Source organism: Stenotrophomonas sp., assembly GCF_059505245.1.
On the sequence record NZ_JCACKF010000033.1, the window covers coordinates 1 to 49003 of the forward strand.

Below are 49003 nucleotides of genomic sequence, written 5' to 3' on the forward strand. Positions count from 1 at the left end.
CCGACAGCTCGCTGGAAACTTTCGAAGGGGGGGTGGGTGCGGCGGCTGGGGTGTGCGCGGCATCGCGGCCGCGACCAAGCCCCCTGGGATGGGTTCACGGCGTCCCCTGCCGCCGGACCCACCCCGCCATCTCCCAGGAAACCCGTTTTTGCTGTTGCTGTTGCTGTTGACGTTGCTTGAGGCGGGTGCAGGGCGCAGCCCTGCCGATACCCCTCCCCCCGGCCGGGCTGGCAGAATAGAGGTCTCTGCCGTTATCCGAAGCCGACGATGCGCCTCTCCCAGTTCCACCTGCACACCACCAAGGAAACCCCCAGCGACGCCGAGCTGACCAGCCATCGGCTGATGCTGCGCGCGGGCATGATCCGCAAGCTGGCATCGGGCCTGTACACCTGGTCGCCGCTGGGCCTGCGCGTGCTGCGCAAGGTCGAGCGCATCGTGCGCGAGGAAATGGACCGGGCCGGTGCCGTGGAATTCCAGATCCCGACCATCCAGCCGAAGGAACTGTGGGAGCAGACCGGCCGCTGGCAGAAGTTCGGCCCGCAGCTGCTGAAGATCAAGGACCGCAAGGACCAGGTGTTCTGCTACAGCCCGACAGCCGAAGAAGCCGCCTGCGACTTCGCGCGCAGCGAGCTGTCCAGCTACAAGCAGCTGCCGGTGAACTTCTACCAGGTGCAGACCAAGTTCCGCGACGAGATCCGCCCGCGCTTCGGCGTGATGCGTTCGCGCGAGTTCCTGATGAAGGACGCTTATTCGTTCCACCTGCACGATGAGTGCCTGGTGCGCGAATACGAGAACATGAAGTCGGCCTACAGCCGCATCTTCACCCGCCTCGGCCTGGATTTCCGCATGGTGCAGGCGGACTCCGGTGCCATCGGCGGTGATGCGTCGCAGGAATTCCACGTCATCGCCGATTCCGGCGAGGACGCGCTGGTGTTCTCCACCGGCTCGGACTACGCAGCCAACATGGAAGCGGCGATTGCCGCCGATCCGGCGCCGCGTGCGGCCGCCACCGAAACGATGCGCAAGGTGGATACCCCCACCCAGAAGACCTGCGAGGAGGTCGCGGCGCTGCTCGGCATCGACCTGCAGCGCACGGTGAAGTCGGTGGCGCTGATCGCCGGCGAAGGCAAGGCACAGCAGTTCGTGCTGGCGCTGGTGCGTGGCGACCATGAGGTCAACGAGATCAAGCTGGCCAAGGTCGCCGGCCTGGACGAGCAGCGCTTCGCCAGCGAGGCGGAAATCGCCGAGCACCTGGGCAGCGTGCCGGGCTTCCTTGGCCCGGTCGCCCCGGCCAAGGCCATCCGCGTGGTCGCCGATCGCGAAGTTGCGGCGATGGCCGACTTCGTCGTCGGCGCCAACGAAGCCGGTTTCCACCTGGCCGGCGTCAACTGGGGCCGCGACCTGCCGGAACCGGAAGTGGCCGACATCCGCAACGTGCGGGCCGGCGACCGTGCCGTGGACGGCGGTGAACTGAAGATCGCACGTGGCATCGAAGTCGGCCATGTGTTCCAGCTCGGCCGCAAGTACGCCGAAGCGCTGGATGCCACCGTGCTGGACGAGAACGGCAAGGCCGCGGTGATGGCGATGGGGTGCTACGGCATCGGCATCTCGCGCGTGGTGGCTGCCGCGATCGAACAGAACCATGACGATGCCGGCATCATCTGGCCGGACGCGATGGCGCCGTGGCAGGTGGTGGTGTGCGTGATCAACCCGAAGGGCGATGCGGCCGTGGCCGACGCCGCTGCCAACCTGCTGCAGGAGCTGCGCGAGGCGGGCCTGGACGCTGCACTCGACGACCGCGGCCTGCGCCCGGGCGCGATGTTCGCCGACATGGAGCTGATCGGTATTCCGCATCGCGTGGTGGTCAGCGAACGCGGCCTGGCCGCTGGCACCTACGAGTACCGCTCGCGCCGCGCCAGCGACGCGGAGAACCTGGACAAGGCCTCCCTGCTGCAGCGTCTGCAGGGCTGATCAGGAAAAGACCGGGGCCTGCCCCGGTCTTTTTTTTTGCCCGCGCCCTTCCCCGATATTGCAGCGGACATAATCCGGTCAAAATCACCGCGACGGCGTCTGCATGCCGCCACGCCATGACCCGCCTGCATTTGTGCTGTGATTAATTCATCTCTATTCTGTCCGCCGACGCCATGGACTGGCTTGTCCCGTCCACACATTAGTTTCCGGAGTAACCGTAAATGAGCATTGACCTGACCGGCCTGTCAGCACGCGAGCTGGGCGCCCTGATCCGTACCGCCAAGAAGCAGCAGACCATCGTCGCCAAGCGCCGGCCGATCACCAAGGTCCGGGCCCAGCTGACCAAGCTGGCCAAGACCGAGGGTTACACCATCGAAGAACTGTTCGGCAGCGCCCCGGCCACGCGTGCCCGCAAGGCCGCCCCGGCCGCCAAGGCCCCGTCGAAGACCGCCGGCCGCAAGCTGGGCAAGGTTGCACCGAAGTACCGCAACCCGGCCAATCCGAAGGAAACCTGGACCGGCCGTGGCAAGCAGCCGCGCTGGATGGCTGAACTGACCGCCAAGGGCAACAAGAAGCCGGAAGATTTCCTGATCAAGAAGGCCTGAGGCCTGGATCAGGTTGGAATGAAAACGCCGGCGGACGCCGGCGTTTTTCATTCTCCGGTGTGTGGACCGGGGTCCACACCCACCGACATCATCACAGGGTCTTGCGAGCGGGCATCAGCAGGTTGCCGAACAGCAGGCCGGCAACCAGCGCCATCACCACGTTGAGCACGGTGAGGAACACGCTCTGGCCGGCGCCGACATCCTGTTGCTGGACCAGGGTCAGCACGCCGCGCAGGCTGGTGCTGCCGGGCACCATCATGATGATGCCGGGCAGGCGGATGATCGCGCCCGGACGCCCGACCAGGCGACCGAACAGATTGCCGCCCGCGGTCAGCAGCATCGCCGACAGGAAGATGCCGGCCGGCGCGCCCCAGGCATGGCCGCCGAACTTGGAGATCGCATAACCGGCCACCGAGGCGGCGATCACCCACGGGTAATCGCGCCGGTTGGCCTTGAACAGCATCGCGAACGCAAAGGCCGCGGTCAGCAGCGAACCCCACTCCACCCACGGCCCCTGCGGCCGCGTGGCGCGGATCACCGGATCCAGCCCGAGCACGTCGGCCAGGGTCACCGCGATCATCGCGCCGACGCTGAGCTTCATGATGGTGGTCAGCGCGCCGGCAAAGCGCGCGGTGCCCGACACCCAGTGCTGGCTGGCCAGCTCATTGACCGCATTGGTCAGCGACATGCCGGGCAGCAGCACCACCAGCGAGGCGATGATCACCGTATTGAGGTTGAGCGCGCCAATGAAGGACGCCACCAGGGTGGCGACCATGCCGGCCAGCAGCGCCGCCAGCGCCTCGGCCGCTTCGCGGGTGGCCGGGCGGCGGTCGGTGACCATGCCGAGCAGGCCGATCATCAGGCCGATGACACCGGCGGTGGCGATGTCCAGCCACGGCAGCTTCCACATGCCGGCCACGCCGGCCGCGCCGAGGGTGAATGACAGGATGGTGCGCAGCTTGCCGCGCCGGCCCGGATCCTTGTCCAGCTGGCGCAGCGCGGTATGGCCCTGGGCGATGCTCATCCGCCCGTTGGACACTTCTTCGGCGATATGGTCGGCGACGCTGAGCTTGTGCAGGTCGTTCTCACCGGGCGCCAGGCGGATCACGCGGGTGATGTCGCTGGAGCCGATCGCCTGCGCCGGATCGCTGAAGCTGAGGATGATACCGGTGGGATTCGACCAAGGTTCACAATCCAGATCGAGCTGGCGGGCCAGTGCCACCACCGCCGTTTCCAGGCGCTGGGCCGTGGTGCCATAGCTGTGCAGGCGTCCGGCGATCTCGGAAACAAAGGCCACGCGCTGTGCGTAGGTGGCCTGGGGCGTGGGGATCGTGTGAGCGTCTGCGGACATGCGCCGTAGTATTACCTACGCTGGGGCCCACCGGAGAAATTCATCCGAGTTCGACGCGAAGCCCGATACAGAACGGTTATGCTGCGACCCGAATGGCCCACGTCACCCCGAACCTCGCCCCCCAGCTCGAACAGGATGCCCATGACCCGGGCCTGATCCACCTGTCCGGCACCTGGACCTTGAAGACCGCGCTGGCCGCGGCCGAGGTCCTGCACGGCGTTCCCGACAAGCTGACCGGCATCGATGCCACCGGCATCGAGCAGCTGGATTCGGCCGGCGTGCTGCAGGTGCTGCGCGTGGCCCACCGTGCCGATCTGCACGAAGACGCACTGCAGTTCCGCGCGGACCACCAGGCGCTGGTGTGCACCATCGAGGAAGTGGCCGACGACCGCCCCAAGCCCAAGCGGGATTTCGGCGTGCTGGCCGCGCTGGAACGCCTGGGTGTCAGCGTCCACGCCACTGGCCACAACATCAAGGCGCTGTGCAGTTTCCTCGGCGAGAACCTGGTCAAGGCGGCCCGGCTGGTCAAGGAACCCCGCCGCTTCCGGCTGACCGCCACCGTGCACCAGATGGAGCAGGTGGGGCTGGATGCGGTACCGCTGGTGGCGCTGCTGTCCTACCTGGTGGGTGCGGTGATCGCATTCCTCGGCTCGACCATCCTGCGCGACTTCGGCGCCGAGATCTACGTGGTCGAGCTGGTCAACATCGCCTTCCTGCGCGAGTTCGCGGTACTGCTGACCGCGATCGTGCTGGCCGGCCGCACCGCCAGTGCGTTCACCGCGCAGATTGGTGCGATGAAGGCACGCGAGGAGATCGATGCAATGCGCACGCTGGGCCTGGACCCGGTCGACCTGCTGGTGCTGCCGCGACTGCTGGCGCTGCTGGTCACCCTGCCCTTGCTGACCTTCATCGCGATGATCGCGGGCCTGGCCGGCGGCATCACCGTCGGCGCGTTCGACCTCGACATCCCGCCGCAGATGTACATCGCGCGCATGCACGAGACGATGGAAGTGCGGCACCTGCTGGTCGGCCTGTCCAAGGCACCCGTGTTCGCGCTGGTGATCGGCCTGATCGGCTGCCTGGAAGGACTGAAGGTCGAGGGTACCGCGCAGTCGGTCGGCGAGCGCACCACCTCCAGCGTGGTGCAGACGATCTCGCTGGTGATCATCATCGACGCCTTCGCAGCGTTGTGGTTCATGCACATGGACTGGTGACATGAGCACAGCCGCCCTCCCCGACTCCATCGACATGCGCGACGACCAGGGCCACGAACTGGCCATCCGCGTGCGTGGCCTGGTCAACCGCTTCGGCAGCCAGACCGTGCACGAAGACCTGGATCTGGATGTGCGCCGCGGCGAAATCCTGGGCGTGGTCGGCGGCTCCGGTACCGGCAAATCGGTGCTGATGCGCTCGATCCTCGGCCTGCGCGTGCCCGATGCCGGGCAGATCGAAGTACTCGGCCGCGACGCGCGTGCCGACGACGCCGAGAGCCGGCTGCACATCGAGCGCAACACCGGCGTGTTGTTCCAGGATGGCGCCCTGTTCTCCTCGCTGACCGTGGGCGAGAACGTGCAGGTGCCGCTGAAGGAACACCATCGCGAGCTGCCCGAGCGCTGGCACTACGAACTGGCGCTGCTGAAAGTGAAGCTGGCCGGCCTGCCCGCCGATGCGATCAACAAGCTGCCCTCGCAGCTGTCCGGCGGCATGCGCAAGCGCGCCGGCCTGGCCCGGGCACTGGCGCTGGATCCGCCATTGCTGTTCCTGGACGAACCCACCGCCGGCCTCGACCCGATCGGCGCGGCCGCGTTCGACCGCCTGATCAAGACCCTGCAGGAAGCGCTGGGGCTGACAGTGTTCCTGATCACCCACGACCTGGACACGCTGTACGCGATCTGCGACCGGGTCGCGGTGATCGCCGACCGCAGGGTGGTGGCCAACGCACCCTTGCCTGACATCGAGAAACTGGATCATCCGTGGATCCAGGAATACTTCCACGGACCCCGCGCGCGCGCCGCGCGTGGCGAACAGATCGAGAGTGCCTGAGCCATGGAAACCAAAGCCAACTACGTGCTGATCGGCGCGTTCACCCTGATCACCGGCCTGGCCCTGCTGGCCTTCGGCCTGTGGGCCGCCAAATACTCCTCCGACCGTACCTGGCAGGAGTACCGCGTGGTGTTCCGCGAAGCGGTGACCGGCCTGTCGGTGGGCAGCCCGGTGCAGTACAACGGCATCGCGGTGGGCTCGATCACCGAACTGAACCTGGTGCCGGACGACCCGCGCCAGGTAGTCGCGCGCATCCGCCTGAACTCCAACACGCCGGTCAAGACCGATACCCGCGCCAAGCTGGCGATCACCAGCCTGACCGGCCCGTCGATCATCCAGCTCAGCGGCGGCACGCCGCAGTCGCCGGCGCTGACCACGGTCAACAAGGACCCGGCACCGATCATCCCGACCACGCCCTCTGCGCTGCAGAACATCACCGACGTCGCCAACCGCATCGTCGAGCGCATGGACCAGATCCTCAGCGACCGCAACGTGGCCTCGATCAACGCGACGCTGGCCAACCTGGAGACGATCAGCGGCGGCCTGGCCGACCGTGACCAGGGCACGCAGGCGCTGCTGCTCAGCGCGCGCGATGCCGCCCGCAGCCTGGACACCACGCTGAAGACCACCAACGGCACCATCGAGCGCCTGGACAGGAACCTGGTGCAGCAGCTGCCCGGCATCATCGACAAGCTCGACGCGACCCTGGCCAAGCTCGACTCGGCCGCCGGCAACGCCGATTCGATCCTTGGCGAGAACCGCGCCGCGATCAACAGCTTCGCCAACGATGGCCTCGGCCAGCTGGGCCCGACGCTGACCGAACTGCGCGGCCTGATCCGCGACCTGCGCCGGGTCAGCGACCGCCTCGAGAACAACCCCGCGCGCTACCTGCTGGGCCGCGACGCACCGAAGGAGTTCGAACCCAAATGAGCCCGACCACTCTTCCGCGCCTGCTGCTGGCCGCTTCGATGGTCACCCTGCTGGGGGGCTGCTCCATCCTCGGCAGCAGCGAGAAAACCGCGGTGACGCTGTACTCGCCGTCCGTGCAGGTCAAGGCGGACCCGGCGTGGCCGCAGGCCAGCTGGCAGCTGGTACTGGCCAAGCCCAGCGCCGCGCGCATGGTCGACAGCCCGCGCATCAATGTGCGGCCGACACCGTCGCAGCTTGAGATCTACAAGGGTGCCAGCTGGGCGCAACCGGCCACCGACATGATCGAAGACACCCTGCTGCGTGGCTTCGAGGATTCCGGCCGCATCCGCGGCGTGGCCCGCAGCACCGCCGGCATCCGCGCCGACTACAAGCTGTCCACCGATGTGCGCCGCTTCGAATCGGATTACCAGGGCCAGGCCACGCCGACCGTGGTGATTGAGGTCAACGCCAAGCTGATCCATGTCGCCGACCAGCGTGTGGTCGCTGACCGCACCTTCCGCCAGGCGCAGCCGGTCGGCAGCACCGACGTACCGGCGGTGACCGCCGCGTTCGAGCGTGGCCTGCAGCAGCTGGCGCAGGACGTGGTGGGCTGGACGCTGCAGAGCGGGCAGGCCGACCAGCCGACCGTTGCGCGCTGATCGCAGCATTCGCCGGGCATGTGGTTACGGGGTCAGGTCCCTTTCCGGCCGGAAAGGGATCTGACCCCTTCTTCGTCAACGCGGCGAAATCCAACGGAAGGTCAGGTTGATCCGCTCGCCGTGCACCCGCGCCATCTTCGGCAGCGCGTGCTGGTAGAAGCGCTGGGTCTGTCCGGCCATCAGCAGCAGGTCGCCGTGGCCCAGCACGAATTCAGCCTTGCGTGCCGGGTCGTCGCGGCGTCGCAGCAGGAATCGGCGCGCCGCGCCCAGGCTCAGCGAAGCGATCACCGGGGCCGGACCCAGCTCCGGCTCGTCATCGCTGTGCCAGCCCATGTAGTCACCGCCACCGCGGTAGCGGTTCAGCAGCACGCTGTTGAAGCGGCCGTGGCCTTCGGCTTCCAGGCGCCCGCGCATGGCCTGCAACACCGGTGGCCAGGGGCGCGGCACGAACTCGGCACCGGAATAGCGATAGCGGGCCTGCGGGTCGCCGATCCAGCAGCTCAGCCGCGGCGAGTCCACCCAGTTGCCGAACATGCGGATGCGATGGGTTTCCCAGGGCACTTCGGCCTGCAGCGAATACAGGAGCTGGTCGGCCTCGGCCGCAGCCAGCCATCCAGGCAGGTGCAGGACATCGGCATCGGGCAGGTCGTGGGGGAACAGCATGGTCACACGCTAGCACGCCGCCGTTTGCCGTCATGGCCGCCAGCACCGAAAATGGCGCCATGACCGTTGCCCAGATGCTGATTCCGTCCTACCGCCCGCTGTCGCGAGGCCTCGCCCGATGAGCCTGCGCCAGTCGCTGTTCCCGTTGCTGCGCGCCGTGTTCCGGGCCTTGCCGTTGCCGCAGGCGCAGCGCGACCGGTTGCGCACCCGGCTGTTGGCACGGCATGGCGACTGGGTGCCGCCGCCCCCCAAGGGGCAGCAGGATGAGGGGGGCGCGCGCGCCAGTGCCCAGCTGCGCTGGCGTGCCGATGAACCGGCGATCGGCCACGTGCCATGGCGTGAGGGAGCATTGCCGTCACCCATGCCGGCGACGCTGGTCGCTTTCTACCTGCCGCAGTTCCATACCTTCCCGGAGAACGACGCCTGGTGGGGCAAGGGCTTTACCGAGTGGCGCAACGTCACCCGCGCCCTGCCGCAGTTCGAGGGTCACATCCAACCCCGCCTGCCGGCCGACCTCGGCTTTTATGACCTGCGCAACCCGCAGGTGATGCGTGACCAGGCACGCTTGGCTGCGGAGTACGGCATCGGCGCATTCTGCTTCTACTACTATTGGTTCAGCGGCCGCACCCTGATGGAGGACCCGCTGCGTCAATGGCTGGCCGATGACAGCATCGACCTGCCGTTCTGCCTGTGCTGGGCCAACGAGAACTGGGCACGACGCTGGGACGGCCGCGACGACGACATCCTGATCGGCCAGCAGCACAGCGCAGAGGACGATCTGGCCTTCATCGCACATGTCGCGCCCTACCTGCGCGACCGCCGTGCATTGAAGGTCGAGGGTCGGCCGATGCTGCTGGTCTATCGCCCGAACCTGCTGCCCGACGCCCGGGCGACTGCCGAGCGCTGGCGCCGCTGGTGCCGCGACAACGGCGTGGGCGAGATCCACCTGGCCTACGTCCAAGGCTTCGAGCGACCGGATCCGCGCGATATCGGCTTTGATGCCGCCGTCGAATTCCCGCCGAACATGAGTAACCCGCGCTCGTTGTCGGCACAGCAGTGGCTGCTCAATCCTGCCTTCAATGGCGATGTACGCGACTGGCGCGAACTGGCTGCAGAAATCGCAGCGCGGCCACTGCCGGATTATCCGCTCTATCCTGGCGTGAACCCGGGCTGGGACAACGAGGCGCGTCGTTCCGGCCGCGGCCGCGTGTACCTGCACGCCTCACCCCGTGGCTACCGCGACTGGTTGCGCACCACGATCCATGAACGCCTGGCCCTGGCGCCTGCGCGCCAACGCATGGTCTTCATCAATGCCTGGAACGAATGGGCCGAAGGCGCGGTGCTGGAACCGGATGCCCGGCTTGGGCATGCCTGGCTTGACGCGACGCGCCAAGCGCTGTCCCCGGCTTCGCCCGCCGGCCCCCTGCGGGCCTGCCTGCTGATTCTCATTGATGATCCCGGGCTGATCGCTACAGCTTGCGAGGCCGCCAGCGGCCTGGGCGTGAGCTACCGTGTTTTCATTCCAATGGCGCAGCGCCCTCATGACGCTGCGGTCGATATCATCGGCCATGCGGGCAATGCCCTGTCCAGCATCGTGCAGGTCCTGGAGGCTTTTGGTCCGGATCCATCGTTGCTGGCCTGCTGGCTGGACCTCCGCGGAAGCGGCGAGGCAAGACCGCAGCTACCAGGAACGGCGGATCTCGACGCTGTGCTTCAACAGTTCGATGAGCAACCTGCGCTGGGCATGTTCGCGGCATCCACTCCGGAGGCCGTCGCCGTTACACGCCGTCATCTCCGCTGGGCGGCGCGGCTGGGGATGGCCGACACCCCTACGCCGCAGACAGCAGGCACGATGTGGCTGCGGGCGTCGGCGTTGCGGTCACTGCTGGATGCGCACTGCTATCCCAGTGAGCTGGACAACGACGATGCACTTGATCCGGTCATGCAGTTGCTGCCGGACCTTGTTGCCAACGCCGGCTACGTCGTCGGAGGCCCACAACGCCAACCCTGAGGCTGGCGCTGCGCGGCAACATCGTTGTCCTCAACGCCGGAACGCGACGCCGGTCTTTTCCTTCAGCTCTTCATCGCTGACACCCGGCGCGGCCTCCACCAGCAACAGGCCCTTTTCAGTCACGTCGAACACCGCCAGATCGGTGATGATGCGGTCGACCACGCCCACGCCGGTCAACGGCAGCGTGCATTCGGCCAGGATCTTGTGCTCGCCGTTCTTGGCAGTGTGCTCCATCAGCACCACAACGCGCTGCACGCCGGCGACCAGGTCCATTGCCCCGCCCATGCCCTTGACCATCTTGCCGGGCACCATCCAGTTGGCCAGGTCACCCTTGTCGGTGACCTGCATGGCGCCAAGGATGGCCAGGTTCACATGGCCACCGCGGATCATCGCGAAGCTGTCGTGGCTGCCGAAGTAGCTGGCACCGGCACGCGCCGTAACCGTCTGCTTGCCGGCATTGATCAGGTCCGCATCGACTTCAGCGTCGGTCGGGAACGGGCCGATGCCGAGCAGGCCGTTCTCCGACTGCAGCCACACATCCACGCCTTCGGGAATGTGATTGGCAACCAGCGTCGGCAGGCCGATGCCCAGGTTCACGTAGGCGCCATCGGTCAGCTCCTGGGCGGCGCGTGCCGCCATCTCGTCACGGGTCCACGCCATGTCAGTTGCCCTCCGCGCGGATGGTGCGCTGTTCGATTCGCTTCTCAGGATGCGCGTTGTGCACGATGCGGTGCACATAGATGCCTGGCAGGTGCACCTGGTCCGGGTCGATGGCACCGACCGGCACCACCTCCTCCACTTCCACGATGCAGACCTTGCCGGCCATCGCACAGGCCGGGTTGAAGTTGCGTGCGGTCTTGCGGAACACCAGGTTGCCGGCCTCGTCGGCCTTCCAGGCCTTGACCAGTGCCACATCGGCGCGCAGCGCCGTCTCCATCACGTAGTGCTTGCCGTCGAACTCGCGGGTTTCCTTGCCCTCGGCAACCACCGTGCCATAGCCGGTGGCAGTGAAGAATGCCGGAATACCCGCACCACCGGCACGCAGGCGCTCGGCCAGTGTGCCCTGCGGGTTGAACTCCAGCTCCAGCTCACCAGCCAGAAACTGCCGTTCGAATTCCTTGTTCTCGCCCACGTAGGACGAAATCATTTTCTTGATCTGCCGGGTTTCCAGCAGCTGGCCCAGTCCGAAGCCATCGACACCGGCATTGTTGGAGATCACGGTCAGGCCCTTGACGCCACTGTCGCGCAGCGCAGCGATCAGCGCCTCGGGAATGCCACACAGGCCAAAGCCGCCCACGGCCAGGGTCTGTCCATCGGCGACCACCCCCTGCAGGGCCTCCGTCGCACTGGCGAAGCGCTTGCCGCGCTTTCCGCCGGAAGTCGATTGCTGCATTGCTCTACTGCCCTGCACGTTGAGGATGACCGCATTCTAGCCGGAGGCAACGAAAGAGCTGGATGCGCCGCAGCATTGCCGAGGCATCGCCAAGGGCTGCGTTGCATGGGGGTTTCTCCTGCCGGTGGTGGGCGCGGCGCCCGGCTCGCCCGCACTGATGGCCCGGACCTGCAACGAAGAGGGCCTGCTTCGCGGGACGGACGCGTGGCCGCTGGAAAAGGGTGAACGCTGCCTGTCAGATGTCGCGGCACGCAGCCATGCGGCGACAGGCGCGTCGCCAGGGTGAAATGCTCGGCCAGAAATTCCTGGCGGGGGGAAGCAACCGCGCCACAAGCCTGCGTCATCCCTGCAGCTGTCCGCGTCCGGCCATCGCCCGCCGGTCCTGCTCCGCCACGTCAAGTACGCCAGCAACGGCGTGATCGCGTTTGGCTGCCAGTGGCAGGAACTCCTGGGGCTGCTGCTGGCTCCCGGCCACTTGACGGAGGCTGGCCTGGCCGTGATCGCCCAGCCAGCGGCCGTTTACCCGCTTGCCAAGCGGTACGGGCGCCCCCGCGTACCCGATACCCTCAGCCAATCACCGGGAGTTGCGGAATGGAAACGATTCCCATACAGGACAAAGGCTACAATCAGTGGCTAAGCTCACATTGGATCTGACCGATGCCCCTGCCCGCCTTCAAGGCCTATGACATCCGCGGCCGCGTGCCGGAAGAACTGAACGAAGACCTGGCACGCCGGATCGGCACGGCCCTGAATGCACAGCTCGCTCCGGGCCCGGTGGTGCTGGGCCACGACGTCCGCCTGACCAGCCCCGCGCTGCAGGACGCGCTGGCGACCGGCCTGCGCGGTGCCGGCCGCGAAGTCATCGACATCGGCCTGTGTGGCACCGAGGAGGTCTATTTCCAGACCGATCACCTGGGGGCTGCCGGCGGGGTGATGGTCACTGCCAGCCACAATCCAATGGATTACAACGGCATGAAGCTGGTCAAGGAGAACGCCCGGCCGATCAGCTCCGATACCGGCCTGTTCGCGATCTCCGATGCGGTCGCCGCCGATTCATCCGCGGCACAGCCGCCTCGCGCCGGCCAGATCGCCCAGCATGACAAGAGCGCCTACATCCAGCACCTGCTGAGCTACGTTGACACCAGCAAGCTCAAGCCACTGCAGATCGTTGTCAACGCCGGCAACGGCGGCGCCGGTGCCATCGTCGACCTGCTGGCACCGCACCTGCCGTTCGAGTTCATCCGCATCTGCCACGAACCGGACGGCAGCTTCCCCAACGGCATTCCCAATCCACTGTTGCCGGAAAACCGCGCCGCCACCGCCGACGCCGTGCGCGAACATGGCGCGGACTTCGGCATTGCGTGGGATGGCGATTTCGACCGCTGTTTCTTCTTCGACCACAACGGCCGCTTCATCGAGGGCTACTACCTGGTCGGCCTGCTGGCCAAGGCAATCCTCGCCCACCATCCGGGTGGCAAGGTCGTGCATGACCCCCGCCTGGTCTGGAACACCGTGGAGATGGTCGAACAGGCCGGTGGCGTGCCAGTGCTGTGCAAGAGTGGCCACGCCTTCATCAAGGAAAAGATGCGCGCGGAGGATGCCGTGTACGGCGGCGAGATGAGCGCCCACCACTACTTCCGCGAGTTCGCGTATGCCGACTCGGGCATGATTCCGTGGCTGCTGATCGCCCAGCTGGTCTCCGAAAGCGGCCGCTCGCTGGCCGACTGGGTTGAAGACCGCATGGCCGCCTACCCTTGCAGCGGTGAGATCAACTTCAAGGTTGCCGATGCCAAGGCTGCGGTCACACGCGTGATGGAACACTTCGCCGCGCAGTCGCCCGCGCTGGACTACACCGATGGCGTCAGCGCCGATTTCGGCGACTGGCGCTTCAACCTGCGCAGCTCCAACACTGAACCGCTGCTGCGCCTGAATGTGGAATCGCGGGGAGACGCTGCATTGATGCAGGCGCGTACCGACGAGATTTCCTCCCTGCTGCAGAAATAATCAAAGGAAGGCCATGAGCACTATCCAGCCTGTCATCCTGTCCGGTGGCTCCGGTACCCGTCTGTGGCCGCTTTCGCGCGAAGCCTATCCCAAGCAGTTCCTTCCGCTGGCCAGCGAACAGACGATGCTGCAGGCCACCTGGCAGCGGGTGGCGCCGATTGCCGCGCGCGGCCCGTTGGTGATTGCCAACGAGGAACACCGCTTTGTTGCCGCCGAGCAGCTGCAGCAGGTTGGCGCCGAGCCAGCCGCGATCATCCTTGAGCCGGTCGGCCGCAACACGGCACCGGCGATCGCGGTGGCCGCGCTGGAAGCCACCCGCGACGGCGGCGACGCGCTGCTGCTGGTGCTGCCCTCCGATCATGTGATCAACAACGAGACTGCATTCCGCAGCGCCGTCCAGGCTGCCGCCGCTGCCGCCGAAGCCGGAAAGCTGGTGACCTTCGGCATCGTGCCGACCGGCCCGGAAACCGGCTACGGCTATATCAAGGCCGCCGATGGCCAGGGCCTGCGCGCGGTCGAGCGCTTCGTCGAGAAGCCCGACCTGGGCACCGCCACCCGCTACGTCAGCAGCGGCCAGTACTACTGGAACAGCGGCATGTTCCTGTTCAAGGCCTCGCGCTACCTGCAGGAGCTGGAATGCTTCCAGCCCGCCATGCTCGCCGGCAGCCGCCAGGCCTGGCAGCAGGCGCGTCGCGATGCCGATTTCACCCGCCTGGACAAGGAGGCCTTCACTGCCGTTCCGTCCGATTCGATCGACTATGCGGTGATGGAGAAGACCGCCGATGCCGTGGTGATTCCACTGGATGCCGGCTGGAACGATGTCGGCTCGTGGACCGCGCTGCGCGATGTCTCGCAGCAGGACGGCGATGGCAACGCCCACCAGGGCGACGTGATCGCCATCGACTGCCGCAACACCTATGCCTACGCACAGCGCCTGGTGGCGCTGGTCGGGCTGGATGACGTGGTGGTGGTGGAAACCGACGACGCGGTGCTGGTCGGCAAGGCGGACCGCATGCAGGAGGTCAAGACCGTAGTGGCGCAGCTGAAGGCCGAAGGCCGCAGCGAGGCCACCTGGCACCGCAAGGTCTATCGCCCGTGGGGTGCCTACGATTCGATCGACAACGGCGAGCGCTTCCAGGTCAAGCGGATCACGGTCAAGCCCGGCGGCACGCTGAGCCTGCAGATGCATCACCATCGCGCCGAACACTGGATCGTGGTCAGCGGCACCGCTGAAGTGACCCGTGGTGACGAGGTGATCCTGCTCAGCGAGAACCAGAGCACCTATATTCCGCTGGGCGTGACCCACCGCCTGCGCAACCCGGGCAAGCTGCCGCTGGAACTGATCGAAGTGCAGTCCGGCAGCTACCTGGGCGAGGATGACATCGTGCGGTTCGAGGATACCTACGGGCGCAGCTGAGGTTTGCCCGGGGTCGGATCCCGTTGCTGCGCAACGGGCTCTGACCCGTTCCTGATCGGCCCGGCAGCGCTGCGTCGCCGGGCTTGGCCCGGCGCTACGGCCGTCAGGCCAGCTCCGCCATCACCCGCTTCAGGCCATCCTGCCAGCTCGGCAGCACGACGCCGAAATCCTGCTGCAGCTTGCGGTTGTCCAGCACCGACCAGGCCGGGCGCCTGGCCGGGGTCGGATACTCGGAACTGGGAATCGCCTCGACCGTCGGCACCTTGGCCAACACGCCGCTGGCCAACGCCTCGGCAAATATGGCCTCGGCAAAGCCATGCCAGCTGGTCTGGCCGCTGGCGGTCAGGTGCCAGGTACCCGACAACTGCCCAGGATGCTGCAGTGCCTGCGCGGTGACATCGGCGATCAACCCGGCCGGCGTCGGTGTACCGATCTGGTCGGCCACCACCCGCAACGCATCGCGCTCGGCGCCCACGCGCAGCATGGTGCGCAGGAAGTTCGCGCCGTGCGAGGCATACACCCACGCCGTGCGAAAGATCAGATGGCGGCCACCGGCCGCACGCACCGCGTCCTCGCCATCGCGCTTGCTCGTGCCATACACGCCGAGCGGTGCGGTCGGCTGGTCCTCGCGGTAGGGCGCGCTGCCCTGGCCGTCGAACACGTAGTCGGTGGAGTAATGCACGAACGGCACGCCATGCGCCGCACACCAGCGCGCGATCACGCCTGGTGCCTGCGCGTTGGCGGCGAAGGCCGCATCGACGTCCTGTTCGGCGTGATCAACAGCGGTGTAAGCCGCCGCATTGACCACCACCAATGGCTGCACGCGGTCCAGCAATGCCGGCAGGCTGTCGGGCTGGCCGAAATCGGCCGTTTCACAGGTACTTCCGTCGGGCAGTTGGCCGCTGCGCGTGGTTGCAATCACCTTCCCCAGCGGCGCCAGCGCGCGCAGCAACTCCTGGCCCACCTGCCCGTTGCCACCGAACACCAGCACGGTCATGGCACGTAGACCGGCAGGCGATCTTCAGCAATGTCCTTGAGGAACGGTGCGTTCTCGTCCTTGGCCGACAGGGTCGGTGCGCTGACCGGCCAGTCCACGGCGATGCCGGCGTCATTCCAGCGTACGCCGGCATCGAAGTCCTTGAGGTAGACCTCGGTGCACAGGTAACTGAACACCGCACGCTCGGACAGTACGGCGAAACCGTGCGCGAAGCCCTCTGGAATCCAGAACTGCTTCTTGTTCTCCGCGCTCAGCACCACCGCTTCCCACTGACCGAAGGTCGGCGAACCGCGGCGGATATCCACGGCCACGTCGTAGACCTCGCCTTCCAGCACGCTGACCAGCTTGCCCTGCGGCCGCGGCCACTGGTAATGCAGGCCGCGCAGCACGCCCTGTGCGGACGTCGACACGTTGCTCTGCACGAAACGGTCCGGCAGGCCCAGCGCGGCGAAGCGCTCGGCATTCCAGGTTTCGAAGAAATAACCGCGGGCATCGCCGAACACCGCCGGCTCGATCACCACGCAGCCGGGCAACCGGGTTTCAATCACTTTCATGGAACGACTCCACGCACGGCGAGCTTATGCAGGTATTCACCGTAGCTGTTCTTGATCAACGGCGCGGCCAGCGCTTCCAATTGTCCAGCGTTGATCCAGCCCTTGCCGAACGCGATTTCCTCGGGACAGCAGACCTGCAGGCCCTGACGGGTCTGGATCGTCTCGATGAAGTTGGATGCTTCCAGCAGCGACTGGTGGGTACCGGTATCCAGCCACGCATAGCCACGGCCGAGCGCCTCCAGGTGCAGGTCGCCTTCGGCCAGGTAACGCTTGTTGAGATCGGTGATCTCCAGTTCGCCACGCGGTGACGGCTTCAATTCGGCCGCGTAATCGCAGGCCTTGCCGTCATAGAAGTACAGGCCGGTCACCGCATAGTTGGAGCGCGGCTTTTCCGGCTTCTCCACCAGATCGATCACCTTGCCGCCCTGGTCGAACTCGGCCACGCCATACCGTTCCGGGTCATTGACCCAATACCCGAACACGGTCGAGCCGTGCACGCGCTCGTCAGCACGCTTGAGCACCTCGCGCAGGCCGTGGCCGTGGAAGATGTTGTCGCCCAGCACCAGGCAGCTCGGCTTGCCAGCCACGAAGTCGCGGCCGATCAGGTAGGCCTGGGCCAGGCCATCCGGACTCGGCTGCACCGCGTACTGGATGTCCATTCCCCACTGCGAACCGTCGCCCAGCAGCTGCTGGAACAGCGCCTGCTCGTGCGGGGTGTTGATGATCAGCACTTCGCGGATGCCCGCCAGCATCAGTACGCTGAGCGGGTAGTAGATCATCGGCTTGTCGTACACCGGCAGCAGCTGCTTGCTGACACCCTTGGTGATTGGATATAGGCGGGTGCCGGAGCCACCGGCGAGGATGATGCCCTTGCGCTGGGTCATGGTGTCTCCTGGGTTCAGTCCGTGGTGCCGATGCGCTGCAGGCGGTAGCTGCCGTCGAGCACGCCGTTGACCCAGTCCTGGTTGTCCAGGTACCAGTCAACGGTGAAGGTGATGCCCTGTTCGAAGGTGTAGGCCGGTTCCCAGCCCAGCTCGTTCTTCAGCTTGGACGCATCGATCGCATAGCGGCGGTCATGGCCAGGACGGTCGGTGACATAGGTGATCTGGCTGCTGCGCGGCTTGCCGTCCTCGCGCGGACGGCGCTGGTCCAGCAGTGCGCAGATCGCCTGCACCACTTCGATGTTCTGCTTTTCCGAGTTGCCGCCGACGTTGTAGGTCTCGCCGACCTGGCCCTTGGCCAGCACGGTGCGGATCGCTTCGCAGTGGTCGGACACGAACAGCCAGTCGCGCACCTGCTTGCCATCGCCGTACACCGGCAGCGGTTCGCCAGCCAGCGCCTTGGCGATTACCAGCGGGATCAGCTTCTCGGGGAAGTGATACGGGCCGTAGTTGTTGGAGCAGTTGGTGGTCAGCACCGGCAGCCCGTAGGTGTGGTGGAACGCACGCACCAGGTGGTCCGAAGCGGCCTTCGACGCCGAGTACGGCGAATTCGGGGCGTACGGGGTGGTTTCACTGAACCTGCCGGTCTCGCCCAGGGTGCCATACACCTCATCGGTGGACACATGCAGGAAGCGGAAGGCCGCCCCTTGTCCGGCCGGCAGCGCCTTCCAGTAGTCGCGTACCGCTTCAAGCAAACCCAGGGTGCCCACCACATTGGTCTGGATGAAGGCGCCTGGGCCGTCGATGGAGCGGTCCACGTGGCTTTCGGCGGCGAAGTTCAGCACTGCATCGGGCTGGTGCTCGGTCAGCAGGCGGGCGACCAGCGCGCTGTCGCCGATATCGCCCTGCACGAACACATGCCGCGGGTTGCCGTCCAGGCTGGCCAGGGTCTTCAGGTTGCCGGCGTAGGTCAGTGCGTCGAGATTGACGACCTTGATGCCACGGGCGACCGCTTCGAGAACGAAGTTACCGCCAATGAATCCGGCACCGCCGGTGACAAGCCATGTGGGCACTACCTGTTCTCCTGATTGGTACGGGTTGGGACGTGTCTGCAGCGAAGGGTTCGGAGGACCACGGGATATCAAGCGTTGATCCGGCTGGGCAAGCGTAGCCTGCCCGCGGCGGCAATGATGAACAGCGCCCCTGGGACCAGTGGCAGGAGGTAGCGTCCCTGCCCCTCGAACAGCAGGATCGACACCATTCCCAGGCCAAGTGTGGCCACGGCAAGCCAATGAACGGGCTGCCAGCGGCGCAGGTGGAGGCAGATGCGCAGCAGCGCAACCATCGTCCAGGCCGTCAACGCAATGTTGAGTGCCAGCGTCAACCTACCCAGCCACACCGGAGCACCGCCTCTCTCCAGGAACGGCCAATGCAGGAGGCTGCCGACATCGAACGATCCGCGCACGCGCAGCAGCGCCAACTCCAGGAAGCGGCCGGGGTGTTCGGAAATCCAACGGCGGCCAATTGCTGAGCCAATCACGTCGGCCGCAGGCGTCCAGTGGCGGAGCTTCCAGTCCTCGCTTTCTCCGCTGAAGAACCCTTGGGGAAATCCAGCATCGGCGAACCGGGCCTTGTCGTCAGCCTGGAGGGGGACATCCTTCAAGGGCATCCACCCGCCATGCGTATTGGCATCGTTGTTGTTGACCATCAGCACATACCCGCTGTTTGCACTGACGGGCACAAACTGGCCGAAAAGAACTGCGTTGCGCAGGGTCCACGGCCCCAGTACCAGCAGAAAACCCAGCACCACCATGCTGATCCGCCGCCAGGTGGCGATGCGCATCCCATCACGCAGGAGCAACGCCAGTGCCACGGCTCCCGGCAACGGCAGCATCTGTGGCCGGTTCAACGCGGTAAGTGCCAGCACGGCTCCCAGCAGCAGCCATCGGCCCGGAAAACGCACGACCGCCACAAGCATGCCGAACACGGCAAGGAACAGTGACAGCGATTCGGTACCCAGTACATTGCTGTAGGCGACCAGCGCCGGATGGAATGCCAGCACTGCCAGAGAGGCAACCTGCCAGGCCGGGCGCAGCTGGAGGCGCACCCCCAGACCGACCCACGAAACCAGCGTGCCGGCCCAGAGCAGGACATTGAGAATCTTGCCCGCGCCCACGTTCACGCCGGTGAGCATGAACCAGGCGCCGAGCATTCCGGGGTACAACGGAGGCTGGGACACATAGGGAATGCCTGAAATCCGGAAGCCGCCACCGCTGGCAACGCTGCTGGCAACCTCCAGATAGCGGCCGAAATCGGCAACGGGCTGCAAGGGGATCCATTGCACGAACAGCAGGCGCATGGCCACACCAGCAACGGCAATCGCCAGCAGCAGGCGGTATGGAGGGGGCGAGGTCAATGAAGGCATGTGGCGGGGCAGCGGAACCGGCCGCTAGAGTAGCCATTCAGGCGACGTGGATACAGGACGCCGTTTCACCATACGCATTCGCATGGTCGACAAAGGCCAGTTAGAATCGGGGTCCCACCCCCGAACCGGTTGCTGTGCGAGGACCGGACGTTCTCTCCGTTATTGAAGGACCCCGTACCAGATGAAAATCCTCGTCGCGTACAAGCGCGTGGTGGACTACAACGTCCGCATTCAGGTCAAGCCGGACGGTTCCGGCGTGGTCACCGACGGCGTCAAGCTGTCCCCCAACCCCTTCGATGAAATCGCCCTGGAAGAGGCCCTGCGCCTGCGCGACAAGGGCATCGCCAGCGAAGTCGTGGTCGCCACCATCGCCCCGGCCGATGCCCAGGCGCACCTGCGCAACGGCCTGGCCATGGGCGCCAACCGCGCCGTCCATGTGGTCACCGACCAGGCCATCCAGCCGCTGACCGCCGCGCGCACCCTGCTCAAGCTGATCGAGAAGGAACAGCCGGACCTGGTGATCCTGGGCAAGCAGGCGATCGACGACGACGCCAACCAAACCGGCCAGATGCTGGCCACGCTGTGGGGGCGCCCGCAGGCGACCTTCGCCAGCAAGCTGGACATTGCCGACGGCAAGGCCACGGTGACCCGCGAAGTCGACGCCGGCCTGGAAACGCTGGAAGTCGATCTGCCGGCCGTGGTCACCACCGACCTGCGCCTGAACGAGCCGCGCTTCATCAAGCTGCCGGACATCATGAAGGCCAAGGCCAAGCCGCTGGAGACCCTGCAGCTGGCCGACCTCGGCGTTGAAGCCGCCGACACCTTCAAGACCACCCAGTACGCCGCGCCGTCCAAGCGCAGCAAGGGTGTGATGGTCAAGGACGCGGCCGAACTGGTTGCCGCACTCAAGCAGAAGGGGTTGCTGTAATGAGCAGGATTCTCGTCATCGCCGAGCACCACGACGGCAAGCTCAACGCCGCTACCGCCAAGACCGTCAGCGCTGCCGCCGCCATCAGCGGTGCCAGCATCGACGTGCTGGTGCTGGCCGCCGATCCGGCTGCCGTGGCTGCGGAGGCCGCGAAGATCGCTGGCGTCGCCAAGGTCCTGACCTTGGCCAACGCTGCCAACGCGCAGGCCATCGCCCAGGTGCTGGCACCGCAGATCGCGCAGCTGGCCAAGGGTTACACCCACGTGTTCGGCCCGTCGACCACCTTCGGCAAGGACCTGATGCCGTGCGTGGCCGCCCTGCTGGGCGTCAACCAGGTTTCCGACCTGATGAGCGTTGAAGGCAGCCACACCTTCAAGCGCCCGATCTACGCCGGCAACGCGATCATCACCGTGGAAGCCCCGGCCGACCAGATCGTGGTCGCCACCGTGCGTGCCGCCTCGTGGCCGGAAGCCGCCCAGGGCGGCAGCGCCACCATCGAAGCGGCCAGCGTCGATGCTGCCCTGCCGACCCACACCCGCTTCGTCGGCCTCGCCGCTGGTGCCAGCGACCGCCCGGACCTGCAGAGCGCCAAGCGCGTGGTCTCCGGTGGCCGTGGTGTCGGTTCGGAAGAGAACTTCAAGGTCATCTTCCAGCTGGCCGACAAGCTCGGTGCCGCCGTCGGTGCCTCGCGCGCTGCGGTTGATGCCGGCTACGTGCCCAGCGACCTGCAGGTCGGCCAGACCGGCAAGATCATCGCGCCGGAACTTTACGTGGCCGTCGGCATCAGTGGCGCCATCCAGCACCTGACCGGCATCAAGGATGCCGGCACGATCGTCGCGATCAACAAGGATCCGGACTCGCCGATCTTCGAGATTGCCGATATCGGTCTGGTGGGCGATCTGTTTGCGATCCTGCCGGAGCTGGAAAAGGCGCTGTAGTCGAAACCTGCGTAGCAACTCGCAGGGTGGGCAGACATTGCCCACCCTGCCACTCGTCAAAACATGTCGGCATATTGCAACACGCCTTTTGCGCTGTCTTGATTCTGTAGCATTTCCCCTCCCATCGCTCCAACCGGAGGGAGAGAATGCAGATGGCGATGAAATGCCTGTTTTTTGCGGCATGGATCGGAATGCTCGCGTTGCTTGCGCGACATTGCACACATGGACAGCGATGGAAGCTGCTGGTCACTGCGCTCTGCGGAGCACTGCTGGCGATCTGGCTTTTCATTGATGCACTCAGTGGCAACGGCATCGATTACGCCGTGATCTATCATCTGCGCGCAGGCATGCGCGGCGCAGGCGCCGCTGATTTCAGCTTGCCCATCGGCCTGCTTTCGGCAGCACTGGTGGCATGCCTGGCCCTCGCTTTCATGCCCCGCCTGCATTCGGCACGGAGGTGGGCACCCGCCGGTCCCCTGTTCGCGGCTTCTCTGCTGGCGACGCTGGTTTTCAATCCGATCGTCTACGACGTCGCGACACTGGTACGCCAGGATCGGCAGGCACGTCTTGCACCGGCACAAGGGGACCAGTACGTACGTCCCGACGCCCCGCTCGGGAATCACCGCAACGTGGTGATTCTCTACGCCGAAAGCTTCGAGCGCACCTATCTCGATGAGTCGCGATTCCCTGGCCTTGCGCCAGAGTTGAACAAGCTGCGCAGCGAGGCCGTGGATTTCCGGCACGTGGACTCGCGCGAAGGCGGCACGTGGACGATCGCCGGCATGGTCAGTTCCCTGTGCGGCGTCCCCCTTTCCCTCAGCCAGGACGCCAATGGCTATGCAAGCATCGGCCGCTTCCTGCCTGGCGCGTACTGCCTGACCGATCACCTGCGCGAGCGCGGATACGACGTCGAGTTCATCGGTGGCGCCGCTTCTGATTTCGCTGGAAAGGGACAGTTCCTCGCCAGCCACGGCTTCGGCACGGTACGCGATCGCTCCTATTTCAAGAGCCTGAAGCTGGGCGACAACCGTTTCTCGCCATGGGGCGTCCACGATGATGTCCTGTTGGATGCGCTCTGGGACCGCTTCGCTGCGCTCTCGCAGCAGACCACGCCTTTCGCCCTCGTCGGCCTGACTCTGGATACACATCATCCAAGCGGACACATCCCCCATGCCTGCCTCGATGTCGCCTATGAGGGGCTTGGCCAGCGCAGGCCGATGCTCGACGCAATCCATTGCTCGGACCGACTGGTTGCTGATTTCGTACGCCGCATCCGCGCCAGTCCCTACGCTCGCAATACAATCATTGTTGTTGCATCGGACCATCTGGCCCTGCCCAACGACATTGCCGACCTGTTGCGAGATGCTGATCGCAGCAACCTTCTTCTCATGTTCGGCAGCGACCTGCGCGCGAGGCAGGTTGATCGACCCGCGACCACCCTCGATACCGGCGCCTCACTGCTTGATGCCCTGCAAGGGGGAGTGGCACTCGGCTTTGGCCGCTCACAGCTTTCCGTGAAGGGCGCAGGTACTTCATTGAGTGTCCGACCCGGTCGGGAACCAGATGCCAGCGAGGACCACCTGCCAGGTTTCATGGCCTATTCCAGCACGCTATGGGAGCTGGGCCGGATCGACGATCACCTGCAGTTGGTGGATGGCGTCATCCAGTTGGGTAAGCAGACGCTGACTCCGCCCTTGGCCATCGCTGCCGATGACCGCGGCCGAATTGCCCAGCTTGGCACGAACGGCATCCGCTCTGGCCACCTTCTGGCCGGCGGTGATTCCCAGCAGGTCCTCTACATTGATCGTTGCTTTGCGTTCGACGAACGACAGCCCGCCGATGAGTGGTGCCTGTGGGGGAGCGCTGACGGAACGGCTCGCGTGGTGTCACAACAATCGCTCAAGGCCGGCGCGTTGGTGCCGGAACTGCTGCAGGCTGCACGCGAAGCGCCCCCGGCATCCCAGCTGCGCAACGATTTCATCATCCGCACCCACTTCGATGCGAGCCATACGATCGTCGGTGAAGCGATGGATGGAAAGCTGTTCTCGCAGGGTGCGGAAGGGACCTTGGCCTATGGCGCCTACCAGGATCTGTGCGCAGGCAACTACACCCTCAGCCTGCAGGGCGTGGCCCACCCCGCCAACGGTGCCTGGGCCGACGTCGTTGCCAGTTACGGGGCACAGACCTACGACCGCCATGCGCTGCTGGACACGGCCGATGGACGTGACGGGACGATGCTGGAAGCCAGGTATGTATTCCCTGAAGACCTGCCCCTGGCTGAAGTCCGTGTCGGCGTATCGCCAGACGCTGCGGTGCGACTGGATGGCTATACCCTGCTGCCTGCCTACGAGGCACTGCCTGTGGGATCGTCGGTGGATTTCAGCGCCGATGCCAGCAATCGTTTCATTTCCTGTGGCTGGCACGGTCCCTCTCCCCAAGGGCGCAGCGTTCGTGGCGCGGCCGCCTCGCTACGACTGCGCCTGCCATCCGAGCCCGCCCGGCTGCAGGCAGTCCTTTCACTGTCGGCGCAGTCACCTCGCGAGCTCACGGTGCTGGCCAACGACGCCCCGCTCGGCTTGCTTCAGATCGAAGCAGGGACGCGTGAATACCCCATCGACCTGGCAGGCCTGTCCAGCGCCGCCGGCGGGCAGCTCACCTTGACGCTGGTGCCTGGACAAACGACCTGCGCTACGGAGGACTGCGAGCTGATTACCCTGCACCGTCTGCACTTGGCCCCGGCTGCGACGGCTCAACCGGCTGCTCCAGCCTGTCCCGGGATGCGCTGCCTTCACGCCCCCGCGCTGGTACCTGAATCTGTCGCAATGTAACTCCCCCTCGTATACTCCCCGCACTATTGGATGAGGGGAACTGCGGCATATGTCGCATCACAATGATGTACCGGCTGGATCCGGTGAGTTGACGCCGGGAGCAGCCCTGTGCGTCGATCTGGACGGGACGCTGCTGCGTAGCGACCTGCTGTACGAATCACTGCTGGCCCTGCTGGCGCGCAACCCGCTGTTTGCTTTGCTGGTACCGTTCTGGCTGCTGCGCGGCAAGGCCTATGTTAAGCGCCAGCTCGCTTCCCGGGTGGCCTTGCAGGTTGAAACCCTGCCATACGATGAGCGTGTCGTGGCCATGCTGCGCGCGACACCGCAGCGTCCGCGTGTCCTGTGCACCGCCTCGGACCAGCTGTTGGTCCAGCCGATCGCCGATCATCTCGGCGTTTTTGACGAGGTCATCGCCAGCGATGGGGCCCGCAATCTGGCCGGGCACGCCAAGGCTGAAGCCCTCGTCGAGCGCTATGGGGAACGGGGGTTCGACTATCTTGGCAACCACCGCGTTGACCTGCCGGTCTGGAAGCACGCCGCAGGTGCTGTCGTCGTCAACGCCACCGGATCGCTGGCAAACCAGGCCCGCGCGCAAACCCGGTTGATCGACCACCTGCCTGGACAGCCCGGAGGGCTCCGCACCTGGATCAAGGCCCTGCGGCTGTACCAGTGGCTGAAGAACCTTCTGGTACTGGTTCCACTGCTTACCGCGCACCGTCTGTTCGAACCAGAAGCCGTAGTAAACGCGGCGCTCGCCTTCCTTGCCTTCGGCCTGTGCGCATCCGGCGTTTACCTGCTGAACGACCTGCTGGATCTGGCGCCAGACCGGCAGCATCCACGGAAGCGGAAGCGACCATTCGCGGCCGGGACCTTGCCCCTGTTTCATGGCCTGGTCGCCACCCCCTTGTTGACACTGGCCGGTTTCGCTCTGGCGCTGTGGACAAGTCCTGCGTTTGCACTGGTCCTGCTGATCTACTTCATCACGACCCTGGCCTATTCGTTCACGCTCAAGCGCATCGTGATGATCGATGTCGTGGTGTTGGCGGCGCTTTACACCGTGCGGATCATCGGCGGCGCTTTTGCAATCGATTCGCCACGGTCATTCTGGCTGCTCGCGTTCTCGATGTTCATTTTCCTCAGCCTTGCCCTTCTCAAGCGCTATACCGAACTAACCGCGGCTGCAACGCAGGGAAAGCAGAAAGCCTCCGGTCGCGGATACTCCGTGGCCGATCTGCCGCTGGTGCAGTCATTCGGGACAGCTGCGGGCTACATCGGCGTTCTGGTCTTCGCCCTCTACATCAACAGCCCTGACAGCCTCAGACTGTACGCCACGCCCCAAGTGCTCTGGCTGCTCTGTCCTGTGCTGCTGTACTGGATCAGCCGTGCCTGGTTTGTCGCCCACCGGGGCGACATGCATGATGACCCCATCGTGTTCGCAGCGCGCGACCGCGTCAGCCAGGGCGTCGGCCTCGCCGGGCTGATCATCGTAATGGCGGCGACACGCCACTGGTAATGCCTCCTCATCATTCCAAAGTTGATCGCATGTATCTCAAATTCATCCCACTCATTCTGTTCTCCGTAGCCCTCAATGCGAGTGCGCAGCTTTTCCTTCGCAAAGGCATGCCGAATGTTTCGCTGGTGACCAACCAGGGCGTGCTTGAGCTCGCACAGGGCGCCATCCGCGTTGTCCTCAATCCGTGGGTCTTCAGCGGACTGTCGTGCTATGCGATCAGCATCGTGCTTTGGATGTACGTCCTCTCCAAGGTCCAGGTGAGTTTCGCTTATCCCTTCCTGAGCGTGGGATACGTGATTGTCGTTGGTGCTGCATATCTGTTCTTCCGTGAACCGGTCAGCGTAATGAAGCTGGCTGGAATCGCGCTGATCTGTGCTGGCGTCGTTCTCGTCGCGCGTGGGGGCTGAGCCGTGACCAAGCATATTGTCATTGGTGGCTCAGGTTTCACCGGATCGCATCTCGTCCGGACCCTCCTTGCACAGGGCCAGCAGGTTCAGACCGTTGACCTGCTGCCTCTGCCTGCAGAATTCTCCGGCAGGGTCGTCCATCACCAGCTGGATATTCTGGATACTGCGGCGCTGTCGCGCGTGCCATTGGATGAAGGTGATGTCGTCCACCATCTTGCGGCAAGGCAATTCCATAACGCCGTGCCGGCAAAAGAGCAGGACGCCTGGTTCGCCGAGGTCAACGTTACCGGTACAGCCAATGTACTGAAGTGGATGCGTAAACTGCGCCAGCCACGCTTGATCTATACCAGCACGGACATGGTGTACGGGCTGCCGGAATCGCTGCCTGTACCTCCAACGCACCGACGCAACCCGCTGGGTCCGTATGGACGCAGCAAGGCGGCGTCGGAACAGCTGTGCGAACAAGCACGAACCGAGGGCTACCTGATTACCGTCCTGCGTCCACGCATGATTGTGGGCCCCGGACGCTTTGGCATCCTGATCAAGCTGTTCCGGCTGATGGACCTTGGCCTTCCCGTGCCAACCATCGGCAGCGGTCGGAACCGCTACCAGATGATCGCCGTGGAGGATGTCGTCAGCGCAATTCTTGCTGCGGTCGAGAAGGGATTCCCCGCCGTCGCACTGAGCTTGGGATCGGGCGATGCACCACCAGTTCGCCAGTTGCTGCGCAATACGATCAAGCGCATCGGCTCGCGCTCGATTGTAGTGCCGGTACCCGCCAAGCCGTTGAAGATGACGCTGTCGCTTCTGGAAAAGCTGGGCAAACCGCTGCTGCATCGGGAGCAGTATCAGATCGCCGACATCAACTACGTGGTCGACATTGCACCTACGCAGGAAGTTCTGGATTGGCATCCCACACGCAATGACGAGGACATGCTCGTTGCAGCGTACGCACATTACCGGAAGCAGATCTGAATGATCTGCATGGAGGGACCTGGATGGGGTCGCCTCCGTATCACTGGCCTCGCCGGAGAAAAGTCCGGCGAGGCGGGATAGAGATCAGCGCGGCAAACCACCACGATGCTGCCCCAGCAAGGAAATGGCGATGACCTCCTTGCACGGGAGCCGCTGCGATCTACGTCGGGCCGGACGCACTGGCGGCGCCTGATCAGTCATCGCTATAGACGATGACCGCGCCACCCTTTGCATCCTGGAAGAGCCTCAGTCGCCCTTCACCCAGCCCGGTTTCATTCACGGCGTCACCTTCCACCGCCATCGCGCACACTTCTGCCTCGTGCGTCCGGCAATCAACAAAACTCCTGGCCCCGGTAGCCACCACCACCGAATTCATCAAGTATTCGTTGTTGAAAGTGGCAGCTGGCTCTTTGCCACCCGGCATGCGGCCGGAAACCGCCAGTACTGAATACCGGTCTGCCGGCAATGGCAATAGCGTGTGGATCTTCTCAAACAGGAAGGAGGTCGTTTCCACCTGGGTCTGGAGGAACGTACGGGCCTGTGCCTGGAATCCAATACCGCCCGCCAGCAGGAGGAGGAATACGACCGCCCGTGAGATACGATTCCCGCCTCCAAGAAGGCCGAAAAACAGCGCCAGTCCAAGTACCAGCGCGATCAGGCTGCGCGTGGTAATTACTGGTGCCAACGGAATCGAGAATGCGTGGAACGCCGCAGCGACCATTGCGAGCGTCAACAGGATCTGGACTGAACCCTTCCGGCGAACGGCGAATGGAACGAGCAGCAGCACGGTTGCCAACAGCAACCAACCATCCAGGTTCGAGGCCTTGCCAATGGAAGCTACACACTTCCCGAATGATCCAATGACGTAGCTTACGTTCTGCCATAAAGAGGGAAGATCCTTGGCCGGATGTGGCGATCGCCAGTCATCCACCTGCGGACCGAAATGCCCTGCCAGCAGCAGCAGCATCATCGACATGACCAAAGCGCCGAGTACCGCCCCTCCCACCCAGCTGAGCGTGTGTTGCAACCACAACCTCCATCGATCTCGAGCACTCCGCTGTTCGGACGCGAATTCGCCGATGAACAGGAGCGGGACCAGGAAGTAGTAGCTCTGCATCGTCCCGAACAGAAGGATCCCGAGCGCCGCATAGACCGCAACCGGTGCTATCGCCACTCGCCGCGTGACCACCTCGGCCAGGATCAGGACTGCAACTGCCGAGAACGCAGTGGCCGGCCACATGCTTTGTTCCACGACTGGCGGAGAGATCGAAACGACGGCCGAAATGATCAGTGCCAGTGCAACCGACAGGCCTGCGCGGCGCGCAATGCGATAGACCAGCAAAAGATGTGCGGCGATATACGCGGCGAACCAAGCCGACGCGTCAATACTGACAAGCACATCCTTGAAGATGTAGTTCAGCCACCGGCCATCCTGCAACAGCTTCAGCTGGAAATAGTGGTTGTAGTGAACTTCATCGTGACCGAACACATGCAGATTCGATAGTTGGCTATAAGCGGATGCCACGAGCAGCATGGACAGAAGCGCAGCCACCATCTTGAATCCGCCATGGCTCGGGGCATCAGTGCACATCGAGTGCAGCTGCGACCGCGCCCGCCCAGCCAAGTTACTCCAATCCATATCTTCCCCTAACTCCAGATTCGCCCAACTGAATTTGACCGGCCTAGCATCATCCAGGCCGAGGTACCGATGGCGGTGAACGGGCCCAATCGGCTCTTTGACTGCCCTGAAGACGTCGTATCCCGTGCGGAATGCTACTCGACTGGATGATGGCCAAGCCAATCCTTTGTGAGCCAACGGCATGGTTGGGCAGGCCCGCGCGGCTACCTGCAGCCGATCCAGCGAGCGATAGGGCACATTGCCCCATGGACAGTCTCGTGCATCACAGGACTTCACTCCCGATCAGGAATGCAGCAGCAGGTGCCTGAGCCTTTGCACGAATTGACGATGGTCATAGTGTTCCGCCAGGAACAGGCGCGCCTTGGTAGACGCGGCTGACCAAGCCTGGTCGTCTTGATCCAGCGCCTGGATGGCAGCAGCAAACTTCGACGGGTCATCGGTAGTCGGCAGTATATCCTCGACTCCAGCCAGGCCCTGCGCGGCCGCACCGGTCAAGATGATTGGAACACCCTGCCCTATTGCCTCGATCACCTTCCCCTTGACCCCGCCGCCGAAACGCAACGGCGCGATGACCAGGCGCGTAGACGCGTAACAGCGCTCCAATGCAGCATCATCGATGCGACCGAGAATACGCACCGTGTCAGAGGCATGCTGGGGCACACGGTAGTTCTCCATACCGGAGCCCACCACGGTGAGGACCGGCGCCTGTCCCCCCCGCTGAAGCAAGGGCAGCACCTTGTGCAGAAACCAGTCCAGACCATCTGCGTTTGGTGCATGCGCCATGCTGCCAACGAACAGCAATCCCGATCTTTTGCCCGGGCCGGGCGTGTGCTGCATGGATCCTGCATCCACGGTCCACAGCGGGAACATCTCGCCGTTCCCAGCCAAGCCGCGATCAGCAAGGTAACGGTTCACTGTTTCAGCCTCATCTTTAGAGGGATACAGAACTACGTCGGCATTTCTCCACGCTCGCTGTTCCACCACTCTCATCAACAGACACTGCCAATGATCGGCAAGGGTGGCCTTGGACGTAGCACGCATCAACTGCAACCGCAGATAGTGGATGTCGTGCCCGTAATAGAGATGAGTACCGGCAATCGCCGCGCGCAGGACCGGTAGATACATGGCCGCGATCAGTGGGCGGCTTGACACCGACCCGATGAAACTTCCTCCGAACGTCGCCAACCATCCGTCCAGTGCCCCCGTTTCCCGTCGACTCAATGGGGTGATGCCTCTCCCTTCAAGGGCAGCTCTCCCAGCTGCGGAGGGCTCAATCGTTGCCGACCAGAAGACGACCTCCATGCCGGCATCGACCAACAGGTCAGCGAAGCATGAGATCGCGCGCGATCCCGCATCACGGTCAATCTCGGGAAAATCATGGTCCACGAGGAGCACCCGCGGGCGTTCCGTCGACGGAACCTCCGCGGGTGTTCCTGTGGACCGTGACATCGACCAGCGACTGTACAACCCAGGGCCGAACATCAGCATGGCTTCCAGCAGCCGTCGCTTGACCTTGCCCCACCCCATTGCCGTCTCTGCCTCGCTCAATGCCAGGACTTGAGGTCCACGAAGAACTCCGGATACCCCTTCCACTTGTCGCGGAAGTAGGCTGCGTTGCGGTTGAACAGCTGCTTGTAGCGCTCGCTGCCCTCGCTGGCGCCGGTAGTCTGGTGCGGCTGGTGACGGACACCGGCCAGGTCACGGAACGCCACCGAATAACCAGCCTTCTTCACCTGGAAGCAGATGTCCGTGTCTTCGAAGCACGTAGGGTCGTAGAACACATCGAAGCCTTCCAGACGCTCGAACAGGTCACGGGCAATGAACATGCAGCTGGTCCCCAGGAAACCCACGTCATCGCGGTATCCCTTGATGCGGGCCTCGTTGTTCATGCCGCGATTGGGAAGGTAGTCGGAGATGGGTCCACCCAGGTCATCACGCGTGGCGTCGAACCATCCTGCATTCCAGCCGATGGTGCCGACACCGGGGTTGGCCGCCAGGATGTTCACGGCTTCACTGAAGCAGGACGGAGAGGTCAACCACTGGTCGGAGTCGAAGAACGCAATATAACGGCCGGTGGAATGCTTGACGCCCAGGTTGCGACCCGAGGAGCATCCATTCTCACTGTTGCGCACAAGCTTCACCTTGGCATGCCCTGCGTACAGCGATTCAACCAGTTCGGCGCCGCCATCGCTGGACTGGTTATCGACAACCACGATTTCCTGCAGCCATTCCCCGGCGTGCTCCAGCAACGTGCTCACGCAGCGCTCAATGATGCGGCGGTTGTTGTGGATCAGCACAACCACGCTTACCGACAGCGGATACTCCGGTTGCATCAACTGCTCGACATGGCCCAGCCAGGCGTGGCGGGCGATGAATGCGTAGTCTTCCGACGCAGTGGCGCCGGCCAGCTGTGCGGACAGCTGCACGGCATCCACCCGATGCAGGTTGGGCGACGGTGCGAATGACGGCAGCGCATCGACAAACACCGGCTTCTCCAGCAGCAGCGCCGCCATTGACAGGTCGGCAAGGCGCGTGCGGTCCCCGGCCCCGCCGACGATGACAACCGCATGCGCGCCGGCGATCAGCGGAGCCATCTGCTGCGGCTGCCACGACCAATCGAGGGCACGTACCTGGCGGCTGTCGCGGCCATCCACGTTCATTCCCGTGACATGGAAAACGAGATCGGGGGACGCCTTCAGCGCGGCATCAAGCCAGGCGTCGCCGTCTCCGCCGAGGACAACGAACAGGACATGTTGTCGCCCGTCCTCATATGCCTGCGGCAGCCCATGACTGCGGTAGGAGTCGAAGATTTCATTGTCTCCAGCCGCGCCCAGGAAGCGCGACGGCAGGCCATCGACCTTCTGCTCCGGGGTTCCGGTGACAACGCGATCAGTAAGGACGCGCAGTTCCGCGGAGAGAGAATCCGCACCGAGTGCAGCGAGGTCGACGATCACTTCGGCACCGCGTTCACGTGCCGACCGGGCCAGGCCCAGCGCCTCCGGCGATGCATCGGCAAGCAGAACGCGAGTACCTTCGGCACGCACTTCCTGCAGCCAGGCGTGCGCATCGACAGCGAGACGCGCCGGCAGGCCGCTGCCGTCGTCCGGCCAGGCACTTCCATCCACCGCGGTGATGCGCACGAAGAAGCCGGCACGATCGCCCGCCTTCGCGAAGTGCATCGCCCGGTTGGGCCAGCCGTCGGTGGTCAACGTGTTGGCGATCACCAGCAGGCGTTCGCGGCGAACCGGTCGCACCATCGGCGGTGGCGGTTCCGCCATCTGTTGCGTGGCAGCGGTCTGAGGAACACCCAGCGTCTTCATGCGTCGCGGGATCTGTTGCAGTGCGACCTTCAACCCGTGCCGCCTCCAGACCGAAGCCAACTTGAAGGGGGCGGCCAGCAGGCGCACCAGGTCGCGGCGAAGCAACTGCAGGAACCTACGCAGGCGACGCCAGAGATTCAGCGCATCTGCGGTCTCCTGACGGCTGCGCGCCAGCTCGGCCTGCACCTGTTCGATTTGCTGCAGCAGGATCGCAATGTAGACCTCCTTGTCATCAATATAGGCCTGCTTGCCTGCCAACTGCTGCTGGATCTGCTGCAGCATCTGCGCACTTTCCTCCTTGACCTGCTGCAGTGCCTGCGCACTTTCCTCCTTGATCTGCTCCAGTGCCTGCGCACTTTCCTGCCTGATCTGCTGCAATGCCTGCGCATTCTCCTGCAGCTGGCCTTGAGCCGCATCCAGGCGGACCATGTCTTCATTCATCTTCTTTTGCTTCTCGACAAGTTGCTGCGTCAGGTTTGTGTTCTGCGTCGTCTGCTCGGCAAGCTGATGGTCCCGGAACAGCAGTAGATCGTGGGCGCGTTGGCTCTGCTGCCGGGTCTGTTCAAGCTCGACCAGTGCCTGTTGCAACCACAGTGACAACCAGTCTGTGGAGGTTGCGTCGAAGCGAAGGGGCACCGGCGGCAGGGAGGAGCAGCCGTCGAGCAGCTGCAGGTGCGCGCTGGCGGACACTTCCAGGCTGTCCACCACCTGCGGATCCGGCCGCCAGGCTTCGGTGACCAGCGATTCGATCGCCTGCACGAAGCGCTCCGGGCCATCGTCGGTCGACAGCCTCAGAATCGACGGCATTCCAGCCATCGCATGGGCATGCGACAGCTTGTCGTCGTACTCAAGGCCTGCGGTGGGCTTGCCCGCCAGCAGGGCAAGGATACTGGCATGCAGGCGCATGGACAGCACCGCGTCAGCGCTGGCGATTGTCTGCCAGGTCGCATCCGTTGTTGCCGGTGCGATCAGTTCATCATTGCTGCGCCCGGGTAGCTGCTGGCGCAGCGATTCGATCAAGGGCAGGTCGGACGTCGCGCCACTGCCTTCGGTATGGGCCTGGAACGCCACCCATTGGATCCGCCATCCTGCAGGAACTGCAGTGCGCAACGCCTCCACCAGGGACGTTTTCCACTGCCCCTTGTCCCATTCACGCACCACCACCGCCAGTACCTTGCTCTGCGGCTGGCCTGCATCATGCGCAGCCTGTTGCGCCGGCAATGGGTGATAGCGGCGGAACAACCATCCCGGATCGGCGGCAACGAGGATATCCCGATCCACGCCGATCTGGCGCAGCAGTGCCTTGGATGATTCATCCCGCACGGATACGGCGGCCGCATGCTGGAACAACTCGCGCACCAGGGTGCGTGCGCCCTCTGAACTCAGCGGCCCAACCCCCTGCCCCCATACGATTGTCGGCACTCCCAGTTGCCGCGCGAGCAGCATCGGCCGTGCATAGCCGGAAATGTCGTTCGCATAAGGGAGGTACACCGCATCGAGGTTGAAGGGATGATGGTCCTGGAAGATGCCGCCGCCCCCCATCACCAGTACGTCGCAATGCATCAATGCACGAGCGATGTCCCCGACATTGGCAAACTGCACGGCATCCACACCATGCATGCGGCGGGTCAACGAGGGATCGATGCTGGCAACCACCGGCTCGCCGCCCAGTTCGCGGATGCGACGGACCAGCAGGTCCAGCAGCACCTCGTCGCCCACGTTGGGTGCCCCATAGAAACCCACGACCAGGGCCCTGAATACTGGCTTGGAGTGCGTCATCATGCAGTTCTCACTGGTGCGGTGAAGCGAGGGGCGGGAGCAAGCCAGCCATGACCGGAATGGGGCTGAGGCAATACATCCACATGGCCCGCGTAGGGCACGCGTGAGTGACGGTGGTACTCGCCCGTGTCGAGGTCACCGATGCCCAGTGCCAGCACATAGCGGTTGCCGGTGACATTCAGCGTCAACTGCCAGTCGAAAACATAATCGCCCGGTTCCGTCGGCAGCGGCGAAAGGCTCATGTTCTGGGTGGTGCCAGCCCACAGGGCGATGTCATCCACGCTCTTCAACTGAATTCCATAGCAGGGCTGCTCGATACGCCGGCGTACATGGATGGCGACCTTCACCAGTACTTGTTCGCCATGGCCGAACGTCGTCCTTGGCTGCCCCTGCAGGTCGAGAATCTCCACGCCGGTGATTTCGCTTGCCGGCAATGCCGCAGCGTCTGCAGGCAGGCCATCGTCCTGCAAGCTGGCAAGGGCCTCGTCCGCATAGATCACGGCTCCGCCTTCTTCGTCCACCAGGTCGTCGGCATACTTCTTGACAACCTCGCGGCACGGTCCGTCCAGCACGACCCGTCCGCGACGCAGGTAGATGCCCCGGTCGCAGTATTCCAGCAGGGTATTGGTGGAGTGGGTAACCAGGATGATGCTGACGCCTTCAGACTGCATCTTGCGAATGCGGGTAAGGCACTTGGTCTGGAAGGCGGTGTCGCCCACTGCCAACGCTTCATCCACAACCAGGATATCGGGTGACACGTGGATCGCCACGGCGAACGCGAGCCGTACGAACATGCCCGAAGAGTAGGTCTTGACAGGCTGGTCGATGAATTCACCGATATCGGCGAATTTTTCAATTTCAGGCATGAGGCGGGTCATGTCCGCCGAACCCAGGCCGATGATGGCACCTGCCAGGTAGACGTTGTCGCGCCCGCTGAATTCCGGGTTGAAACCAGCGCCCAGTTCCAGCAGCGCCGATACCCGCCCGTTGACGGTCACGCTGCCGGTATTGGCCTGCAACGTACCGACCAGGATCTGCAGCAGCGTCGACTTGCCGCTGCCATTGCGGCCGATGATTCCAACAGTTTCGCCCGGCGCGATGTCGAAGTTGATGTCGTCCAACGCATGGAACACGCGCGCCGGCTGCGGCTGCATGCCCACCAGGCGCCGGAGCCGGTTTGCTGCCGGCTGCAACAGGCGCTGCGCCGGACGGTCGAAAATGCGGAAGACCTTGCCGACACCACGTACCGAAACCACCGGCGCAGCCGTCAACGGCGTATCTGCTGCCTGCATCACATCACCCCCGCATGCCGATAGGCGGCTCGCTTGGCGTCCAGGCTTGCCTGCTGTGAATACTCGCGCGCCATGAGATCCTGCCCTGCCGCCGACAGAGCTGCCAGTCGCGCTCGGTCCTGCGCGCATTCCAGCAATGTACGGGCAAACCCTTCTGCGTCATCACGCACCAGGATGTCCACGCCGTCGGTCGCGCCGATGCCCTCGCACCCCTTGCTGGTGCTGAGTACCGGGATGCCGGCAGACATCGCCTCGACGATCTTGACGCGGATGCCGCCGCCGGACAGCAGTGGCACCATCAGCAGATGCGCTTTGTCCAGCAGCGATTGCAGGTCGTCGACGAAGCCATGCACGAGAACGTTGCGGCCGTCATGCAATGCCTGCAGCGCCTCCGGAGGATTGCCGCCGCAGAAGTGCAGAACAATCTTCCGCTCCTGCAACTGGCCTGCCAGCAGCGGATGGATCTTCTCGGCAAACCAGGTCACCGCCTCCGCATTCGGGTACCAGCCAAAGCCTCCCATCCACAGTACGTGGAAGACATCATCCGGCTTGTCTTCAAAACGCGTGGTACCCAACGGAAAGTGCAGCGGCATGAGGTAGCGCGGGACCTTGTCGGTAACCCGCGACATGTCATGGCGAGAGATGAAGGTCATCGCCGAGAACCCGAAGGCATTGTCGATCTCGACAGCCTTCGCGGCTCGCCGGCTTCGGCTGGCAACCCATTCCATGAAACGCAGCTTCCATCCGGTCAGGCCTGCCGGCATCCAGAACGGAAAAATGTCAGCTTCGATGTTGTGGCTCAGCAGGATGCCCGGCACCTGTGGCAAGAATCGACGGAAGAACGCCAGATGGGTCGAGTTGACCTCGATCGCATCGATGCCCTGTTCCCGGACGATGCGACGTGCAGCCGCAACGGCGCTGCGGCTGTAGTAGCTGGCATCGATGAAAGGCAGACCCTGCAGTGCCTGCCGCGCCATCGACAGGGCTCGCTGCACCTTGGGCAGCTCGAACGGCATCTTCGGACGAGGCTCGAGATGGACCGACCGGAACACTTTGTCGTAGAGCGCGCGATGCTGCTCGACTTTGCGTCGGTCGGCGTCGCCGCCGACGTAGCAGAACAGGTGGTAGTCGATCTCCTCGGCGAACGGCAGAACTGCGTTCACCGCATAGATGTCGCCCCCCGTCACCGCCGGCAGCGAAGGCGCCAGCATGAACACGAGGACTTGTTTCTTAACCTGCGGTTTCATCGAAGATATCCGAATCAAAATACGGTGAGAACCTGGTGAGGTACTGGATATCCCGGTTGCGTTCACCGATCTTTCGGGCGGGTACGCCACCCACCACCTCATACGGTGCCACGTCGCGTGCCACGACCGCACCCGCCGCAACCACGGCACCTTCGCCGATGGTCACGCCCGGCAACAAGGTGGCGCGGGCACCGATCCAGGCATGGTCCTGGATGGTGACCACGCCGCCAATCGCGGGAAAGGTCGGTGCGTTGTGGTCATGGTGCAGGCTGAGGATGCAGGTCTGGAAGGAAACATTGACGTTGTTTCCAACAACCACACCTACCCGGCCATCCAGATACACCTCCCGGTTGATCACGCAGTTGTCACCGATGCTGACGTGCGCGCGCACCGGATAACCGGTGACGAACCAGCGCATGCTGACGTGCGTGTCCTTGCCGATCGCCACCTTGAGCACGCGGGTCAGATAGAACCGGCGAACACATTCGATCGGAAAGCGGGCAACGACATTGTTGCCGAGGTAGTACTTCAGCCCCATAAGCACATAGAAGAAACGCTGGCGAAGAAGCCATTGCTTCAGGCGACTCATCGTGCAAGCTCCTTCTTAAAGGACATCAGCGAATCCACACTTGGTGCGACGGAACCAGACCATTCCCAGCAGGCAGACCACAGACGCGGCAGCAAACTGCCCCGCCAGCTGCCACCAGTCCGGCAGCTGACCGAACACCGCGACGGCACGGGCCTGCTCGATGATCGTCGTAAGCGGATTGGCCAGGAAGAGCGGGCGGATGTACTCGGGAATCTTGGTGACCGGGAAGAACACTGGCGAAATGAACAGCAGGATCTGCGAGAAAACACCCACCACCTGGTTGACGTCCCTCAGGTAAACGCCCACAGACGCCAGTATCCAGCTGATGCCCAGCGCATACAGCACCAGGGGGACCATCACTACCAGAATCAACGGAAAAGTGACCGGAACACCGTTCCCAACGAACACCAGTGCAAGCGCCAGAACGCTCAGACTGATGAACCAATGGAACAGCGCCGATGAACAGGAAACGATCGGCAGAATGCCGATCGGGAACACGACCTTCTTGACGTAGTTGACGTTTCCCGTGATCAATCCCGGCGCGCGGTTGATGCATTCGGCGATGAATCCATGGAGGATCAGGCCGACGAACAACAGGATCGCAAAATCCGCCTGACGCTGTGGCTGATCGCCCCAGCGAACTTTCAGGATCACCGAGAAGAACAACGTGTATACGCTGAGCATCAACAGCGGATTGACGAAGGACCAGAACAAGCCGAGCACTGAGCCCTTGTAGCGGCCACTGACTTCACGCCGGGTGAGCTGGAAGATGAGACCAGCCAGATTCGAGGCACTCATGCGTCAGACACCATGGACAATCCGACGGTCACTGAAGTGCCCTCTCCAGATCCACCTGCAGATCCCCCAGCTCCTCCACGCCCACGCTCAGCCGCACCAGCGCATCGCTGATGCCCAGCTGTTCGCGGCGCGCGACCGGAATCGAGGCATGGGTCATCACCGCCGGATGGTTGACCAGGCTTTCAACACCGCCCAGCGACTCGGCCAGGGTGAACAGTTCGGTCTTCTCGCAGAAGCGCTTGGCCGCCTCGAACCCGCCCTTGAGCACGATCGAGACGATGCCGCCGTAGCCGGCCATCTGCTTGCCGGCCAGTTCATGCTGCGGGTGCGAGGCCAGGCCCGGGTAGATCACCTTCTCCACCGCCGGGTGCTTTTCCAGCCATTGGGCCAGCGCCAGCGCGTTGGCGCAGTGTGCCTTCATGCGCAGCGGCAGGGTCTTCAGGCCGCGCAGGGCCAGGAAGCTGTCGAAGGGGCCCTGCACGCCCCCCACCGAGTTCTGCAGGAAGGCCATCTGCTCGGCCAGTTCGGCGTTGTCGCCGACCACGACCATGCCACCGACCATGTCCGAGTGGCCATTGAGATACTTGGTGGCCGAATGCAGGACCAGGTCCGCACCCAGTTCCAGCGGACGCTGCAGCATCGGCGAGGCGAAGGTGTTGTCGACCACTACGATCAGGCCATGGCGCTTGGCGATGGCGGCGACCGCGGCGATGTCGACGATCTTCAGCATCGGGTTGGTCGGGGTCTCGATCCAGACCATCTTCGTCTTCGACGTGATGGAGGCTTCGAATGCGGCCAGATCGGTGAGGTCGACGAAGCTGAAGTCCAGCCCGGCGGTGCGGCGGCGCACGCGCTCGAACAGGCGGAAGCTGCCGCCGTAGATGTCGTCCATCGCCACCACGTGGCTGCCAGCGTCGAGCAGCTCGATCACGGTCGAGCTGGCCGCCATGCCCGAAGCGAAGGCAAAGCCGCGGGTACCGCCTTCCAGCGAGGCCACGCAGCGCTCATAGGCGAAGCGGGTCGGGTTGTGGGTACGCGAGTACTCGAAGCCCTGATGCTCGCCCGGGCTGGACTGGGCATAGGTCGAAGTGGCGTAGATCGGCGGCATCACCGCGCCGGTGCTGGGGTCGGGCGACTGGCCGCCGTGGATGGCCAGCGTGGCCAGGGCCAGCGCGCGGTCCGGGGAAGAAGCGTTGGACATGTCGTTTCCTGATTGGCGCCGATGACCGGCGCCGTCGAAGGAGCGGGAGTCTATCAGCGCGGCCTTAACGAGCTTTGACGCGGATAAACCGGGATTCAGCAGCGATCTGCGGCGATAAACGCCTTACTGAACGCGCCGACGCAGGTAATTCAGCAGGTCGATGCGGGTGATCAGGCCGAGGAAGGCGTCGCCGTCCATCACGATCGCCACCTGGCCGCGGTCGAACACCGGCAGCAGGGCCTCGATCGGCGACTTCACGTCCAGCCGGTCCAGCTTGCTGACCATCGCGGTGGCCACGGTGTCGCGGAAGCGCGCCTCGTCGCCATAGACATGCAGCAGCACGTCGCTTTCGTCGACGATGCCGACCAGCTTCTCGCCGTCCATCACCGGCAGCTGCGAGACGTCGTACAGCTTCATGCGCTGGTAGGCGGTGGTCAGCAGGTCGTTCGGGCCGATCACCACGGTGTCGCGCTGGCCGTACGGGCGCAGGATCAGGTCGCGCAGGTCGCCGTGCTGCGGGCGCTGCAGGAAGCCGTTGTCCAGCATCCAGTAGTCGTTGTACATCTTCGACAGGTACTTGTTGCCGGTATCGCAGACCAGCACCAGCACCCTCTTCGGCGTGGTCTGCTCCTTGCAGTACTTCAGCGCCGCCGCCAGCAGGGTGCCGGTGGACGAACCGCCCAGGATGCCTTCCTTGCCCAGCAGCTCGCGCGCGGTGTGGAAGCTCTCGGCATCGCTGATCGCATAAGCCTTCTTGACGCGGCTGAAGTCGGAGATCGAGGGCAGGAAGTCCTCGCCGATGCCTTCCACCAGCCAGCTGCCCGACTTGTCGTTGAGCACGCCGTCGTTGATGTATTCGGCCAGGATCGAGCCGACCGGATCGGCCAGCACCAGCTCGGTCTTCGGCGACAGCTTGGCGAACGCGCGCGACAGGCCGGTCATGGTGCCGGAGCTGCCGCAGCCGAACACGATGGCGTCGAGGTCACCGCCCATCTGCTCGAGGATTTCCGGGCCGGTGCCGAACTCATGCGCGGCCGGGTTGTCCGGGTTGCCGAACTGGTTGATGAAGTAGGCGCCCGGGGTCTGCTCGGCGATGGTCTTGGCCAGGTCCTGGTAGTACTCCGGATGGCCCTTGGCGACGTCTGAACGGGTCAGGCGCACTTCAGCGCCCATCGCCTTCAGGTTGAAGATTTTCTCGCGGCTCATCTTGTCGGGAACGACGAGGATCAGCTTGTAGCCCTTCTGCTGTGCCACCAGCGCCAGGCCCAGGCCGGTGTTGCCGGCGGTACCTTCAACCAGGGTCGCCCCCGGCTTCAGGTCACCACGCTGCTCCGCCGCCTCGATCATCGACAGGCCGATGCGATCCTTGATCGATCCGCCCGGGTTGGCGCTCTCCAGCTTCAGGTAGAGCTCGCAGACGCCGGTGTCCAGGCGCTGGGCCTTGACGATCGGGGTCTGGCCGATGAGTTCGAGGACGGAAGAATGGATGGGCATTCGGAGGACTTTCGGTTCGCGCCACGCAGGGCCGGACCGATGATTATCCGACGGATGGCGCTGAATGTCAGGTCGGTGCAGGCATGCCGCCCGCCTGCCCCATGAAGGGATGCGGGCGGCCCCGGATCGACGAGGAGACCGGTACCGCCCGCATCGGTGAGTTGTGCCTGCTGGCCAAGGCACCACCGCCTGTGATGCCTTGGCGCGGCCGCCTCATCGGCGGTGCCGCGATGCCGGGGCGGGGTCGCCCGGCGGGGCCATCGATGGCCGGGTCACGCCGTTCCGGGCGCGACGGGGTGCGTCAAAGCGTGGGGGACGTCGTTGGGAGCGGTGTTTCGTACATTCGCAGAAGGCGTTGCTTGGCCAGCAGCTTCTCACGCTTCATGCGACCCAGGGTGACATCATCGATCGGGAGTACACCCAACTCCGCGTCCATGCACTTCTTGTTCAATTTGCGGTGCTGGTCATGGAGTGCCCTGAACTCCGGATCACGCGCGCGACGGGCGTCGATCTCGCTCTGGGGCTGATCTTCAAACATGATGGACCTCCTTCGACAGATACACGAACGCCCCGGCCACAAGGCACGGGGCGTTGTTCATGGAGGAGCGCCGCCCGATGGCCACCTGGACGCCTGCAACGACCTGCGGCACTGGCCTGCGCACGTCGATCTGCTGCGGTTCGCGCCCTGCTTGCATCGGCCCGGCCCTCCCATCGTCCGGTCCGCGGCATTGCGTCCCGGACGATTGACCCTACGCCTGCTCAGGGCGGGGTACAAGACCCCTGCGTCAAAAAGACCGAACCCCGCCGGGGCGGGGTTCAGGCTGAATGCTCATTGCAACGAAAAACAAACAATATCAATGCATTACGGGGCGATGATGACCTCGGCCGAACGGGCCCGGGTGGAGGCTGCCTTCTTGCCGCTGACCTGGATCCGGTTGCTGGCGACACCAGCCGCGACCAGGGCGTCGCGCAGCGCTTCGGCCCGCTTCTGACCCACGCCGTTGGCATTGTCGTAGGCCTCGATGCGCAGGCGGCCCTTCTTGCCGATGTTCAGGTACTCGGCCAGCGCCTTGGCCTGGTTGCGGGCCCCACCGGACAGGCTGGAGGCACCTGCAGCGAACGCGTCGCCACTGAAGGTGAAGACTTCGCCTCGCCCATCGAACTTCGAACCCGGCAGTTTCTGCCCGGAGACGAGCTCGGCCTCCTCACGGGCCAGCTTGGCGGCGTTCTGCTGGGCAGCGCTGAGCCGCTGCTGCTGCTTGCCGGCCACGCTGGTCAGGGCGTTTTCGGCGTCCTGGCGGGCCAGGGTTTCGGCCTCGGCGGCCTGGCGCAGGCGTTCGGCCTCCTCGGCCTGCATCTGCGCCTGCATGCGCAGCTGCTCGGCTTCCTGACGGGCGCGGGCAGCGTCGCGGCGGCTGGCCTCGATCAGCAGGTCGCTGCGGGTGCGCTCCAGGCGGTCGACCTCGCGCGCGGCCATCGCCGTGCGCACGGCCGTCTCGGCAATCTCCACCCGGCGCTCGGCCAGGTAGGTGGCCAGCTCCTGGTCACGGCGCTTGGCCTTGTCCAGGGTCGCGATGGCCTGCTGGGCCTGCATGCGCTCGAAGGCGCCCAGCTCAGCGGTATCCGGGTTGGCCTGGATGGCCATCAGGCGCTGGCTCAGCTGCGCCACCATCGGGTTGTCGGCGGCCACGGCCAGGGTCGGCAGCGCCAGCAGCGCGGCCAGGGTTGCGGCGGTCATCGGCTTCACCGGCGGTCCTCCCCGGTCGACAGCTGGCGTTGCAGCTGGTTGACCTCGTTGCGGCGCAGCTGCAGCTGCGCGGTGACGGTGGCTTCCTCGCTGCGGACGCGTGCCAGGTCGGCATCGGCGGCGGCGCGCAGGGCCATCGCCGGGGCGTTCTTCCGTTCGCGGCGGTCGCCGGCGGCGCGCTGGGCCTGCTCCAGCCCCTGCCGGGCCAGACCGATCAGGTCCGGGGCGTACTGGTCGGCGTCGGCCTGGGTGGCCTTGTCGACCGCCTGCCGGGCCTGCGCCAGTTCCAGGGCGGCGTCCTGCGCCCAGGCGGGGGCAGACAGTGCGAATGCAAACGCCATCACATACAGGCCATGGCGCATTCGTGCGAAGCTAAGTCGTTTCATTGGGGAGGCCGTACCGGTTGTCGGTTCACGGCCATTGTCGTCAAGCCGACACCGTGCTGGCAACGGGCGTCGGCCGTTTCGTTGGGGAAAATTCGCAATGGATATCGGCTACTTCCTGAAGCTGATGACCGAAAAGAACGCTTCGGACATGTTTCTGACCACCGGGGCACCGGTCTACATCAAGATCGAGGGGAAGCTCTATCCGCTGGGCAACACCGGCCTGCCGCCGGGCATGGTCAAGAAAATCGCCTACTCGCTGATGGACGAAGGCCAGGTGCCGCAGTTCGAGCGCGAGCTGGAGCTCAACATGGCCATCGCCCTGCCCGATGCCGGGCGCTTCCGCGTCAACGTGTTCAAGCAGCGGGGCGAGGTCGGCATGGTCATCCGCGCCATCCGCAGCCGTATCCCGAGCATCGAGGAGCTGAACCTGCCGCAGGTGCTGAAGGACGTCATCATGACCCCGCGCGGGCTGGTGCTGGTGGTGGGGTCCACCGGTTCCGGCAAGTCCACCTCGCTGGCGTCGATGATCGACCACCGCAACAGCACCACCACCGGTCACATCCTCACCATCGAGGATCCGATCGAGTACCTGCACAAGCACAAGATGTCGATCGTCAACCAGCGCGAGGTCGGCCTGGACACCCACGCCTTCCACAACGCGCTGAAGAACGCGATGCGTGAAGCGCCGGACGTGATCCTGATCGGCGAAATCCTGGATGCGGAAACGATGGAGGCGGCGATCGCCTTCGCCGAGACCGGGCACCTGTGCCTGGCCACCCTGCACTCCAACAACGCCGACCAGACCATCGAGCGCATCCTCAACTTCTTCCCGGAAAGCGCGCACAAGAACGTGCTGATGAACCTGGCGCTGAACCTGCGTGCGGTGATCAGCCAGCGCCTGGTGAAGAACAAGGAGGGCCGTCGCCTGCCGGCCACCGAGGTGCTGATCAACACGCCGATGATCCGCGACCTGTTGCGTCGCGGCCAGGTGCACGAGATCAAGGCGGCGATGGAAGGCTCGCTGGAAGAAGGCATGGAGAGCTTCGACCAGTGCCTGTTCCGGCTGGCCAAGGCGGGCATCATCGAGCAGGAGGAAGCGCTGCGCGCGGCCGACTCGCGCGATGGCCTGGCCCTGAAGTTCCGTTTGTCCGAAGGCAGCAGCGGCGAGCACGACCCGTACGCCGATTTCTCGGCCGGCGCACCCAGCATCACCCACGGCTTCTGACCCCACGAAAAAGGGGACGGAGGGGATTAAGTCGTTTGTGCACTTGCGACTTAATCCCCTCCGTCCCCTTTTTTCTGAAGCGTTCAGGGGTGGTCTCATCCAATGAGACCCCTCATCCGTAGGTTTCCTCAATGGAAACCATCCGTAAGCTGGCCATTCTGGCCGACGCCGCCAAATACGACGCGTCCTGCGCCTCCAGCGGCTCGGGCAAACGCGATTCGCGCGCCAGTGGCGGTATCGGCAGTACCGAGGGCATGGGCATCTGCCACAGCTACACGCCCGACGGCCGCTGCGTTTCATTGCTAAAGATCCTGCTGACCAACTTCTGCATTTACGACTGCGCCTATTGCGTGAACCGGGTCTCCAGCAACGTGGCCCGCGCGCGTTTCAGCGTGGACGAGGTGGTCACGCTCACCCTGGACTTCTACAAGCGCAACTACATCGAGGGCCTGTTCCTGTCCAGCGGCATCATCCGCAATGCGGACTACACCATGGAGCAGATGGTGGAAGTGGCCCGGCAGCTGCGCGAAGAACACCGCTACGCCGGCTACATCCACCTCAAGACCATTCCCGAGGCCTCGCCGGAACTGCTGGCCAGTGCCGGGCGCTATGCGGACCGCCTGTCCATCAACGTGGAACTGCCGACCGAAGCCGGCCTGAGCGCCTTGGCACCGGAGAAGACGGTGCACTCGATCCGTGGCGCGATGGGCGAACTGCGCTGGCGCATCGAGGAAGCCAAGGAGGCTCGCAAGTCCCCCGCAGCGGTGGCGCCGACGGCCAGCCGCAGCGCTCGCCCGCGCCCTCCCCGTTTCGCCCCGGCCGGGCAGAGCACCCAGATGATCGTCGGCGCGGACGGGGCAAACGACCAGCAGATCCTGGCCAGCGCCGACAGTCTGTACGGCAACTACCGCATGCGCCGGGTCTACTACTCCGCGTTCAGCCCGATTCCGGACGCCAGCCGGCAGCTGCCACTGCAGCCGCCACCGCTGCAGCGCGAACATCGCCTTTACCAGGCAGACTGGCTGCTGCGCTTCTACGGTTACGGTGTGGAGGAGATTACCGATACCACCCAGGACGGCATGCTCGACCTGGATATCGACCCCAAGATGGCCTGGGCGATCCGCCATCCCGAGCGCTTTCCGGTCGATCTGAACCGGGCACCGAAAGAAATGCTGCTGCGCGTGCCCGGCCTTGGCGTGCGCAACGTCAAGCGCGTGCTGATGGCACGCCGCCACGGGCGGCTGCGCGTGGCCGACATCGCGCGCCTGAAGGCACCGATGAGCAAGCTGCTGCCGTTCGTGCTGCTGGCCGACCATCACCCGCGCAAAGCACTGGATGATCCGGCGGCGCTGCGCGCGCAGCTGGCCCCGCCGCCGCGCCAGGGTTCGCTTTTCGATGCCCCGTCTGCGTCCTGACGCGCAGCGGTGGTCGCTGCGGGTGGATCCGCCGTGGTCGCTGCAGGCCTGGCGCGATGCTGCGCGCGAAGCGTTGCTGCGCGGCGTTGCCCCGCCGCAGCTGGACTGGCTGGAAGGGAGTGACACGTCACTGCTGGATGCGCCGGCCATGCAGCAGGCGCCGATGCTTGCCGAGGCCGGTGCACCCAACGTTCCACGTGACTTCCTGGAGCTGGCGGCCACCTGCCTGTGCCATCGCGATCCCCAGCGCCTGGCCGTGCTGTATCGCCTGCTGTGGCGCATCGCCCATGGCGAGCGATCAGTGCTGGGCAACCCCGCCGACGCCGATGTCCTGCGCGCGACAGCCCTCGCCCAGGCCGTCCGCCGTGACACGCACAAGATGAAGGCATTCGTGCGCTTCCGCGAGGTACCTGGCCAGCCTGATGCGTTCATCGCCTGGTTCGAGCCGCAGCACCACATCGTCGACCGGGTCGCGCCGTTCTTCGCGCGCCGCTTCACCGGCATGCGCTGGGCGATCCTGACCCCTTCGCGCAGCGTCGCCTGGGATGGGCAGGCGCTTGCCTTCGGCCCCGGTGCACGGCGCGAAGATGCCCCGGCCGAGGATGCACGCGAGTCGCTGTGGCAGACCTACTACGCCAGCATCTTCAATCCGGCGCGACTCAACACACGGATGATGATGCAGGAGATGCCGGCCAAGTACTGGCGCCACCTGCCTGAAGCACAGTTGCTGCCACGCCTGGTGCGCGACGCGGCCGACCGCGTGCAGGAAATGCATGACCGGCCGGCACAGGCACCGCAACGCAGGATTCCCCCGCGTGCGAACGCTGCGGCGCCGGCAGCCGATGCCAGCAGCCTGGACAATCTGCGCGGACAGGCCAGTGCCTGCCGCCAGTGCCCGCTATGGGAGCAGGCCACGCAGACCGTGTTCGGGCAGGGGCCTGCCGATGCGCGGGTGATGGTGATCGGCGAGCAGCCCGGTGATACCGAGGATCTGCGCGGGCAGCCGTTCGCAGGACCTGCCGGCCAGGTGCTGGACCGCGCACTGGCGGAACTGGGAATCGATCGCGCCCAGCTGTACCTCACCAACGCGGTGAAGCACTTCCACCATGAGCGGCGCGGCAAGGTGCGGCTGCACAAGCGGCCGGAAAGCCGCCACATCCAGGCCTGCCGCCCCTGGCTGATGGGTGAGATCGCACGTGTGCGGCCCCAGGTGATCGTGTGCCTGGGCGCGACAGCGGCAGCCTCGGTATTCGGTCGTGGTTTCGACCTCGCACGCGACCGCGGACGCTGGCACACCCTCGAGGACGGCACGCGCGGCTACGCCACGGTGCACCCGGCATGGGTGTTGCGGCAGACCGACGATGCGCGCCGCGAGGAAGCCTACCGGGTGTTCCGCGATGACCTGGCCCGCTTGCGGCAGAAAGGGGACGGAGGGGATTAAGTCGTAAGTGCATATACGACTTAATCCCCTCCGTCCCCTTTTTTTCAGGCGGCGTCGGGCTGGTTTTCCGGGCGTGCGCGGTCGAAGGCATCCACTGCGTGGCAGGCCGCTTCGATGCGGCGCAGGGTCGGGTACGGTGCCAGGTCCAGGCCGAAGCGGTGGGCGTTGTACAGCTGCGGCAGCAGGCAGATATCGGCCAGGCCGGGACGGTCACCATGGCAGAAGGCGCCGGTGTCACGGCTGTTGACCAGCAGGGCTTCCATCGCCGCGAAGCCCTCGGCGATCCAGTGCAGGGTCCACTGCGTGCGCGCATCGGCCGGCACCTGCAGATCGCGCTCCAGGTACTGCATCACCCGCAGGTTGTTGATCGGGTGGATGTCGCAGGCCACCAGCTGGGCCAGCGCCCGCACCCGCGCGCGGCCGGCGGCGTCGGCCGGCAGCAGCGGTACCTGCGGAAAGCGCTCGTCCAGGTATTCGAGGATCGCCAGCGACTGGGTCAGCACATGCCCCTCATGCAGCAGGGTTGGCACCTGCTGCTGCGGGTTGAGCGCCCGATAGGCATCCCGGTGCTGCTCGCCACCGTCGCGCACCAGATGCACCGGCCGGGCCTCCCAGGCCAGGCCCTTCAGCTCCAGACCGATGCGCACGCGGTAGGCGGCGCTGGATCGCCAGTAGGTGTACAGCACGATGCCGTCGTCGACCGGGATCTCCATGGCCGCCTCCATGCTCAGGGCCTGGCCGCCTGTTCGATGCGCTGCTCGATCGCACCGAAGATGCTGTTACCGGCGGCATCGAGCATCTCGATGCGGACCACGTCGCCGAACGACATGAACGGCGTGCTCGGCTTGCCGTCGCGCAGGGATTCGACCACGCGCTGCTCGGCGAAGCACGACGCACCCTTGCTGGTGTCCTCGTTGGCGATGGTGCCCGAGCCGACGATGGTGCCGGCGACCAGCGGACGGGTCTTGGCCGCATGCGAAACCAGCTGGGCGAAATTGAACTGCATGTCCACGCCCGCTTCCGGCGCACCGAACCACTGGCCGTTGATGTGGGTCAGCAGCGGCAGGTGCACCTTGCTGTCCTGCCACGCGGCACCCAGCTCGTCAGGGGTGACGAACACCGGCGACAGCGCCGAGCGCGGCTTGGACTGCAGGAAGCCGAAACCCTTGGCCAGCTCGCCCGGGATCAGGTTGCGCAGCGAGACATCGTTGACCAGGCCGACCAACTGGATATGACCGGCTGCCTGTTCCGGGGTCGCCGCCATCGGCACGTCGTCGGTGATCACCACGATCTCCGCTTCCAGGTCGATGCCGTAGTCCTCGCTGACCACCTTGACCGCATCGCGCGGGCCGTAGAAGCCGGCGCTGGTGGCCTGGTACATCAGCGGGTCGGTGTAGAAGCTGTCCGGCACCTCGGCGCCACGGGCACGGCGCACGCGCTCGACGTGCGGCAGGTAGGCGCTGCCATCGACGAACTCATAGGCGCGCGGCATCGGCGCGGCCAGTGCCTGCGGGTCGAGGTCGAACACGCCATCGGCATCGCCGGCATTGAGCGATTCGTACAGGGCGTTCAGGCGCGGTGCGATGTGGCTCCAGTCCTCCAGGGCCTGCTGCAGGGTGGCGGCAATGCCGGTGGCGCGCACGCCGTGGCGCAGGTCACGCGAGACGACGATCAGGGTGCCGTCGCGGCCGCCTTCCTTCAAAGAACCAAGCTTCATGGGTGGGTGTCCGGAGTCGTGGGCAAACAAGTTTCAAGTGTAATCAAATCTGCGGCGACGCCAAGCTGCAGCGCGGCATCGGCCCACCCTACCGTAGTGGGGGGTTCGGCAGGGCTTGCAGCCCTGCACCTGCTCAATGCAACAGCAACGGCAACGTCAAAAGCGGCTCTGGCTTTCTACTGGTTGGGCGGGGGGGGGGGGGGGGGGGGGGGGAGGCGGCCCAAAACCCCCAGGGGGGGGG

At 64.8% G+C, this 49003-nt stretch carries 41 protein-coding genes; 18 read left to right on the forward strand and 23 right to left on the reverse strand.

What is annotated here, in order from left to right; genetic code table 11:
• The first annotated feature begins 267 nt into the window (after window positions 1-267).
• Together AC5JLE_RS12615 and AC5JLE_RS12620 are read left to right on the forward strand one after the other, a co-directional pair.
• Entirely contained in the window at window positions 268-1971 is a 1704-nt protein-coding gene (locus AC5JLE_RS12615) for a proline--tRNA ligase (RefSeq protein WP_401733018.1), read from the forward strand.
• A 221-nt stretch (window positions 1972-2192) separates the two neighbouring features.
• Window positions 2193-2576 (forward strand): H-NS histone family protein, encoded by a 384-nt coding sequence (locus tag AC5JLE_RS12620; RefSeq protein ID WP_010480700.1) that lies wholly within the window; start codon window positions 2193-2195, stop codon window positions 2574-2576.
• 91 nt (window positions 2577-2667) lie between these two features.
• Here the strand turns inward: AC5JLE_RS12620 and AC5JLE_RS12625 are convergent, their stop codons facing one another.
• Window positions 2668-3927 carry a threonine/serine exporter family protein gene (locus tag AC5JLE_RS12625; RefSeq protein ID WP_014645868.1) on the reverse strand — a complete coding sequence of 420 codons (1260 nt, stop codon included), beginning with the start codon at window positions 3925-3927 and terminating at the stop codon, window positions 2668-2670.
• 92 nt (window positions 3928-4019) lie between these two features.
• On the opposite strand from AC5JLE_RS12625, the gene AC5JLE_RS12630 reads away from it, so the two are divergent.
• From AC5JLE_RS12630 to AC5JLE_RS12645, 4 genes are read left to right on the forward strand one after another with little or no spacing between them, the layout of a single operon-like run.
• The gene (locus AC5JLE_RS12630; RefSeq protein WP_014645867.1) at window positions 4020-5141 is read left to right on the forward strand and encodes an MlaE family ABC transporter permease; all 1122 of its coding nucleotides are present in this window, start codon (window positions 4020-4022) and stop codon (window positions 5139-5141) included.
• Window position 5142: 1 nt separating this feature from the next.
• Window positions 5143-5970, forward strand: a complete 828-nt coding sequence (locus AC5JLE_RS12635; RefSeq protein WP_481445572.1) for an ABC transporter ATP-binding protein — start codon at window positions 5143-5145, stop codon at window positions 5968-5970.
• Between the two features lie 3 nt (window positions 5971-5973).
• Window positions 5974-6900, forward strand: a complete 927-nt coding sequence (locus AC5JLE_RS12640) for an MlaD family protein (RefSeq protein ID WP_014645865.1) — start codon at window positions 5974-5976, stop codon at window positions 6898-6900.
• Complete coding sequence (locus AC5JLE_RS12645) at window positions 6897-7538, forward strand: ABC-type transport auxiliary lipoprotein family protein (protein ID WP_014645864.1); 642 nt, start codon at window positions 6897-6899, stop codon at window positions 7536-7538. The genes AC5JLE_RS12640 and AC5JLE_RS12645 overlap by 4 nt, the downstream gene beginning before the upstream one ends.
• Before the next feature lie 75 nt (window positions 7539-7613).
• On the opposite strand, the gene AC5JLE_RS12650 is transcribed toward AC5JLE_RS12645, so the two are convergent.
• A complete protein-coding gene (locus tag AC5JLE_RS12650) occupies window positions 7614-8201 on the reverse strand; it encodes an alpha-ketoglutarate-dependent dioxygenase AlkB family protein (protein ID WP_014645863.1) in 588 nt (195 codons plus the stop codon).
• Window positions 8202-8319: 118 nt separating this feature from the next.
• Between AC5JLE_RS12650 and AC5JLE_RS12655 the strand changes: the two genes are divergently transcribed.
• Window positions 8320-10212 carry a glycoside hydrolase family 99-like domain-containing protein gene (locus AC5JLE_RS12655; RefSeq protein ID WP_069118018.1) on the forward strand — a complete coding sequence of 631 codons (1893 nt, stop codon included), beginning with the start codon at window positions 8320-8322 and terminating at the stop codon, window positions 10210-10212.
• A 30-nt stretch (window positions 10213-10242) separates the two neighbouring features.
• Here the strand turns inward: AC5JLE_RS12655 and AC5JLE_RS12660 are convergent, their stop codons facing one another.
• On the reverse strand, window positions 10243-10872 hold the full coding sequence (locus tag AC5JLE_RS12660; protein ID WP_069118019.1) for a CoA transferase subunit B: 630 nt from the start codon (window positions 10870-10872) through the stop codon (window positions 10243-10245).
• A 1-nt stretch (window position 10873) separates the two neighbouring features.
• On the reverse strand, window positions 10874-11605 hold the full coding sequence (locus AC5JLE_RS12665; RefSeq protein ID WP_053494809.1) for a CoA transferase subunit A: 732 nt from the start codon (window positions 11603-11605) through the stop codon (window positions 10874-10876).
• Between the two features lie 657 nt (window positions 11606-12262).
• Between AC5JLE_RS12665 and AC5JLE_RS12670 the strand changes: the two genes are divergently transcribed.
• Entirely contained in the window at window positions 12263-13609 is a 1347-nt protein-coding gene (locus AC5JLE_RS12670; RefSeq protein ID WP_481445571.1) for a phosphohexomutase domain-containing protein, read from the forward strand.
• Window positions 13610-13622: 13 nt separating this feature from the next.
• Window positions 13623-15026 carry a mannose-1-phosphate guanylyltransferase/mannose-6-phosphate isomerase gene (locus AC5JLE_RS12675; protein WP_481445570.1) on the forward strand — a complete coding sequence of 468 codons (1404 nt, stop codon included), beginning with the start codon at window positions 13623-13625 and terminating at the stop codon, window positions 15024-15026.
• A 103-nt stretch (window positions 15027-15129) separates the two neighbouring features.
• Here AC5JLE_RS12675 and rfbD read toward each other — a convergent pair whose 3' ends face one another.
• From rfbD to AC5JLE_RS12700, 5 genes are all read right to left on the reverse strand, one after another.
• Window positions 15130-16023, reverse strand: coding sequence for a dTDP-4-dehydrorhamnose reductase (rfbD, locus tag AC5JLE_RS12680; RefSeq protein WP_496065337.1), 894 nt, complete (start codon window positions 16021-16023; stop codon window positions 15130-15132).
• Window positions 16020-16577, reverse strand: coding sequence for a dTDP-4-dehydrorhamnose 3,5-epimerase (gene rfbC, locus AC5JLE_RS12685; RefSeq protein WP_053494804.1), 558 nt, complete (start codon window positions 16575-16577; stop codon window positions 16020-16022). Before rfbC ends, rfbD begins: the two co-directional genes overlap by 4 nt.
• The gene (gene rfbA, locus AC5JLE_RS12690; protein WP_053494803.1) at window positions 16574-17461 is read right to left on the reverse strand and encodes a glucose-1-phosphate thymidylyltransferase RfbA; all 888 of its coding nucleotides are present in this window, start codon (window positions 17459-17461) and stop codon (window positions 16574-16576) included. Before rfbA ends, rfbC begins: the two co-directional genes overlap by 4 nt.
• A gap of 14 nt (window positions 17462-17475) precedes the next feature.
• Window positions 17476-18531, reverse strand: coding sequence for a dTDP-glucose 4,6-dehydratase (gene rfbB / locus AC5JLE_RS12695; protein WP_069118021.1), 1056 nt, complete (start codon window positions 18529-18531; stop codon window positions 17476-17478).
• 68 nt (window positions 18532-18599) lie between these two features.
• Window positions 18600-19817 (reverse strand): ArnT family glycosyltransferase, encoded by a 1218-nt coding sequence (locus AC5JLE_RS12700; RefSeq protein ID WP_481445568.1) that lies wholly within the window; start codon window positions 19815-19817, stop codon window positions 18600-18602.
• 247 nt (window positions 19818-20064) lie between these two features.
• Between AC5JLE_RS12700 and AC5JLE_RS12705 the strand changes: the two genes are divergently transcribed.
• The 6 genes from AC5JLE_RS12705 to AC5JLE_RS12730 all read left to right on the forward strand — a co-directional run bounded on the left by AC5JLE_RS12705 (window position 20065) and on the right by AC5JLE_RS12730 (window position 27472).
• Window positions 20065-20811 (forward strand): electron transfer flavoprotein subunit beta/FixA family protein, encoded by a 747-nt coding sequence (locus AC5JLE_RS12705; RefSeq protein ID WP_014035896.1) that lies wholly within the window; start codon window positions 20065-20067, stop codon window positions 20809-20811.
• Entirely contained in the window at window positions 20811-21749 is a 939-nt protein-coding gene (locus tag AC5JLE_RS12710) for an electron transfer flavoprotein subunit alpha/FixB family protein (protein WP_164110886.1), read from the forward strand. Before AC5JLE_RS12705 ends, AC5JLE_RS12710 begins: the two co-directional genes overlap by 1 nt.
• Window positions 21750-21895: 146 nt before the next feature.
• Window positions 21896-24577 carry a sulfatase-like hydrolase/transferase gene (locus AC5JLE_RS12715; protein WP_053494799.1) on the forward strand — a complete coding sequence of 894 codons (2682 nt, stop codon included), beginning with the start codon at window positions 21896-21898 and terminating at the stop codon, window positions 24575-24577.
• Window positions 24578-24683: 106 nt separating this feature from the next.
• On the forward strand, window positions 24684-26090 hold the full coding sequence (locus AC5JLE_RS12720) for a UbiA family prenyltransferase (RefSeq protein ID WP_481445577.1): 1407 nt from the start codon (window positions 24684-24686) through the stop codon (window positions 26088-26090).
• Between the two features lie 29 nt (window positions 26091-26119).
• On the forward strand, window positions 26120-26497 hold the full coding sequence (locus tag AC5JLE_RS12725; protein ID WP_053494798.1) for an SMR family transporter: 378 nt from the start codon (window positions 26120-26122) through the stop codon (window positions 26495-26497).
• 3 nt (window positions 26498-26500) lie between these two features.
• Window positions 26501-27472 (forward strand): NAD-dependent epimerase/dehydratase family protein, encoded by a 972-nt coding sequence (locus AC5JLE_RS12730; protein ID WP_069118022.1) that lies wholly within the window; start codon window positions 26501-26503, stop codon window positions 27470-27472.
• 193 nt (window positions 27473-27665) lie between these two features.
• Here AC5JLE_RS12730 and AC5JLE_RS12735 read toward each other — a convergent pair whose 3' ends face one another.
• The 12 genes from AC5JLE_RS12735 to AC5JLE_RS12790 all read right to left on the reverse strand — a co-directional run bounded on the left by AC5JLE_RS12735 (window position 27666) and on the right by AC5JLE_RS12790 (window position 42940).
• The gene (locus AC5JLE_RS12735; protein ID WP_140222887.1) at window positions 27666-29027 is read right to left on the reverse strand and encodes a glucosyltransferase domain-containing protein; all 1362 of its coding nucleotides are present in this window, start codon (window positions 29025-29027) and stop codon (window positions 27666-27668) included.
• A 366-nt stretch (window positions 29028-29393) separates the two neighbouring features.
• Window positions 29394-30659 (reverse strand): glycosyltransferase, encoded by a 1266-nt coding sequence (locus AC5JLE_RS12740; RefSeq protein WP_126411698.1) that lies wholly within the window; start codon window positions 30657-30659, stop codon window positions 29394-29396.
• A complete protein-coding gene (locus AC5JLE_RS12745; protein WP_197557139.1) occupies window positions 30656-34213 on the reverse strand; it encodes a polysaccharide pyruvyl transferase family protein in 3558 nt (1185 codons plus the stop codon). Before AC5JLE_RS12745 ends, AC5JLE_RS12740 begins: the two co-directional genes overlap by 4 nt.
• Window positions 34210-35502, reverse strand: coding sequence for an ABC transporter ATP-binding protein (locus tag AC5JLE_RS12750; protein WP_053494792.1), 1293 nt, complete (start codon window positions 35500-35502; stop codon window positions 34210-34212). Before AC5JLE_RS12750 ends, AC5JLE_RS12745 begins: the two co-directional genes overlap by 4 nt.
• Window positions 35502-36749, reverse strand: coding sequence for a glycosyltransferase (locus AC5JLE_RS12755; protein WP_053494791.1), 1248 nt, complete (start codon window positions 36747-36749; stop codon window positions 35502-35504). The genes AC5JLE_RS12750 and AC5JLE_RS12755 overlap by 1 nt, the downstream gene beginning before the upstream one ends.
• Window positions 36733-37338, reverse strand: a complete 606-nt coding sequence (locus tag AC5JLE_RS12760; RefSeq protein WP_069118025.1) for an acyltransferase — start codon at window positions 37336-37338, stop codon at window positions 36733-36735. The genes AC5JLE_RS12755 and AC5JLE_RS12760 overlap by 17 nt, the downstream gene beginning before the upstream one ends.
• A 15-nt stretch (window positions 37339-37353) precedes the next feature.
• Window positions 37354-38136 (reverse strand): ABC transporter permease, encoded by a 783-nt coding sequence (locus AC5JLE_RS12765; protein ID WP_053494789.1) that lies wholly within the window; start codon window positions 38134-38136, stop codon window positions 37354-37356.
• A gap of 28 nt (window positions 38137-38164) precedes the next feature.
• Complete coding sequence (locus tag AC5JLE_RS12770; RefSeq protein WP_053494788.1) at window positions 38165-39337, reverse strand: cystathionine gamma-synthase; 1173 nt, start codon at window positions 39335-39337, stop codon at window positions 38165-38167.
• A gap of 123 nt (window positions 39338-39460) precedes the next feature.
• The gene (locus AC5JLE_RS12775; protein ID WP_014645842.1) at window positions 39461-40831 is read right to left on the reverse strand and encodes a pyridoxal-phosphate dependent enzyme; all 1371 of its coding nucleotides are present in this window, start codon (window positions 40829-40831) and stop codon (window positions 39461-39463) included.
• A gap of 301 nt (window positions 40832-41132) precedes the next feature.
• Window positions 41133-41369, reverse strand: a complete 237-nt coding sequence (locus tag AC5JLE_RS12780) for an HP1242/YdcH family protein (protein ID WP_005407964.1) — start codon at window positions 41367-41369, stop codon at window positions 41133-41135.
• 324 nt (window positions 41370-41693) lie between these two features.
• A complete protein-coding gene (locus AC5JLE_RS12785) occupies window positions 41694-42578 on the reverse strand; it encodes a hypothetical protein (protein WP_197557137.1) in 885 nt (294 codons plus the stop codon).
• Entirely contained in the window at window positions 42575-42940 is a 366-nt protein-coding gene (locus AC5JLE_RS12790) for a DUF4398 domain-containing protein (protein WP_005415160.1), read from the reverse strand. The genes AC5JLE_RS12785 and AC5JLE_RS12790 overlap by 4 nt, the downstream gene beginning before the upstream one ends.
• 121 nt (window positions 42941-43061) lie before the next feature.
• On the opposite strand from AC5JLE_RS12790, the gene AC5JLE_RS12795 reads away from it, so the two are divergent.
• From AC5JLE_RS12795 to AC5JLE_RS12805, 3 genes are all read left to right on the forward strand, one after another.
• Window positions 43062-44189, forward strand: coding sequence for a PilT/PilU family type 4a pilus ATPase (locus tag AC5JLE_RS12795; protein WP_014645840.1), 1128 nt, complete (start codon window positions 43062-43064; stop codon window positions 44187-44189).
• Window positions 44190-44320: 131 nt separating this feature from the next.
• Window positions 44321-45604 carry a putative DNA modification/repair radical SAM protein gene (locus AC5JLE_RS12800; protein ID WP_032957890.1) on the forward strand — a complete coding sequence of 428 codons (1284 nt, stop codon included), beginning with the start codon at window positions 44321-44323 and terminating at the stop codon, window positions 45602-45604.
• Window positions 45585-47045 (forward strand): UdgX family uracil-DNA binding protein, encoded by a 1461-nt coding sequence (locus tag AC5JLE_RS12805; RefSeq protein ID WP_423172681.1) that lies wholly within the window; start codon window positions 45585-45587, stop codon window positions 47043-47045. Before AC5JLE_RS12800 ends, AC5JLE_RS12805 begins: the two co-directional genes overlap by 20 nt.
• 44 nt (window positions 47046-47089) lie before the next feature.
• On the opposite strand, the gene maiA is transcribed toward AC5JLE_RS12805, so the two are convergent.
• Both maiA and AC5JLE_RS12815 read right to left on the reverse strand, forming a co-directional pair.
• The gene (gene maiA, locus AC5JLE_RS12810; RefSeq protein ID WP_241884618.1) at window positions 47090-47758 is read right to left on the reverse strand and encodes a maleylacetoacetate isomerase; all 669 of its coding nucleotides are present in this window, start codon (window positions 47756-47758) and stop codon (window positions 47090-47092) included.
• 14 nt (window positions 47759-47772) lie between these two features.
• Window positions 47773-48762, reverse strand: a complete 990-nt coding sequence (locus AC5JLE_RS12815) for a fumarylacetoacetate hydrolase family protein (RefSeq protein WP_496065338.1) — start codon at window positions 48760-48762, stop codon at window positions 47773-47775.
• Between the last annotated feature and the right edge of the window lie 241 nt (window positions 48763-49003).

Coding starts and splice junctions, on each gene's coding strand:
- AC5JLE_RS12815 (WP_496065338.1), bottom strand. CDS start 48,762: ATGAAGCTTGGTTCTTTGAAGGAAGGCGGCCGCGACGGCACCCTGATC.
- AC5JLE_RS12795 (WP_014645840.1), top strand. CDS start 43,062: ATGGATATCGGCTACTTCCTGAAGCTGATGACCGAAAAGAACGCTTCG.
- AC5JLE_RS12805 (WP_423172681.1), top strand. CDS start 45,585: ATGCCCCGTCTGCGTCCTGACGCGCAGCGGTGGTCGCTGCGGGTGGAT.
- AC5JLE_RS12705 (WP_014035896.1), top strand. CDS start 20,065: ATGAAAATCCTCGTCGCGTACAAGCGCGTGGTGGACTACAACGTCCGC.
- AC5JLE_RS12665 (WP_053494809.1), bottom strand. CDS start 11,605: ATGCAGCAATCGACTTCCGGCGGAAAGCGCGGCAAGCGCTTCGCCAGT.
- AC5JLE_RS12640 (WP_014645865.1), top strand. CDS start 5,974: ATGGAAACCAAAGCCAACTACGTGCTGATCGGCGCGTTCACCCTGATC.
- AC5JLE_RS12745 (WP_197557139.1), bottom strand. CDS start 34,213: ATGATGACGCACTCCAAGCCAGTATTCAGGGCCCTGGTCGTGGGTTTC.
- AC5JLE_RS12675 (WP_481445570.1), top strand. CDS start 13,623: ATGAGCACTATCCAGCCTGTCATCCTGTCCGGTGGCTCCGGTACCCGT.
- AC5JLE_RS12620 (WP_010480700.1), top strand. CDS start 2,193: ATGAGCATTGACCTGACCGGCCTGTCAGCACGCGAGCTGGGCGCCCTG.
- AC5JLE_RS12655 (WP_069118018.1), top strand. CDS start 8,320: ATGAGCCTGCGCCAGTCGCTGTTCCCGTTGCTGCGCGCCGTGTTCCGG.
- AC5JLE_RS12755 (WP_053494791.1), bottom strand. CDS start 36,749: ATGAAACCGCAGGTTAAGAAACAAGTCCTCGTGTTCATGCTGGCGCCT.
- AC5JLE_RS12645 (WP_014645864.1), top strand. CDS start 6,897: ATGAGCCCGACCACTCTTCCGCGCCTGCTGCTGGCCGCTTCGATGGTC.
- rfbA (WP_053494803.1), bottom strand. CDS start 17,461: ATGACCCAGCGCAAGGGCATCATCCTCGCCGGTGGCTCCGGCACCCGC.
- AC5JLE_RS12760 (WP_069118025.1), bottom strand. CDS start 37,338: ATGAGTCGCCTGAAGCAATGGCTTCTTCGCCAGCGTTTCTTCTATGTG.
- AC5JLE_RS12625 (WP_014645868.1), bottom strand. CDS start 3,927: ATGTCCGCAGACGCTCACACGATCCCCACGCCCCAGGCCACCTACGCA.
- rfbD (WP_496065337.1), bottom strand. CDS start 16,023: ATGACCGTGCTGGTGTTCGGTGGCAACGGGCAGGTGGGCCAGGAGTTG.
- AC5JLE_RS12700 (WP_481445568.1), bottom strand. CDS start 19,817: ATGCGCCTGCTGTTCGTGCAATGGATCCCCTTGCAGCCCGTTGCCGAT.
- AC5JLE_RS12725 (WP_053494798.1), top strand. CDS start 26,120: ATGTATCTCAAATTCATCCCACTCATTCTGTTCTCCGTAGCCCTCAAT.
- rfbC (WP_053494804.1), bottom strand. CDS start 16,577: ATGAAAGTGATTGAAACCCGGTTGCCCGGCTGCGTGGTGATCGAGCCG.
- AC5JLE_RS12635 (WP_481445572.1), top strand. CDS start 5,143: ATGAGCACAGCCGCCCTCCCCGACTCCATCGACATGCGCGACGACCAG.
- AC5JLE_RS12615 (WP_401733018.1), top strand. CDS start 268: ATGCGCCTCTCCCAGTTCCACCTGCACACCACCAAGGAAACCCCCAGC.
- AC5JLE_RS12735 (WP_140222887.1), bottom strand. CDS start 29,027: ATGGTGGCTGCGCTTCTGTCCATGCTGCTCGTGGCATCCGCTTATAGC.
- AC5JLE_RS12650 (WP_014645863.1), bottom strand. CDS start 8,201: ATGCTGTTCCCCCACGACCTGCCCGATGCCGATGTCCTGCACCTGCCT.
- AC5JLE_RS12775 (WP_014645842.1), bottom strand. CDS start 40,831: ATGCCCATCCATTCTTCCGTCCTCGAACTCATCGGCCAGACCCCGATC.
- AC5JLE_RS12660 (WP_069118019.1), bottom strand. CDS start 10,872: ATGGCGTGGACCCGTGACGAGATGGCGGCACGCGCCGCCCAGGAGCTG.
- AC5JLE_RS12715 (WP_053494799.1), top strand. CDS start 21,896: ATGCAGATGGCGATGAAATGCCTGTTTTTTGCGGCATGGATCGGAATG.
- AC5JLE_RS12750 (WP_053494792.1), bottom strand. CDS start 35,502: ATGCAGGCAGCAGATACGCCGTTGACGGCTGCGCCGGTGGTTTCGGTA.
- AC5JLE_RS12790 (WP_005415160.1), bottom strand. CDS start 42,940: ATGCGCCATGGCCTGTATGTGATGGCGTTTGCATTCGCACTGTCTGCC.
- AC5JLE_RS12770 (WP_053494788.1), bottom strand. CDS start 39,337: ATGTCCAACGCTTCTTCCCCGGACCGCGCGCTGGCCCTGGCCACGCTG.
- AC5JLE_RS12630 (WP_014645867.1), top strand. CDS start 4,020: ATGGCCCACGTCACCCCGAACCTCGCCCCCCAGCTCGAACAGGATGCC.
- maiA (WP_241884618.1), bottom strand. CDS start 47,758: ATGGAGATCCCGGTCGACGACGGCATCGTGCTGTACACCTACTGGCGA.
- AC5JLE_RS12765 (WP_053494789.1), bottom strand. CDS start 38,136: ATGAGTGCCTCGAATCTGGCTGGTCTCATCTTCCAGCTCACCCGGCGT.
- AC5JLE_RS12780 (WP_005407964.1), bottom strand. CDS start 41,369: ATGTTTGAAGATCAGCCCCAGAGCGAGATCGACGCCCGTCGCGCGCGT.
- AC5JLE_RS12670 (WP_481445571.1), top strand. CDS start 12,263: ATGCCCCTGCCCGCCTTCAAGGCCTATGACATCCGCGGCCGCGTGCCG.
- AC5JLE_RS12800 (WP_032957890.1), top strand. CDS start 44,321: ATGGAAACCATCCGTAAGCTGGCCATTCTGGCCGACGCCGCCAAATAC.
- AC5JLE_RS12710 (WP_164110886.1), top strand. CDS start 20,811: ATGAGCAGGATTCTCGTCATCGCCGAGCACCACGACGGCAAGCTCAAC.